Consider the following 57,671-nt stretch of genomic DNA (forward strand, 5'->3'; position numbering starts at 1 on the left):
GGCGAGTCTGTCTTGCTGTAGCACTCAATAAGAGTTAGCCAAAATCATGTTGTAGCAAGATCTCGATAAACTCGGCTGAAATATTGGAAAGCTCAAAGTCTTTTTTATAGACAATGCCAATCGCTTGCGGCAGTTTACCATCCTCAATTTCAATCAAAACGTTGTGTTCCTTGTCGATAAAGTTTTGAAAATGACGGGGGATGGCACTGACCCCCATATCCAATGCCACAAAGCTGGAGAGGGAACTGATCTGATGGCATTCAACTTTTAAATCTAAAGTCAGATGGTTTTTAAGACAGTTTTCTTCAATCAGGTGTCGAACGATCGAGGGATGTTGCAAGGTCACAAAGGGATTGGCGCAGAGCTGTTTCCAACTGATCGAATCCGCACTTGCCGAAGGATGCGTTTTTGGTAAGAGCGCAAGAAAATCTTCCTCAAATAAAGGTCTAAATTCCAGTTGATCATTGCGCGGTGGTTCAAAGCAGATACCAATTTCAAAAATGCCATCCTGAACATTCTCCAGTACTTTTTCATTGGGAATGTCATGAATAGAAAAGCTGATATTGGGATGCTTGGCTAAAAAGCTATGAATCACTTGCGGCAAAATTGCATGTGTGACAAAGGGCATCGAGGCAATATTCAGGGTGCCGCGATTGAGTTTAAAACGTTGTTTGACGTCCTTTTCCATATCTTCCCAATTGGCCAGTAATTTCTTGGCATAGGGAATCAATGATTTTCCTTCTTGTGTTAGTTCAACCCGACGGGTATTGCGTTTAAACAGCTTACCACCTAGTTCTTCTTCCAGTGATTTGATACTTAGACTTAAAGCAGATTGACTGAGATGCAATTCAGCAGAGGCATTTGCATAATTCAGGGTACGGGTCAAAGCCAGAAATGCTTTGAGTTGCTTTAAAGTCATGGTGGACGACCTATGCGGAAAGTTTTTGATTTATATGCTGTAATTTATAAAAAAAACAGCACATTGTGACTGGCATTTTTGTTAATTCGGTGGCGAGAGGTAAGCCGTTTATTTTTAAAAATCCCACATGCGATTATTGATTTATTTTATCTCAATATCGAAAAATGGATTTTAAAAAGAATAAGCTAAATATAACTTAATGGGATTGATGAGTATTTTTCAATAGTTAATTTATTTTATTAATCAATTAAATTTCTTGGTGTTTATTATTATAACATATTGATTTTTAATGATAATTAAAATTATTTATTTTGTTTTAATCATCTTGTTTTTTGTGAATTTAATGCTATTTTAAAATACGTTTTAGCATGCGTCATTGTTTTAGATTATGTACTGTAATCGGCAGTATTTTGATTTTTATTTATGGTTAGGATAACCACCACACAGTATAAAAAAAATAATTTGGTTGACCCTGACATATATTCTTTGGAATGGAGTAAAAGAATATGTGGGACTTATTTGTCATTCTGCTGTCTTTAGGCTTGCTGATGTACACGGCCTATCGCGGTTTTTCAGTGATTCTCATGGCGCCGTTATGTGCATTGCTGGCGGTTTTTCTGATTAACCCCGCCAATGTGCTGCCATTTTATTCGGGCGTTTTCATGCCGAAGATGGTCAATTTCATTAAAGACTATTTCTTGGTGTTCTTGCTTGGTGCGATCTTTGGCAAAGTGGTAGAAATGTCGGGCATTGCCGAGTCGATTGCCCGTACCATTGTTAATTTAATTGGCGCAAAAAAAGCCATTTTAACCGTGGTGTTGCTCGGTGCCATTCTGACCTATAGCGGTGTTAGTCTATTTGTGGCGGTGTTTGCGATTTATCCATTTGCCAATCAGTTGTTCCAACAAGCCAATATTCCAAAACGTTTGATTCCCGGCACTATTGCCCTAGGTGCGTTTACATTCACCATGGATGCCTTGCCGGGCACACCACAAATTCAAAACGTGATTCCAACCACATTCTTTGGCACCAATATTTATGCAGCGCCGTTTTTGGGTGTCATTGGGGCGATCTTCGTCTTGAGCATGGGTCTACTGTATTTGGAATCATGTCGTAAAGCTGCGGCTCGTGCAGGTGAAGGCTATGCAGGTTTTGCTGCTGAAGATGCAGTCTCGCAAACGGCAGTCGATATTGAGTCATCAACCCAAAACAATAGTTCAGTGCTACGTCAATGTATGGCTTTTGTGCCGTTGATTCTAGTTGCAGTGATGAACCGTTATCTGTCTACGGCAATCAAAGAATGGTACCCAAATGGCTTTGATTTTAATGCAATTGGTCTAGCCAATTACACTGTTGATGTGGCAAAAACTGGGGCGATTTGGGCAGTCGGTTTGGCCTTGATTGTCGGGATTATTGCGGCAATTTTATTTGATTATCAGCGCGTGGTGACCAACTTTAAAGAAGGCGTCAATGCCAGTATCAGTGGTTCATTATTGGCGGTGATGAATACTGCATCGGAGTATGGTTTTGGAGCGATTATTGCGGCATTACCGGGCTTTGCTTTGATTAGCCATGCACTGGGGACGACCTTTACCAATCCTTTGGTCAATGGTGCAGTGACCACGACGGTGCTAGCAGGGATTACAGGTTCCGCATCGGGTGGGATGAGTATTGCTTTGAGTGCGATGGCCGAAACCTACAATGCAGCGATTTTAGCAGCGGGTATCCCCCCTGAAGTGATGCATCGTGTGGTGGCGATGGCATCGGGCGGTATGGACACGCTGCCGCATAATGGCGCAGTGATTACCTTACTTGCCGTGACAGGTTTAACCCATAAACAATCCTATAAAGATATTTTCGCAGTGACGATTATTAAAACCTTGGCGGTATTTGTGGTGATTGCTGCATTTACATGGTTTGGTATTGTGTAAAGCAAATTTTAAATTCAGCTTGCCTGTTTTGACAGGTGAGCAATCAAAATGATCAAGAACAGGAGTAGCAGAGTGATTCAACAACTCGAAGCCAAAGTGGCCTTTATTACTGGTTCTGCGAGCGGTATTGGTTTGGAAATTGCGAAAAAATTTGCACAGGAAGGTGCCAAAGTGGTGATTTCTGATGTCAATGCAGAGAAATGCCAGCTAGCCGTGGAGCAGTTAAAACAGCAGGGTTTTGAAGCCCTGTCAGCGCCTTGTGACGTAACTGATGAACAAGCTTATAAAGCGGCAATTGATTTGACTACACAAACTTTTGGGCGTCTGGATATCCTGATCAATAATGCGGGTTTTCAGCATGTTGCAGCGATTGAAGACTTCTCAACAGATATTTATCAGAAACTGGTTCAGGTGATGCTGACTGGTTCATTTATCGGGATTAAACATGCATTTCCAATTATGAAAGCGCAACAATATGGTCGTATTATCAATATGTCTTCGATCAATGGTCTGATTGGTTTTGCAGGGAAGGCGGGGTATAACAGTGCCAAGCATGGCGTGATCGGCTTGACCAAAGTGGCGGCTTTGGAATGTGCGCGTGATGGCATTACCGTGAATGCATTATGTCCGGGTTATGTGGATACGCCATTGGTGCGTGGGCAAATTGCCGACTTGGCCAAAACCCGTAATGTGAGTCTGGAAAGCGCTTTGGAAGATGTGATTTTAGCCATGGTGCCACAGAAGCGTTTACTCAGTGTTGAAGAAATTGCCGACTATGCGATTTTCTTAGCCAGTAGTAAAGGCGCAGGGATTACAGGACAGGCGGTGGTGATGGATGGTGGTTATACCGCACAATAATCCATTTATGTGATTGAAAAAGCCGCTCATTAGAGTGGCTTTATTTTTTATGGAGCTGATTCTATTCGAGTGCCGCTACTTTCGCCGTCTGATTATTGCTACACTTTTTTATTTTTAGGCGGATGTGTTATGTCCTTTGATCTCAAAGTCAGTTTAAAGCAAAGGGCTGAACCTTCCTCACAGCAGAAAAAGCTGAATCGCCTGATTGATCAAATAGAACAGCAAAAAATCAGCCTTGCCACATGGCAGAATGCGCAAGCCGAGATTCAACAGCACACACGGCAAAAACTGATGCCTGTGTATAGTGAGTTGCATGAAATCTTGTTTCAGCAGTTAGATCAACTTTGGACACTGTTACAACAACATGAGTTTTCTAAAGTGGATATGCAGCAACTGGATGAAAAAATTGCCCAGCTTGCCCAGTTGTTAAAGCGTTCCAAGATGTTGAAGGATGAACAGTTAATGTTGGTCAAGCAGATCGATACCTTTTATCAGCAACATGCACAGCAATCGCTTAAAAAGAATAAAAAAGTACAGTCAGCCAAGTTTGAGCATGAGGAAAGTCCTGAGCACAGTACGGCATCAGAAGAAGATGATTTTGAGCAGTATGCTGCCGAGCAACAAGAGGCACGGGAAAAAGCCAAGCAACTTCGACAGCAACAGAAACGTGAACAAGCAGAGCAGATGGCAGCGCAGTCGCTGAAAACGGTCTATTTAAAAATTGCTGCCATGATTCATCCTGACCGTGAGCAAGACGAGACCAAGAAAGAAGAAAAAACCGAGTTGTTTCAGCAGGCGAGTCAGGCCTATGAACAGCAGGATTTATTTTATTTGCTCAAGCTTCAATTACAGTTGGAACAGAATAAAGGTGTAGGCGCTAAAGAGTTATCGGCTGAGCAAGTCAAGTTTTATAAACTGGCTTTAGATGCACAGAGTCAGCAGCTTGACAGTCAAATTGAGGAGATTTTAGATTCTTTTCAGTTGGCGAAGAAAGTAAAAGTTGAGCATCTGCATATTAGTGATGTGTATAAAGCCATAGATGCCGATTGTGCTGAGTTAAAGCAGCAGTTGAAGTGGGAAAAAGAGCGTTTAAAGCATATGAAGAAGGTGAGTGGGGTAGAGATGTTGTTGGGGTATGGGGTTTTATAGCTACCTCTCCCTTCGGCATGAGAAACACTGGGCGAATTCAAACATGAGGTGCGACAGTTTGAAAAGTCTTATGATAATCAACAAGCTGAGCAAATTTCTCTAATGGTGTAAGCCAATCTAACGCTTTTCTAGGACGAGTATTCAGTGACATGGCAACTTGATTTAAATAATGCTGATCTGCCTGATTTAAATCAATCCCTTTAGGTAAATATTGCCTAATTAAACCATTCATATTTTCGCATGTGCCTTTTTGCCAGGGTGAATGTGGGTCACAGAAATATACATCTATGCCTAAATCTTCTTCAAGTATTTTATGTTCTGCCATCTCGCGTCCACGGTCATAGGTCAACGTTTTACGCAGTTCTGCAGGTAAATATTTCAGAGCTTCAGTTAAAGCCTTGCGCACTGATTCTGCCTTTGCATCAGGTAATGTTGCCAAGATACAGAGCCGTGTATTTCGTTCAATAAGTGTTGCTATCGAACTTTTATTGTCTTTACCTTTAATTAAATCAGCTTCCCAATGACCCGGTATTTTTCTTTCTTGAACTTCGGCTGGGCGCTCATGAATAGTTTTAATATCCTGTAATATAGAATCTTTTTTAGGTTCACCGTTAGCTTTTCGCTTTTTATTTTCATGACGCAGACAGGATAATAAGTCTTTTTTCAACTCACCCTTTGGTAATGCTCGTATCGTTGAATAAATCGTTGTATGGCTTACATTCATTGTTTGATCCAAATCAGGAAATGTCTTTAAACGCTTTGCTATTTGCTGAGGAGACCATAAACAACGGATCGCTTCAACAATAAATTTCCAGAGGATTGAATCGATTTTGAGTTTTCTGTGACCACGTCTACGTCTAGCGAAGGTGTTATCAGAAGCATATCGAGCTTGATAAACGTCATTGATGCTATTTCTTTTAAGCTCACGATAGATCGTACTAGGATGTCTTTTAATGAGTTCAGCAAATTTTCTGGCTGAAAAGCCTTCTTTTCTTGACTCAAGCATTAATGCAGTACGATCTTCAAAGTTAAGATGATGGTATGACAATTTTATATACTCCATAAACCCTTTAAATTAATTAGGTGGTTTATGTCGCACTTCAAGTTTTACTCTGCCCTGTTTCGTAGGGGAAGGGTAATTAAAATGAAAAATAAAAAATGAAATTAGATCCAAAACTAGTATAATTCGCCAAGACCATGTGGAGCAATGCCACAGATATATAAAACTTAATCAATAATCTTTTTGTGCGACTTAATTTAATAGCCTTAAAATATTTGACGAGGATTTTTTATTGAAAACTATCTGCGCCATGCAATTGGTTGAAAAATTATCGTGTATAATATGAACAATCATTTTTATTATGAATAAAATTTATTTATATTATTTTTTAACTATCACATATTTCATATATGTGAGCGGAAGAGAAGTTATCTACATGTTTGGTTATTTGAATGAGTTAACACCAAAGCATATAAAAGTACCTTTTCAAGTAATCAGAAATTATAAAAGAGAGTCATTTATTTGGGTCATATGTGTAATTTTTTTGGGACAGATAGGTATTTTTTTAAATTACTTTTTACAGATATTTTTTAAAAGTAAGAGTCTGATTGATGGTTTGGTAATTAATTTTTTATTAGCTCTTAAGTCAGATTTTATAAATGGAAATTTTTATATATTTTCTATTTCGCTAATGGCATCTTCCCTATGTGCACTAGTTGTCAGCTTTTTATATGATGAAAAATCTAGATTTAAATCATTAAAGTTTTTTACAATGCTATTTTTAGGTAGTGGAATTGCTATTTGTGCTCTAGTTCATGCGCTAATTCAATTAAATACTGATGATAGTGTTAATCTTTTTATCCCAATATATATATTTCAAGTCTTGGGGTATTTTATAGCAATATTTGTTTCTATCTATGCGGCTTGTTTACTGAGATTAGATTTTAAAAACAGTATTCATAAAGAGTTAGATGATCTTTACCATAAGAAGTCTGATGATAAAGCCAAAATTATGATGGAAAGTGCAGAGCAAGCTCAAGTTGGCCCTGATGGAGAAAGATTTTGAAGCTCAAGTATTTTGTAGTTAATCAGCCAATAGGTACATTTTATCTATCCGTTATTAATGCCTCTGATTTAATTGGTATTACAGATACTTTGGCTAGAACAATAGTTGAACAAGATAATGTGCAAAGGGAATCAGTACCTGAGCGTATTAATGCGATAGCAAATTATTGTACAGATCCTGATGCAACTTTTCCTACAGCAGTTATTATCTCGGTATATCAAGAAAATTTTATCTCCATAGATGATGAATATTTAGTGTTTAAAGACAATGTGTCAATTGGTGAGATTATCGATGGACAGCATCGGTTATTAGGTATTGAAAAGTCTGGTCTAAGTTCTAAATTTGATTTACCAGTTGTTTTTATGTTTGATCTGGATAGCTATCAGAAGGGTTATGTTTTTTCTATTATTAATAGTAAGCAAACACGAGTTCCAATGTCTAAAATATATGACTTATTTGCATTAAATCCATATCGTAGTCCATATAAAACATGCCATGATATTGTGAAAACTTTAAACAGAAATGTGGATTCTCCGTTTTATAATCGAATAAAAATGCTCGGAAAAAAAGAGGTTGGACAAGAGAAAGCATCACTATCTCAAGCTGCTTTTATTAATTATTTACTTCCATTAATTAGTAAAAATCCAGACAAAGATTCAATCGATATTAAAAACCATAAACCTCTAAAATATGATGACTCTCTATTGTTTAGAAAGTATTTCATTGAAGAAAAAGATGAGCTGATTCTGAAGGTGCTTTTAAATTATTTTGGAGCTATTAGTGAAGTTTTTTATGAGCAATGGAATAATCCAGAAAAATATATTTTATCTAAACCGATTGGTTATGGGGCGCTTTTGAAGCATTTACCTCTATATTTAAAGTATGGATTTGAACATAAAGATCTCAGGGAAGATTTCTTCATTGAAGAATTTCAAAAGTTAAAAGATTTTTTAGATTCACCAGATTCGGGTGGTGTGCAGATGACTTCTGAATTTTTTGGCTCAAATGAGCAGTCTAGAACAAAATTAGCTAATCTGATTAGAGAAGCTATTTTATAAAGTTAATACAAATAAAAAGGGCTGAATGATCAGCCCTTTATGCACAAATTAGATCAAAATACGGCTTAAAGCGCAGCAATTTGTTCCATACTTTGCTTAATCTTCACTAACTGATCAGCAAACTCAGCCAATTTAACCTTTTCACCTTCAACAACCGCTGCTGGTGCTTTCGCTACGAAACCTTCATTCGAAAGTTTATTGGCAATTTGATCATGTTGCTTTTGAACTTTATCCAAGTCCTTCTGCAAACGACCCAATTCAGCTTTCGGGTCAATCAAGCCTTTCATTGGTACAAATACCGAAGCATGGCTGACAACACTAGAGCAAGACAACGGTGGTTCTTGCTCATTACTCAAGAACTCAATGCTTTCAACTTTAGCGAGTGCTTTGAATAAAGCTTCGATACGGATGATTTGCTCACGCTCAGCATCAGAAATGTTCTTGAGCAATACAGGCAATAAACGCGCATTACCTAAGCCCATTTCACCACGAATATTACGTACTGCACCAATCAAACCTTGTAACCACTGCATGTCTGCTTCAGCTTGATCATTCACCTTGGCTTGATCAGGCACAGGGTATTGTGCAGTCATAATCGTTGCACCACCTTTGCCTAACATTGGCGCAAGCGTTTGCCAGATTTCTTCTGTCAAATACGGCATCAACGGGTGTGCCAAACGTAAAGATGCTTCCATTACCGCAAGTAACACACGGCGAACTTCTGCTTTACGCTCTTCAGAAACATTGGCATCGTTAAGCACTGGTTTAGTTAACTCAACATACCAGTCGCAGTATTCATTCCAGATAAAGTCATAGATCGCTTGTGCAGCAAGATCTAAACGATAGGTAGCGAATGCTTGATGTACCGCAGCTTCCGCTTTTTGTAGACGGCTCATGATCCATTTTTCTGGAAGTTCCCAAAGCTCTGGACGTGCTTCTTGAGCAACCGTTTGACCTTCAACATTCATCAACACGAAACGGGTAGCGTTCCAGATTTTGTTGGCAAAGTTACGGTAGCCTTCAACACGTTTCATGTCGAACTTGATGTCACGACCTGTATTGGCAAGCGCACAGAAAGTGAAGCGAACTGCGTCAGTACCATAAGCTTGAATGCCTTCTGGGAATTCTTTACGGGTTGATTTTTCAATCTTCGCCGCTTGTTTCGGGTTCATCAGACCCGTCGTACGTTTTTGTACCAAGGTCTCAAGGTCTACGCCATCAATCAAATCTAGTGGGTCAAGCACGTTACCCTTAGACTTCGACATTTTTTGACCTTCGCCATCACGGACGAGACCGTGAACATAAACCGTTTTAAACGGTACTTGTGGCGTACCATCTTCATTCTTCATGAAGTGCATCGTAAACATGATCATACGAGCAACCCAGAAGAAGATGATGTCAAAACCAGTCACCAATACATCAGTTGGGTGGAACGTATTAAGGAAATAGTTTTCCGCATCTTTCTTGGCATCGCCAGTCCAACCTAAAGTTGAGAAGGTCCACAGTGCGGAAGAGAACCAAGTGTCTAATACGTCTTCATCTTGGTTTAATACAACATCAGCAGGGATGTTGTTTTTGGCACGGACTTCAGCTTCATCACGACCCACATAGATATTGCCTTCAGCATCGTACCAAGCTGGGATACGATGACCCCACCAAAGCTGACGAGAGATACACCAGTCTTGGATGTTGTTCATCCACGCCATGTACATGTTGCTGTACTGTTCAGGAACAAATTTGATACGGCCATCTTGAACCGCTTCAATTGCAGGTTGCGCCAATGGTGCAATTTTTACATACCATTGGTCTGTTAATAACGGTTCAACGATTACACCTGAACGGTCACCGCGAGGTGGCTTCAACGTATAAGGTTGGATTTGATCTAACCAGCCTTCAGCTTCCGCTTGTTCAACCAATTTTTTACGTGCTTCAAAACGTTCTAAACCAATATAGTCCGTAGGGGCAGGGATGGTTTTAGAAATTTGCTCGCCTGCTTTGGCGATGTATTCAAACTCAGCCAACACTTCTGCATTTTTGTTGAAGATATTGATGATTGGCAATTCACAACGCTTACCGACTTCATAGTCGTTAAAGTCGTGTGCAGGGGTGATTTTTACACAGCCTGTACCGAATTCTTTATCTACATATTCATCTTTAACGATTGGAACAGCACGACCTGTAATTGGCAGGATAATGTTCTGACCCACAAGATGCGTATAGCGTTCATCATCCAGTGCAACAGCAACCGCAGTATCACCTAACAAGGTTTCAGGACGAGTGGTCGCGACAACGATGTGGTCTTTACCATCATGGGTACGGAGGTTTTTATCTTCAAAGAAATATTTGAAGTGCCACAATGAACCTGCTTCTTCTTTATCTGATTCAACTTCTAGGTCTGATAGCGCCGTTTGTAGTTTCGGATCCCAGTTGACGAGACGTTTACCGCGATAGATCAAGCCATCTTCATGCAGTTTTACGAAAACTTCTTTTACTGCATTGGATAAACCTTCATCCATAGTAAAGCGTTCGCGCGACCAGTCCACTGAAGAACCTAAACGACGGATCTGACGGGTGATGGTATCGCCTGATTGCTCTTTCCATTCCCAGATTTTTTCGATGAATTTTTCACGACCTAAGTCATGACGACTGACACCTTGTGCACCCAATTGACGCTCGACCACCATCTGCGTTGCAATCCCCGCATGGTCAGTTCCTGGTTGCCATAAGGTATTTTTACCCATCATACGATTGTAACGGGTCAGTGCATCCATGATGGCATTGTTAAAGCCATGTCCCATGTGCAAGCTACCAGTGACGTTCGGTGGTGGAATCATGATACAGAATGATTCACCTTGACCTGATGGTTTGAAATAACCTTGTTGTTCCCAGATTTGATACCATTTCTTTTCGATCTCGGTTGGATCGTAAGTGGTTGCAATATTTTGAGCAGATTGAGCGTCAGTCATAGTACAGAAGATTAAAATTGAATAAAAAATTAGATCTATTGTAGCAAAAAATCCTCGCTTCTGTAGGCATTTCAGCCATGCCAAGTGTTAATGCGAAAAGCTGCTTAAATAATGTCTGAATTGCCGTTTTTTGAGCTTTTATAGAGCAGATGTTTAGTACAGCTTCATAATGTGGCTTTTATGACTGATGATCGACAGCTCAATCAAGATAAATGCCTTATAGATTTCATTTTTTTCTCAAAAGCCGATGAAAGGCGTTGGATTTTTATACAAATAGGATTAGATTTGTGTAATGCATCACATAACTTAAAAATATTGATGCTCAAAACAACAATATAAGAATGCGAAAAACTAAAAAAGGGATGCTTCTCATGAGTTATTCAATCCTGTTGAAAATTAATGACGTCACACATGGACAATTTGAAACCATCCGTCAGCAGCTCAATGCTGGTACGCATGAGAGCCAATCCCGTATCTTGGGTGAGGTATTATCCGAAATTGCCTGTGATATTGTCGAGCAAGTGTTTTCAGTACTCTTGATTCAAAATCGTCAGCCGACGCAGCTCACCCAGAAAAATACCGCTGAATCTGAAAAAATTATTCAACAGATTATTGGTGCGGTGCGTAAATATATGCCGTGGTCGATTGCTTTATTTGGCAATGAGCGTCTGTGTCCCTTTGCCAATTATTTTTCCAATATGATCAAGTATCACGATGAGCAGGTTTATGTGTCTTATCCGATTGATCGACAACTGGTGCAGCAGGCACATAGTTTGGTCACGCAACTCAAGAATAATGAAATCAGTGATATGGTCGATGTGTTTCAAACCTTGATTCAAATCGTGGATTTGGGTGTGACCAGCCTGATTCGTGAACCGAAGAAATGCTTGAACTTTAATACCGTGGTCGATAAAACCTTAAATGGGGTGATCAATATGACTGCACATTTAAGCTATAAGCGTTTAGAGAAAATGGGTAATCAAGTGGATAGCAATGCAGCAACCGATTGCGTCAACCATTTTTTAGCATTTATGCATGTTGATACAGAATAGAGTGTGCTAAATTCGGCGTGTACAACGCCAAAAATGATAGAAAAATAGATTTGATAAAAGGGCTTGTTTAACAAGCTCTTTTTTTATGGAATCTTACAATTAGGGTTATTAAAATGAACACCGCCGTTTTTTTAAATATTCATGCGGATACTTATGCAAGGTTTGCACATATTCGAGCGCAATTATTGCAAGGACATAAAGAAAGTCAGGCCAGTGCCTTAGGCAGCGTATTGTCTGAAATGGCTTGTGAAGTGATTGAACAAGTGTTTATGGTGCTATTACAAGAAAATCAGCATTACTCACAAACGGGCGAATCTGAAAAAGTGATTCAGCAAATTTTAGAAGCGATTCGTAAATATATGCCATGGTCGATTTCTTTTTTTGGCAATGACCGTTTAATCCCTTTGGTGGAATATCTCTCAAAAACTCTACAGATTGAAGATGAACAGGTGTACATGACCTATCCTGTGGAACAGTATTTGGCTCAGAAAGTCGTTGCATCTAGTCAAAAGCTGACGGATGGAGATCATCGAGAAATTTCAAATGCGCTCAAACTTCTCACTGAAGTGATTGATGCAGGTGTGACTCATTTGATTCGTGAGCCAAAGAAATGCCTTAAATTTAATTTTGTGGTCGATAAAACTCTCAATGGGGTCATTAATATGACCACACATTTGGGTTATAAGCGTTTGGAAAAATTAGGCACGCAAATTGATCAGCAAGTAGCGGCAACATATGTAGATTACTTCCTGAAATTTATGCGTCATCAAGCATAGGTAGGACATGGAAATGGCAAAACTCAAAACTCTTGAAAATAAAGTGGTCTGGATTACGGGTGCTTCATCTGGCTTAGGTAAAGCTTTAGCTCGAGAATGCGCGTTGCAAGGCGCACAAGTGGTGCTGACCTCGCGTCGTTATGATGAATTAGAAGCGGTACGAGTAGGCTTACTTAAACCTGAACAGCATCTTTCGATTGCAGCGGACATTACCGATGAAGCCCAAGTCCGTCATGCCCATGAACAAGTTTTGGCCTGTAAAGGACGTATTGATTGGCTGATCAATAATGCAGGTTTGAGTCAACGCGCCTTGATTCAAGACACCACCATGCAAACCGAACGTGCCATTATGGAAGTGGATTATTTCTCACAGGTCTTTTTTACCAAAACAGTACTGCCAACCTTGTTAAAACAAAAATCGGGCCGAATCGTATTTGTTTCCAGTGTAGCGGGCTTATTGGGAACCCAATATCGTGCCACGTATTCTGCGGCTAAGGCTGCGATTCATATGTGGGCCAATAGTCTGCGTGCCGAAGTTGCCCCAGCAGGGGTTGAGGTTTCAGTGGTCTTTCCTGGTTTTGTTAAAACCAATGTCTCTTTCAATGCTCTAAATGGAGAGGGTAAACCTCAAGGGCATCAGGATGAAGCTATTGAAAATGGTTTAGATGCTGATGTATTTGCGGAACGGGTGGTGGAGTCGTTGATGGCTGGCGAGCAATATATTGTAGTTGGTGGGAAAAAAGAACAATTGGGTGTGTTGGTCTCTCGATTGTCACCAAACTTGTTGTATAAGATGATTCGCAAAATGAAAGTGAAATGAGTGTGAATAATCGCAAGAAAGCCGTTTTTAATTGGAGTGGTGGTAAAGACTCTTCATTGGCACTGTATAAAGTCTTACAGCAAAATGAGTTTGAGGTTATTGCGCTATTAACCACGGTCAATGAAGAAACAGCGTTGTCGTCCATGCATGCCATTCCTCATGCATTGCTTGAAAAGCAGGCTAAAAGTATTGGTATTCCACTCCATCCTGTATTTCTACCTAAGAATCTGCCTGTCTATGAACAGCGTATGCTCGATGCGGCCTATCATTTTAAGGCACAGGGTGTTGAGCACTTTATCTTTGGTGATATCTACCTCAGCGATGTGCGCAAATATCGTGAAGACCGTTTGCATCCTTTAGGCATTGAAGTGGTTGAGCCAATCTGGAACCTAAACTCGGTTGAAGTGATGCAGGATTTCTTGGATTCAGGCATTCAAACCAAAATCATCGTGACCGATGCCAGTAAGTTAGATGAGTCGTTTATTGGCCAAGATATCGATGCAAATTTGATAGAACGGATGCCAAGCGGAGTCGATGTCTGTGGTGAAAACGGCGAGTACCATACCTTTGCTTATGCAGGTGGTTTATTCAAACATCCTGTTGAATTTGAAATTGCTGAAACCCGTCAGATGTCATACGAGTTTAAGTTAGAGAGCGGGGAAGAAAAAACCTATCACTATTGGCAAGCAATTTTTGCTGAGTAGGGCAAATATCCTGTGCATGGCACAGGATTTTTTTTAATGTGTATTGATGATTGCCGTTCCATAGGCAAATACTTCAACCATCCCACCTTGCATGCCTAATTCAGTGGTACTGAGTCTAACCCCCATAATATGGTTGGCGCCCATGGCATGCGCTTCTTGCTTGAGTCGAACCACGGCTTCACGACGCGCACGTTCTACCACACTTTCATAGCTGACCAAGCGCCCACCAAAGAAGTTGCGAATGGTTGCCAGTACATATTTAAAATAATCGTGGGAGATCACCACATTACTACTGACCATTTGTCCATACGCTGATGTTTCGACAAAACGATTGGTATCAATACGGATATGGGAAAATTGCTTTTCTTTCTGGTCCAGCTCACGCAAGTGCTTTTGTTCGATATGACGACCAAAACCCCAACCGATTGAAAACAGAATCAGAAACAGGACAATCTGAAAAATTAATCCATCCATAATTCTGCCTATGCGCCGAATGGATCAGGAAGTTTCGACGCAACAGGCTGCACCACCACCGCTGTACCATAGACAAATAACTCAGATGCACCTTGGGCAATATTTGAAGTCGAGAAACGAATACCGACAATTGCATTGGCACCTAAAGCTTGTGCCTTATCAATCATTCGCTGTGTGGCTTCTTGGCGTGATTCTTCCAGCAACTCGGTATAACCGGTCAATTCACCACCCACAATATTCTTTAAACCCGCCATCAAATCACGGCCAACATGTTTACTACGAACGGTGCTGCCATACACTACATCTAGCTGACGTAAGATTTCATGACCCGGTACAGACTCTAAACTGCTTAGTAACATTGTATTTTCTAAATCATCAATATATTCAGTTTGAAGATAAGAAATATTAGCAATGGTTGCAATAAAAAAGCTCACCGAAGTGAGCTTTTTTATTCGCAAAAGATGAAATTATTTTTTTGCGTAGTGTTGTTCTGAGCTAGATGGCTGATGCGTTACCTTTTCGCTGCTTGAGGCTTTGAGACCACCACCTAAAGTTTTATACAGTTCAACTTGGTTGTTGAGGTTGGCTTGTTGAAGCAACAATAAACCTTGTTCAGCTGAATAAGCAGAACGCTGTGCATCCAATACGGTCAAATAGCTATCAATACCAGCACGGAAGCGGGCATTTGAAAGTTTATAAGTGGTATTGGTTGCATCAACCAAACGACGTTGCGCTGTTAAACGGTCGCCAATGTTGGCACGAGTCGCCAAAGCGTCATTCACTTCACGGAAAGCGGATTGTACTGACTTCTCATAGTTAGCAAGTGCAATTTTCTGATCGGTTTCAGAGATTTTGATATTGGCCTTGCGTGTACCCCAGTCAAAAATTGGGATATTCAAGCTTGGACCAATTGACCATAACGCATTCCCAGATTTGAATAAGTCACTCAAATCAGTTGATGCATAACCCGCAGAACCGGTCAGGCTGATGGTTGGGAAGAGTTGGGCTTTAGCAGCTCCAATATTCGCACCCGCAGCACTTAACTGGTATTCAGATGCTTTCACATCTGGACGGTTGTTGAGCAAGTCACTTGGTAAGCCAGCGCTAAACACACTTTGTTGCGTGATGCGTGCAACTTGTTGTTGAGGGAGCAAGTTCTGAGGAACTGGCTGACCAACAAGCAAGTTCAACAAGTTTTGTGCTTGAGCAACTTGAGTCTTGTAGTTCGCGACATCATTACGTGCAGTTTCAACCGAAATTTGTGCTTGGCGTACAGGGATTTCGCTATCAATACCCACATCAAAACGTTTCTTGTTCAAGTTAAACGAGTCTTGTTGGGCTTTCAGCGTTTGATCCGCCAATTTCAATTGTGCATTCGCATATGAGTAGTTTAGCCATGCTTGAGTCACTTGGCTGATCAAACTAATTTGCGTTGCATCACGAGAGCTTTGTGTTGCGAGGTAGCTATCTAAAGCTGCATCTTTCAAGCTACGTACACGTCCCCAAAAATCTAACTCATATGCGGTTAGACCTAAGCCAACTTGATAAGTTGAATAAGGATTATTTGGATCACGGGTAGGGGTGACTTGACGAACCGCGCTACCACTTGCCCCAATGGTTGGCAATTGGTTGTTTTCCGAGATTTGGTATTGCTGTTGCGCTTTTTGAATATTTAAAGCCGCAGTACGTAAATCACGGTTATTGGCAAGCGCCAGATCAATCACTTGTAATAAACGTTGGTCAGCAAAGAAATCTTTGTAACCTTGTTCCGCGATTGATGTTCCAGAAGCATTGCCGTAAGACGCGAAGCTTTCAGGAACATCTGAGCTTACCACTGGCTCTGGCCCGCGCATGCTTTGGCAGGCAGCCAAAGACAGTGCGAGTGCAGAGATTGCAATGCCGCGACTGGAAATAGACCATACAGTTTGCATCACGATCAATGCTCCTGAGTATTTAAAGTTTTAGGTTTGTACTTAAAGATACTACGAATCCACACGAAGAATACAGGGATAAAGAAGATACCTAAAAGTGTTGAAGAAATTACACCACCAAGTACACCATAACCAACCGAGTGTTGGCTACCCGCGCCAGCACCGCTTGCAAGAGCAAGTGGTAAAACACCGAAACCGAATGCAAGCGTGGTCATGATAATTGGGCGTAAACGCATTTTTGCAGCATGTAATGTTGCTTCAAATAGTTCTTCGCCTTGTTCCTGTAATTCTTTCGCAAATTCGACGATCAAGATCGCATTCTTCGCTGAAAGACCAATTACGGCAACAATCGCAACCTGGAAGTAAATGTTAAAGGATAAGTTTGGATCACCTTTAATCAGCATACCTAACCATGTCAATGTAAATGCACCCACGATACCTAAAGGTACAACCAGCAATACCGAAACAGGTACTGACCAGCTTTCATAGAGTGCAGCAAGACACAGGAACACGATTAATAATGAAAGAACCAAGAGAGGAGCTGTTTGGCTACCAGAATCACGTTCTTCTAAAGATAAACCTGTCCATTCATAGTCGAAACCTGTTAAGCCCATAGATGGTAACTTACCAATGATTTCTTCCATCGCCAACATCGCATCACCAGAGCTGACACCCGGTGCAGGGGTACCTTGAATGTTAACAGATGATACGCCGTTATAACGCTCTAAACGTGGTGAACCATAGGTCCATTCACCTTTGGCAAAGCCAGAGAAAGGAACCATTTCGCCTTTGTTGTTACGAACATACCATTTGTTCAAGTCTTCAGGCATCATGCGTGTATCCGCTTCACCTTGGACATAAACCTTCTTCACACGACCACGGTCAACGAAGTCATTGATATACGAACCACCCCAAGCCATGCTCATGGTGCTATTAATATCAGCGATACTGACACCCATTGCACCTGCTTGCGCTTGATCAATGGTGATCTGGTACTGAGGTGTATCTTCTTGACCATTTGGACGTACACCCGCAAGGCGTTTGTCCTGAGATGCCATACCTAAAATCGCATTACGTGCTGCAATCAGTTTTGCATGCCCTTGACCGCTTGCATCTTTCAATTGAATATCGAAACCAGAAGCGACACCCAATTCAGGCATTGCTGGTAACTGCAATGGCATGATGTAGGACGCATCTTTCACAATCATGTTCAATGCCATACCACGTTGAATGATGGCACCGATCTGTGACTCTGGTGTCGTACGCTCGCTCCAGTCTTTTAATTTAATAAAGGCAAGACCCGCGTTTTGACCAACCCCTGTGAATGAGAAACCAGCAACTGTAAAGATCGACTCTACATTTTCTTTTTCCTTATTCAAGAAGTAACCCGTCATGGTATCAATGACTTTATCAGTACGTTCCAAGCTCGCGCTCGGTGGTAACTGAACCAATGTCATCACCACACCTTGGTCCTCTTCTGGTAAGAAAGAAGACGGCAATACTTTGTAAATGCCAACCAAAGCTGCGATTACAACAATATAAAGAACACCAGAGAATAACTTGTGGTGGGTCATACGATTGACGCCGCCTTGGTATTTCTCTGAAAGTTTTTCAAAGCTACGGTTAAACCAACGGAAGAAACGCGCGAAAATATTGTTGCTTTCCTGCTTGTTTGGATCATGTTGTTTTAACAAGGTCGCACACAGGGCAGGGGTAAAGGTTAATGCTACAAGTAATGACAGGATCATCGCCGTAACGAGCGTGATTGAGAACTGACGATAAATAACCCCAGTGGTTCCACTAAAGAAAGCCATTGGTACGAATACCGCTGTTAATACACTGGTAATACCGACTAAGGCGCCCGAAATCTGACTCATCGACTTTTCAGTCGCAGGGACAGGTTCGAGATGCTCTTCCTGCATCACCCGTTCAACGTTCTCGACCACAACGATGGCGTCATCCACTAACAGACCGATGGCCAATACCATTGCGAACATGGTGAGGGTGTTGATTGAGAAGCCGAAGATATTAATCACGGCAAATGTACCGAGTACTACCACAGGTACTGATATGTGCTGAATTAGCAGGAGACTTTCACTTGGGATATGCTAGGCAGCTAACCGATAAAAGTTCTCTGCTATTTGATTTGGCGTTTTAAAATCCAAACTCTTTTGAATTCTTCGCTGATTATAAAATAACACAATGTATTTTGTAATATCTGCTTTAGCTTCATCTCTGGTTTTATAGTTGCAATGATGCACTAATTCATTCTTGAGTATGCCCCAGAAACTTTCAATCGGTGCATTATCGTAACAGTCCCCACGTTTGCTCATTGAACCTTGAAAATCACATTTTTCCAGTATCTTTCGATATTCATGGCTGCAATATTGGCTGCCTCTGTCCGAATGAACAATTAAGCCTTTCGTTGGTTTTTGATTACGAATCGCCATAGTCAGTGCATTGCAAACAAGTTGTGCGGTCATACGCTCATTTAAGCTATAGCCAACCACTTGTTTCGTGTACAGGTCTTTTACTGCTGCCAAGTATAACCAACCTTCAGCAGTCCAAATGTATGTAATATCGCTTGACCATGCAAGATTGGGCTTAGTCATTGAAAACTGTTGCTCTAGTAAATTTGCGTAGATCGCTCGATTATGATCACTCTTCGTAGTTCTTTTGAAACGCTTATGACGCTTACAATACAGCTGGTTGAGCTTTTTTATTTGACGTACAGCATACGTACTGATTTTGATACCTTGCGCTTGTAAATGCTTAGTTAATCGAATATAGCCATAGCTTTGTTTAGTTTCCTCATGAGCTATTTTGACCAAAATTGTCTGTTGATTTCGCTGAACCAATCTTTTATTCATGCCTCGTTTTAGCCAATCATAAAATCGTGACACTGAAACGTGAAGTAATCTAGCCATAAAGCTAATCGGGAATAAATGTCTTTGCTGTTTCATATAGGCGTACCTTACTGACTTTCTTTCGCAAAGTACGCTGCTGCCTTTTTTAGAAATTCACGTTCCATTTCAGCTGTTTTGAGCTGTTGTTTGAGCTTTTTATTTTCTTCGAGTAAGGCATTTAGATCAGGTGAATATTGTTTAGTGCCTGCTAAGGTGCCAGTCTTTGCTTTATTATTCCAATTTGAAAGAGTTTGCATTGAAATGCCAAGTTGTCTGGCTGTTTCCGATACATTGCCTTGATTGGCTTCAATCAATTTTATTGCTTCAACTTTAAATTCTGCGGTGTAAGTCTTCTGTTTCTTGCTCATGGTAAACTCCTGATGAGTGTCTATAGTTTACCAAGTTAAAACCTCCTGTTTTCTCAGCACACATCAGTACAGCCAATGTCGGAATAATCGTTGCGCGCCAGTTCTGTAAGAACAAGAACATCACGATAAATACCAAGACCACTGCTTCGATCAGGGTATGGACAACACTTTCAATTGATAGACGAATAAATGGCGTCGTGTCATACGCAAGCTTGTCTTTTAAACCGCTCGGATAGTTATGACGTAACTCAGATAAACGCTTTTCAACTGCGGCAGCGGTATCCAGTGCATTGGCACCTGTTGCAAGTTTGATTGCAACACCACCTGCTGGGCTACCATTAAATTTCGAGTCGAATTGGTAGTTATCAGAACCAAGTTCGACACGTGCAACGTCACCTAAACGAACTTGAGCACCACCTGAAGTATTTTTCAGGAAGATGTTTTTGAACTGTTCAGGTGTTTGCAACATAGTCTGTGCATTCACGGTTGCATTGAGTACTTGACCCGCAGTCGATGGCGCACCACCGAGCTGACCAACTGCAACTTGAGAGTTTTGTGCACGAATGGCTGTTGCAACATCATTTGGCGTTAGGTTAAAGCTAGTGAGCTTTGCTGGATCTAACCAGATACGCATTGCATATGAACCACCAAATACTTGTAGTTCACCTACACCCGCCACACGACTCAGTGGCTCAGAAATATTTGAGTTCACATAGTCTTTAATGTCAGATGCAGAAAGGCTGTTATCTGGTGAGTAAAAAGCAATAACTTGCAAGAAGCTTGCGCCAGACTTAGTCACTTTTACACCTTGACGTTGTACGTCAGCAGGTAAAAGCGCTGTTGCTGATTGCAGTTTGTTTTGAACTTGAACCTGTGCGATATCTGGATCGATACCTTGTGCGAAGTTTAAGTTAATCGATGCTTGACCATTACCCGCACTGTTCGATGAAATGTAACGTAAGCCATCCAAACCATTCATTTGTTGTTCAATGATTTGGGTGACGGTATTTTCAACAGTTTGAGCAGAAGCCCCAGGATAAGTTGCAGAAATGGTTACCGTGGGGGGAGCAATTGTCGGATATTGTGCAACTGGCATTTTTGTAAGCGTGATAATACCCGCCAACATAATGACCAGTGCAATCACCCAAGCGAAAATTGGGCGATGGATAAAAAATTGAGCCATGCAATCTACCCCTTAAGCTTCTGAAGTTGCTTTTTGTTCAGCTTTTGGTGAATTGGCTTGCTTTTGTTGTTCAGCAGCTTTTGGTGCTGCATTTTGACCTTCAGCTGCTTTTGGTTGATAAGGTTTAGCAGACACTTCTTGTCCTTCTTTTACCTTGGCAACACCATCAACAACAACTTTATCACCAGCCTGTAAGCCTTCAGTTACAATCCAGTCTTGACCTTTGACACCCACAGTTTTAACTGGGCGTGTTTCGATCGTACCTTTCGCATTTACCACTAAAGCAATTGCTTGTCCTGTTGGTAAACGCGACACAGCTGCTTGAGGGATCAGATAAGCATTTGGCAAAACTCCTTGCGAAATTTTAGCCGTTGCATACATGCCTGGTAATAACAAATGGTTTGGATTTGAGAAGACTGCACGTAAAGTCACAGTACCTGTATCTGGGTTCACGCTTGCATCGGAGAAAGCGAGTTGACCTTCGACAGGGTATTCAGAACCATCTTCCAACGTGATTTTGACACGGGTATTGTTGCTGTTATTCAAGCTGCCTTTGCTGAGTTGTTGGCGTAAACGCAATAATTCAGCACTCGATTGATTGATATCAACATAGATTGGATCTAGTTGTTGAATCGTGACCAATGGATCGGCTTGGTTTGCAGTTACCAACGCACCTGGTGTCACCGAAGAACGGCTAGATTGACCAGAAATTGGTGCGCGAACAGTTGAGTAACCCAGTGTAATTTCAGCATTTTTTAATGCAGCTTCAGACGCAGCGACATCAGCTTCAGCTAATTTTACTTGAGCATTGATATCATCATATTCTTGTTTAGAAACAGCATTTGTTCCAACAAGCTGACGATAACGGCCTTCTTTCACGCGTAATGCATTTAAGTTTGCTTGTTGACGCAATAACGTTGCACGTGCACTGTCTGCAGTTGCGCGGTTGGTGTTTGCATCAATTTGATAAAGTGCTTGACCTGCTTGAACGTAACTTCCTTCAGCAAATAATCGTTTTAAGATCACGCCACCTGTTTGAGGGCGTACTTCCGAAATTTGATATGCAGAGGTTCGTCCTGACAGTTCGACGTTTTGTTCAACGCTTTGTGGTTGCGCAACAATGACACCAACTTCTGGAGGTGGCATTTTTTGAGCAGCAGCAGCTTGCTGTGCATCTTTAGGATCTTTGCTACAACCAACAAGCGCAATGCTTGTTGCTAATGCGCAAGCAGTTAGGGCAGGAGCCCAAAGCTTAGCCGACATCATTATTCCACCTCAATTTAGATTTTTTATCTAAAAACAAATTGTTGCTGAAAGTGCTTTGATACAGCCCAAACCAAAGCAACGAAGTCCAAATCAACCCAATTCCCCAACCGGCAAGTACGTCAGTTGGGTAGTGAACCCCCGCATAAACTCTAGATATCCCCATGAAGATAAACCATAAAGTAGATACTAAAATGACACTGGTGCGATATTTATGTTGTTGACACAACAACATAGCTAGACTCGCAAGGGTTGCAGCATAAAGGCTATGGGCACTTGGGAAGGATGCACCATAACTTTGAACCAAGTGATAAAACTCCATTGGTCTTGGCCGATCAATGCTCCATTTCAGAAGCCAACCAATCACAATGCTGCCACTGACACTTAAAGCGATAAACATCACATTCTTATAATTTTTAATCCACGTTTGGTAAATACACAAAAATGTTGTTAAAAATAGTAAAAAAGGCATTCCACCAAGCCGAGAGAGCAGAACTGTCACATGATTAAGCGTAAATGAACGGTGTTCAAAAAAAGCTTGAACACTAAAAAGGTCTAAAGTTGATGCGTTGGAATTCATTAACCCAATCACACCGAGTCCTAAAAAAAAGCAACCAATACAAAGCAGTAGGTATGGCATGCGCTACTCATTATTTGCTTAACCATTGTTCAGGGTTGTTGAGTGTTAGAAAGTGTACTCGCGAGTACACTTTTGGTCAAGTCTTGAAATTTTATGATAATTTCATTTTTGTGTTTTTTTAAGGTCTAGTAAAAAAACATAACAAAATTTGATGTATATCTCATTTTCAATTGATATCAGCATTTATTGAAAGAAGCTGTTTTTTAACGCATTCTCTTCATCATGCAAATCACAATATCTGGTATATAACATGATTAGATGAAAGTGAAAAAACCAACCACTTATTCAAAATACATCATAAAATTCTTACCATAGTTAGTGATGTAGAAGCATTTTTTGATCTCTATCATTCAAATCGAGATACGGACTCACGTCATCGTATCTCCTTAGGGTAAAGGGGATACCATGGCTGAGAAGTGGTCTATTGAACAATAGACGTTGGGAATACCAACCCATTTGAACTATTTTTGGTAGATTGATTATACGTAAAAATAGTTCAAATGTTAGACTTGTACTTCGCTGTTTTTTCTGTACAAAGTTAGTGATGTGAAGAGGGATTTTTGGTTTGCTCTTCAACTTCTACGGGTTGCTTAGGTGGCCAGAAAAAATCACTTGGTCGAGTTAAGAAATGTGTTGTCACTAACTTAGCTAAAGGCTTCCATTGTGCAAAACGAACACGGCGTGCGCGTAGAGCAACAATAATCGTCAAGGTAAAGCTCACAAATAAGTTGGTTAAGCCGATCAGCATCACACCTAAGAATGACACTAAAATTAAACCAATGTCAGGGCCACCAATGGTCATTAAACCTTGGATAAAGTTGGCAGAAGCAAAGGCAATATGACGGATATCTAAAGGCAAGCCTAAAATAAACCCGATGGTTCCCATACTACCGAGCATGATCCCGAATAAGAAGTTACCCGCCAATGCACCGAGATTGGTCTCAATATAGTTGGAAAATTTATCCAACCGTTGTTGTCCCATCCAGCGTTTTAAACGTCGATGCTGCTTTAAGCGCGGACCAACTTTACGGTAAACCGCCAAGTTGTCGAAATAACCCGCAATCAAGCCTGAGAAAAATAAACAAACACCTGCAATTGCAGCATGTGGGACGGCTAGTGAGGTAAAGGGGTTGAGACTATGTAGCAATGCGGCTGACTTAGCATGATTGAGCAATGGTTCACCGAGATTGTATTGCCATAAAAAGGTAATCAGTGCTGCAGTTGGGATTGCAATCGAGATATTCCCTAGAATCGCAATGAACTGGGTTCGGATAATATTAATAATCAATGCGGCCAGTTCGGCAATTTGTGCGGTCTTGCTGCCTTTTTGCTGCTGCACGGTTGACGCCAATGCTGCTGCAGTCATGGCGGGTTGTTTTGTCGCCACGGTAAAATGCAATACATGGATCAGCATAAAACCAAGCGCATAGTTCATACTATATAGAAAGGCGTGACCAAACGGTGCGAGTACCAAGCGTGCAGTTAAAATTTTCAGCGTTGCCATGGTGGCAATGATTGCACCTGCACCCGCAGCTGCCTTATACATACCAAAGAAGCCAGCTTTGTCGGTACTTACATAATGTTCGCCTGTTTTGCTGGCGTTTTCAGTCACCTGTAAGGCAATTAACTCACTGGTTGAGGTCAATAAGTGACGAACACTTTTTTCATTGTAATGTGCTTTGGTCAAATCGACGATCAACTCACCCAATGCGGTATAACGTGCATCATTTTTACTGGCTAACAAGGTCAGCAGCAGTTCAATACGGTCAATCGCCTGCTCTAATAGCGACAATAAATAGGTCAGGCTGATACTAACCCCAATCCGTTTGGTGGCACGGCGAATTTTTAGCACCACTTCACGACATTGATCCAGCATCACAAAGGCTTGCGAGGCATCAGGTGGTGGCAAAACTGCAACCGCATCTTGATCATCTATCTGCTTTTTATATTTCTCAATGAATTCTACGATTTCTCGGTTTTGAACTAGAAAAGGTGATTCATACTCGGTAATTTCGGGTTGTGCATTAATAAATTCAGGATATAAGCCGATACCGCTAATTCGATAGGACAATACCGTAATCGCTTTAATCAGCTCATTTTTTGAAACTTGCTTTTCTTTTGTATTGCTTTGACTTTCACCCAATAGATTAAATAGCGTAATCCAGTCCTGATTCTCAATCAGATCGAGCCATTCACCGTCATTTTCTTGATGGAACACTTTTCCAATCAAGGTTTTGAGTTGTTGTCCATCTTCGACCAAAGGGAGGAAATGTGCACCTAAACGTTGTCCCAACTGGTTCCAGAAACCATCCAGCGATAAAATTCCACTGTCAGCATATAAGCTTAACTGTTTATATTGGCTAATGAGCTTAAGCAAGAAATTTTGCAGTAGGATTGCTGAGGTTGGAGTCAGTAATAATATTTTGATCAGCGCATGAATACGTTGTTTGACTTCATCCGCATCATTTGAATTTTTGGGACGGATCCGATTGACCAGTTCAATCAGCAGTTGTTCGTCAAGAATAGCCTGAGGTTGGTCAAGCTGTTCCTGCATTTTTAGAAAAAGATCAGATAACGTTAAATGCATAGGCAGTCAGAAAATTATTGTAGTCGATGTAAAGCCATTAAGGTCAAATTGATCAGTGCTTGGCGATATTCATTATCTGGTAGCGCTTTTAACGCTTCTAAAGCGGCATCCGTTTCCTGTTGGGCACGTTTTTGACAGTAATCTAGGCCACCCGAGTGATGAACAATTTCAATCACTTTATCTAAATGCTCAACACCACCCGTTGCAATACTGCGACGAATGATCTCGTGATCCTCGCCAGTTGAATGAGCTAATGCCGAAATTAACGGTAAAGTTGGTTTTCCTTCCATTAAATCATCACCAATATTTTTACCTAATGTTTCAGCATCAGAAGTGTAATCTAAAATATCGTCGATAATTTGAAAGGCATTACCAAAATGACCAGCGAAGCGACGCAAAGGTTCACGGTATTCTTCTGTTCCAGCCAGAATAGCTGCACCTTCGGTGGCAAGTTCGAATAAACGAGAGGTTTTACCGTGGATAATTCTTAAATAGGTTTCTTCTGTGGTTTCTGGTTGGTGCTGCGATTGAAGCTGTAATACTTCACCTTCTGCAATTTCACAGGTACCTGTTGAAAAGTCTTTTAATAAGGTCATATTATTTAAATCGACCAATAGATCAAACGCACGTGAAATCAGAAAGTCACCGACCAAAACCGCAGTTTGGTTGTTCCATGTTGCATTTGCTGTTGGGCGACCACGGCGCAAGTTCGATTCATCTACCACGTCATCATGAACCAAAGTTGCGGTGTGCAGCATTTCGATCACCGCCGCCAAATGCTGTGCCTGTTGCATATCGGCGAGTCCACAAGCGCGTGCTGCCAATAAACACATAATGGGACGCATGCGTTTTCCACCTGCTTCTACCACGTGTTTGCTGACACTCATGACGAGGCCGACTTTTGAGCTAATTCCTTCATTAATCAGGCGATCCATCGCAGCAAAATCTGTCGCAACAGGGGAGAGAATGTCTTGCTTAAAATCGATAACCATATGAAGAAAAACCTCGTATAGGTGGGTAGTGTTGCCAAGTGTATCAATTAATCTGTGACTAAACAGTTATACAGACTGCGTAATCTGTCATTTAAAACACGATGATGCGCTCTTTGGTCTTAAATTAGACAGAAAAAAGGGAACTTCCCACCAAGCGCCATTACTTTACTTATGGCACTGTAAAAACACAGTTTGTTATTGTCACAATTTGTTTTCAAAAATGTATTTCAAATTTTGATCAGAATCAATCAAAACAGTTCGCCATCAATCTAATTGATTTTGCTTAAAAATCCAAGCAAGTTATCGATATACATGTGTTTATGTAAAATCACTTGTCGTTTGATCAATTTTCACTTAAAATTTGTCCCCTTGTATAACCCCAGTGGCGTTCGTCTTAAGATCGATATATCCCTTTATCGGCACGAAGACACGGGCAAGTTGGAGTACATTATGTACGCAGTAATCCAAAGCGGTGGTAAACAGCACCGTGTTGTTGAGGGTGAAACCCTTAAAGTAGAATTATTGAAAGCTGAAACTGGCGCGACTATTACGTTTGATGACGTATTAATGGTTGTTAACGGTGACAACATTCAAATCGGTGCTCCAGTTGTAGCTGGCGCAAAAGTAACTGCAGAAGTAGTTGGCCATGGTCGTCACGACAAAATCCGCATCATTAAAATGCGTCGTCGTAAACATTACCGTAAGCAACAAGGTCACCGTCAATGGTTTACCGAGTTGAAAATTACTGGTATCGCAGGCTAACACGAGGAGTAAATAGACATGGCAACTAAAAAAGCCGGTGGATCGACGAAAAACGGTCGTGATTCGAATCCTAAGATGTTAGGTGTTAAAGTTTACGGTGGTCAAACTGTAACTGCTGGTAACATCATCGTTCGTCAACGTGGTACTGAGTTCCACGCTGGTGCAAATGTTGGTATGGGTCGTGACCATACTTTATTTGCTACTGCTGACGGCGTAGTAAAATTTGAAGTGAAGGGTCAATTTGGCCGTCGCTATGTAACTGTTGAAGCTTAAGTTTTAATAGTTCGAAAAAACCCGCTTTTAGCGGGTTTTTTTATGTCTATCAGATTTTGAATTGTGGTTTAGTCTGAAGCTTTTCCAAAGTTTCCTGTTTTTAAGTCTTCATAGGCCTGTAAAATTTCCTCGTAACTGTTCATCACAAAGAAACCATGTCCATTGATCGGCTCTTGCAAGGGCGGTGCAGATAAAAATAGCAGATCACAATCCTCTAAGGCAGTGATCACAACATTCGTATCAAAGCTCGACATCACCGCTAAGGCTTGTTCTTCTAGCACGTCTTCATGCGCTGCGAACTGAAGCTTGCCTTTACGTAAATAAATTAAAGTCGTGTCCCCATGGTTGGCAGGCAGGGTGAGTTGATGTCCTTTAGCTAAATGGATATCAAATACATTCATCGGGCTAAATGTTTGGGCGATACCCTGTGTACTCTGAAATTGTCCGGCCACGATACGGACATAACCTGCATCATTTTCGAGTAAGATTTTGGGAATACGATTATTGAGTAAGCTTTGGTAGCGAGGTGCAGACATTTTATCTTTTGAGGGAAGGTTGACCCACAATTGCACCATTTCAAAGTATCCACCGCGTTCACGAAACTCTGGACTAAAATGTTCTGTATGTTGAATACCAGAAGCTGCCGTCATCCATTGCACATCGCCTTGCGTAATGATGCCGCTTTGACCCGTAGAATCTTGGTGTTGTAATTCACCAGCAAAAACAAAGGTCACTGTTTCAAAGCCTCTGTGTGGATGTTCATTGACACCTTTTTTAGTACTTTTTGGCGACAAGCGTCCTGGCCCTAGATGATCTAATAATAGAAAGGGCGAGGTGGTATTCCCCAGTTCCTGATAAGAAAAGACGGACAGGGCAGGATAAAAATCACCAATCGCAAATCGCGTGTCATTACGGTGGATAAAGGCAAGGCTTTTCATGGGCGGTGCTTTTTAAAATTATTGGTTTTAGGTTACCAAACTCTTATTTTTCGTCTAGAGCATTGTTGATGAATAATTTCTCTGATCTGACATTGAAGTCCTTAATCGGTGAATGGTCGAAAAGTTGATTTTCATCATTACAATCTCTACATAAAGGCTGCAACTTCATACATAATGCAGAACTTTGCGACACGAATTACACAAAACCGTTGCTTTTCTTCATTTTTTTAATGATCAAAAACAGTAAGATGTCGTCATACCAGTAGAAATCTGATAGAAGGTTGTTTTTATGAATTTCGTAAAAAAAATGGCTTATGCTGCAACGTTAAGTGCAATGACACTTGCTCCTGTTGTGAGTAGTCAGGTATTCGCTGCACCTGTAGCTGCATCGGCTCAGCAAGCGACCACAAGTTTGGTTCAACAGTTATCCGGCTTGCAACGATTCACCGCAGATTTTGAACAAACCACAAAAGTGGCAACCAGTAATAAAGCAATACAAAAAAAAAGCTTAACCGCTCAACACATGAATCAGACCTTTAAAGGAACCATGAAAGTTGAGCGTCCTGGGAAATTTTATTGGGAAACCACCAGTCCAGCCAAACAAACCATTGTGACTACAGGTAAAGTGGTGTGGATTTATGATCCAGACTTGCAGCAAGCCGTGCGTCAAAGCTTAGATGATCAAATTGCCAATACCCCAGCATTATTGTTATCGGGTAATACCAACCAGATCATGCAGTCTTATCGTGTGACTCAACCAGACCGTACCAAACTGTATTACACCTTGTATCCGAAACAGGAAGATGGAGCATTCCAAAGCTTGACCATTAGTTTTGGTGGCAATAAAGCACCGAATTTGATGGTATTACAAGACTCTTTGGGTCAAACCACTTATGTCCGTTTCAATAATATTAAAGTGAATCAAGCGATTCCAGCCTCAGTGTTTAATTTCACGCCGCCTAAAGGCACAGATATTATTGATCAGTAATGATTGAATAATGTTATTTCTTAATTGAAGTATAAGATCTAATCTGCAATGGCGCAGATTAGATCTTTATATACATTGATTTTATTTGATTTAGAAAAATCATAGCTGTTTAGAACCAATGTTTGAATATAGGTTTTTAAGCTCTGAGCTAAGTGTGCATATTTTTTTAAATATGTAGGTGTTGAAATGAGCACATATTGCTGTTCATTGTCATCCCAATCGTAAACAAAGAATCCTCGTTTTGAAATTGCAATGAAATCATCTGGGCGAGGCAGATCAACCTTTAAATTTGCTTCGCCAGTCACTGGAAATTGCTCAATAAGAATTTGTTCAATATTTTCTAACTTTATCAGAGATGAATTGAGAACAAAATTGGGGATTGGAGCGACACCTGCTGTTACGAAGGCCGCCAATGCACCGTTTTGATCCATTGCAATCCAGATACAGTCGATATCTTCTGGATATAACCCCATTTTGTCCTCCTAACTTATCTCTTTGTAACCTGATCGTTATACTGGTTTTTTAATCACGATACATTTCTTAATTTTATATTTCCACAAGGCTTTGTATAGTGAAGAAAAACATCAGAGACTTGCATGACGATGAATACTTCACAATTATCAAAAATTATTCCACTTCTTCCCATCCTGACTGTCGTTGCACTTGCAGGTTGCCAACCTAAAAAAGAGAGCACTGCGACAACTGAAAAAGTTGATATTCCATTAATTCATGCAAAAGTGGTGGCAGTTAAAATTCCAAAGCAAAAAGTCTGTTTGGAAGATGGTTGTACCAATTATGATTTACAAACGGTTGAAACTAATCAGAAATGGATTGATGAGTATTTTGTCAATCGGATGAAAAAAGCGGAGCCGAATGCGTTTTCGAATATTGCAGATCAAAAAGTAAAAGTTCCTGCGGATGAAGCATCACAAAGTGAAAGCAGTACCTATGTGCGCTTTGTTGGGCAAAACTATAACTTAGCGACTTTTGCAATTCAGACCTATTCATATTCTGCGGGTGCAGCCCATGGCATGTCACATCAAGAGTTTGTGAATTTTGACTTGACCAATAAAAAACATATCACGGTCAGTGAATTGTTGAAGCCTGATATGAATACCAAACTGCGTGACGAACTCTATGCATCCAATCAAAACTGGTTGGAAGACCACAGCATTAAAAAAGAACAATTACAGGTCAGTGATAACTATTACTATGGGGTGAACGGCATTGTCTTCGTCTATCCACTGTATGAATTGGCGTCTTATGCGGAAGGGATGAGTGAGTTGACCTTGCCGTACTACGCAGCCAAGCAGTTTGTAAAAGCTGAATATTTACCGAGCTTGCCAAAAGATCCGAACTAGTTTCGATGCAGCATTTACATATGATGTGTAGATGCTGCGCAAGCGCTGTATTTTTTTAGGTTAAAGCCTTACACTATAGCCAGTTTTTTCTCTATTCATGATTGATTATGATCGACCCAAAATTACTCAGAAATAATATTGAAGCAGTCAATGCTGCTTTGGCAAAACGTGGTATTCAGCTAAATGTACAAGAGTGGGCTGATTTAGAAGCTCGCCGTAAAGATTTGCAATCCAAAGCTGAAAACTTACAGGCAGAGCGTAATGCTGGTGCCAAGCAAGTCGGTCAAATCAAAAAGTCGGGTGGAGATGCTTCTGAGATCATGGCGCGTATGGCGGCCATTGGTGATGAGATCAAAGCTGCGGAAGTGGCTTTGGCTGAGTTGCAAACTGAGCTTGAGCAAAAGTCATTGGCGATTCCAAACTTGCCAGATGAATCTGTTCCCTTTGGTAAAGATGAAAGCGATAACCTTGAAATCTTAAAGTGGGGTACACCACGTCAGTTTGATTTTGAGATCAAAGATCATACCGATCTTGGTGAAATGATGGGTGGTCTGGAATTTGAAACAGCGACTAAATTAACAGGTTCACGTTTCAGCGTATTGAAAGGACCTTTGGCGCGTTTACAACGTGCTTTAGCCCAGTTCATGTTGGATACACACACGCTTAAAAATGGCTATACCGAAGCTTATGTACCGTATTTGGTCAATGCAGACAGCTTACGTGGTACAGGTCAATTGCCTAAGTTTGAAGAAGACTTATTCAAGCTACAAGGTGAAAAAGAGTATTACCTGATTCCAACCGCCGAAGTGCCAGTAACGAATTTCGTTCGTGACGAAATTATTGATGCGGATCGTTTACCACTGAAATATTCTGCACACACGCCATGTTTCCGCAGCGAAGCAGGTTCTTATGGTCGTGATACCCGTGGTTTGATTCGTCAACATCAATTCGACAAAGTCGAAATGGTGCAAATCGTGAAACCAGAGCACTCTATGCAGGCACTTGAAGAGTTGACTGCACATGCAGAGGGCATTTTGCAGGCATTAGGCTTACCGTACCGTAAGATTTTGCTCTGTGGTGGTGACATGGGCTTTGGTGCAGTTAAAACGTATGACTTAGAAGTATGGGTACCAAGCCAAGATACTTATCGTGAAATCTCAAGCTGCTCAAATGTGGGCGATTTCCAAGCACGCCGTATGAAAGCACGCTACCGTGTCGATCAGAAGAAGATTGAATTGGTGCATACCTTGAATGGTTCAGGTTTGGCAGTTGGTCGTACCTTACTTGCAGTGATGGAAAACTATCAACGCGCTGACGGTTCAATCGAGATTCCAGAAGTTTTACGTCCATATATGGGCGGTCTTAGCTACATCGACTAAACTTTGCATCGAATTTGTGCATAGTTTTTGCTTTAGCTCAATCAGATTGAAAATATAGAGGCGTGACGTGGAAATTTTCCCAATCTCTTTAAAGTTGCAGCAGCAACGCTGTCTGATTGTGGGTGGTGGGCATATTGCCTACCGCAAAGCAAACCTGCTCGTCAAAGCTGGTGCAATCGTTGATGTGATTGCACCAGACATCATTTCTGAATTGCGCCAACTGGTTGAGCAATCAACAGGGCAATATATTCAAGCCTCTTTTTCTGAAACGGTTCTGGCAACGCCTTATCGCTTAGTGATTGCGGCAACAGATCAACCTGCCGTCAATAAAAGCGTATTTGAACAGTGTGAACAGCGTAATCTGCTAGTCAACAGTGTCGATGATATTCCACATTGCCGCTTTATGGTGCCTGCGATTATTGATCGCTCACCATTGGTAATTTCTGTGGCCTCCAATGGCGCATCGCCAGTGTTATCCAGACAGCTACGTACTCAGATCGAAACCATTGTGCCGCATGGTATGGGTAAATTGGCTGAGTTTTCGGGGCAATGGCGTAAAAAAGTGAAAGCCAAAATTGCCAATCCAGATGAGCGTCGTATCTTCTGGGAAAACTTGTACGCCAGTCCGTTGAAAGAACAGGTTTTCAATGACAATATTGATGTGGCCAATGATCTGATTGAGCAGGCCTTAACAGAATGGACTGCACCGAAAGGTGAGGTGTATTTGGTCGGGGCAGGGCCGGGTGATCCAGAACTGCTGACTTTAAAAGCCTTGCGTTTGATGCAGCAAGCTGATGTGGTGATTTACGATCGTTTAGTATCGGCACCGATTCTAGATTTGTGCCGCCGTGATGCTGAAAAGATTTATGTGGGTAAAGCACGCTCCAATCATTCGGTTCCACAAGATGGTATCAACGCCTTATTGGTGGAATATGCACAGCAAGGTAAGCGTGTTTGTCGTTTAAAAGGCGGCGATCCTTTTATCTTTGGCCGTGGTGGAGAAGAGATTCAGGAATTGGTTGAAGCCAATGTGACCTTTCAAGTTGTACCAGGTATTACCGCAGCTTCAGGCTGTTCGGCCTATGCAGGTATTCCACTGACGCATCGTGATTATGCGCAAAGTGTACGTTTCTTGACAGGACATTTAAAAGAAGGCTCACCTGAGTTACCTTGGAAGGAACTGGTCTATGAAAACCAAACTTTGGTGTTATACATGGGCTTGGTCGGTTTGGAACGTATTTGTGAACAATTAATTGCACATGGCCAGCGTCCAACCATGCCTGTGGCCTTAATTTCCAAAGGCACCACCCCTGAGCAAAAAGTGGTGGTGGGTACATTAGCGGATATCGCAACCAAAGTATCAGAACATCAGATCGTAGCACCGACTTTAACCATTATTGGTGAAGTGGTCAGTCTACGTGAACAGTTAAAATGGCAATCCCTCCCGACCTCCCTTTAGAAAAGGGAGGAGTCCCCCTCTTTCTAAAAGAGGGGTTAGGGGAGATTTAAAAGTAGAGAAAATTTGTGATTCATGTCGTCCTATACGAACCTGAGATTCCAGCGAATACAGGTAATATCATTCGTCTTTGTGCCAATACAGGTGCGCAACTACATCTAGTCAAACCTTTAGGCTTTGAGTTGGATGATAAAAAGTTGAAACGTGCAGGTTTGGATTATCACGAATGGGCGAGAATGCAAATTTGGGACAATATCGAACTTTGTCTTGCTGACTTAAAAGCAAAAGGTGTTGAGCATGTTTTTCCGCTCACGACTAAAGGCACAGCAACACCGCATACGGTTGATCTGAATCGTCCAGTTGCCTTGTTGATGGGACCTGAAACCCGAGGCCTGCCTGAGCAAGTGCGTATGATGTTTCCGCAAGAGCAATGGATTCGTTTGCCAATGGCTGAAAATTCAAGAAGCTTAAACCTCTCGAATGCAACTGCCGTGATTGTCTATGAAGCGTGGAGACAGCAGGGCTTTAAACAACTCTGATTTATCGTACTTTAGATATCGCCGTATGGACTTGCCACAACCAGCGTATAGCCATTCAGGTCTTTAAACCAGATTTCACGATGATGCGCGTTGGGGTTGTATTTAGGGCCTTCCAAAATTTCAACTTGATGAGTTTGTAGCTTTTTAACAATCTCATCAAATTGATCACTTTCAAACCAAAGCAAAACGCCGTTACCAATCACCCGTTTCGGGTCTCCGATATTTGAGTGGTCATGGGCTTGCCATTGGTGCAGTTGCAGCGCCATGCTTTGCTCAAACAGTAACTGTTCATATTCTCTGCCACCATGCCCACTTTCTAAGCCCAGCACAGTTTGATACCACTGACTGGTTTTCTCGACATCGGCAACAGCAATTAAAGGTTGTGGGTACATACACACCTCAGGGAATTATTGGAGTTCTTGTTCCTGTATCGTATCAAAACGTCGTTGAGCGTAAATCACTTGCTCAATATTACTTTCTGCCCAGTCTTTGAGTTGATACGCCATTTCTGCCACCTCTAAACCGAGTGTCGTGAGTGAATAATCCACCCGAATCGGCGCAGTATCTTGTACTTGGCGCTCAATAAAGCCATCTCGTTCCAGCATTTTTAGTTTTTGTGACAGAACTTTTGGTGAGATACCCTGAATACTCTTTTTGAGTAGATTAAAATGTTGGGTTTCCTTTGCAAGTGTGTTGATAATTAGCAATACCCATTTATCTGCAATTTTTTCAAAAAATAAACGAGCAGGGCAATGTTGTTGATAAATATCATATTTTAATGCCTGATTCATAGCTAAAAACCTCATACTTCTAATCGCATGTCCCTAGTTACCTGCTGGTAACTAATTGACACCTAGTTTCTAAAATATATCATTAAATCGAACTTTTGAAAAATTTTGGATTATCTCATGACACAAATTGCAGTTGTTTATTTCTCAGGCTATGGCCATACCAAAGTTGTTGCTGAAACTTTTGCAGGTGCGATTGACGCATCTTTAATTGAAATTGATCAGAATGGTGAGATTACAGAGCAAGACTGGCAGACTTTAAATGAGGCACAAGGTATTGTTTTTGGAGCGCCAACTTACATGGCGGCAACCCCTTGGCAGTTTAAAAAGTTTGCTGATGCTTCTTCAAAAATCTGGTTTACCCGTGGTTGGCAAGATAAAGTCTTTGCAGGCTTTACCAATAGCGCGAGTTTGAATGGTGATAAGCAAGTCACTTTGATTCAATTACAAACTTTGGCGTCTCAGCATGGTGGTATTTGGGTGAGCTTGGGATTATTGCCAGCTAATACCAAAAATGCGAAACGTGAAGATGTGAACAATTTAGGTGGCTCTGTAGGTTTGTTGGTTCAATCGCCATCAGATGCAAGTACTGATGAGATCCCAACAGGGGACTTGGAAACAGCGAAGCTTTATGCACAACGTGTGAAAGCCATTGTTGAAAAGCTGCATGGTTAAAATTTATAGAAAATAAAAAAAGGCGCATTCAGCGCCTTTTTTTATTTTTAATCGGTTTAACGATCATCAAATTCATTATGCTGTGGAGCATTGTATTTGAAGCCTTTGGTTTTATACCCAAGGTATAAAATACCAAACATTGCCCACCACAAACCGTATTTCAAGGCTGTATCTTCAATTTCTAACCACATGGCAAAGACACTGAGGAAACCCAGTAAGGGAATGATGACAAAGTTAAGGATATCTTTGAAATTCTTCGTCCTTCCGTCACGTAAGGCATAACGTGAAATGACCGAAAGATTTACAAAGGTAAAGGCAATTAATGCACCAAAACTGATCATTGAGATTACGATATCCAGACTCATTTTTCCTGCAGCGAGAGCGACGATACCGACAATGATAATGTTATAGGAAGGCGTGAAATTTTTAGGACTAATATGACCAAAAATTTTCTTGTTAATAACACCATCACGTCCCATAACATACATCAAGCGAGATACACCAGCGTGAGCTGAGATACCAGATGCCATCACAGTCACAATTGCAAATGCAAGTACATAAGACTGGAATAATGAACCACCGACTAATAACAAAATATCGGGTTGAGTCGCTGCAACATCTTGGAAGTAGCTTTTTGGGTCATTTGGAAAGTAAATTTGCATAAAGTAGGTGCTAATAATAAAGATCACACCAGCAAATAAAGCAGTCAGGAAAATCGCTTTAGGTAAAGTTTTCTCTGTGTCTTTGGTTTCTTCTGCGAGTGAACTCAGTGAGTCAAAACCTGTAAATGAGAAGCACAGTAAGGTTGCACCCGTAATTAATGCACCAACAGAGGTTAATTCATTCCAGAACGGTTGCAAGCTCCAAAGCTGATAGCGCGTTTCAGCTGTAATCGGACCTTCAGCGTTGTAACCCATTTGCAGCTTGCTATAAACAAGATAAGTAAATACAGCAATTACAATAAGTTGAACTAAAACAATGAGACTATTAAAGTTCGCAACAAAACGAGCCCCACGTAAATTAACACCCGTCATAAATGCAGTAAGCACCACCACCCAAATCCAGTGATTCACATTTGGAAATAATGCTTCCAAATAGATGACTGCTAATATGATATTTACCATCGGAGAAAGTAAATAATCTAGCCAAGATGACCAGCCCACCATAAACCCAACATTAGGGTGGATGGATTTCTGAGCGTAGGTGTATGCGGAACCCGAAGAAGGGTAACGACGGATCATGTGCCCATAGCTTAACGACGTGAACAAAATGGCAATGAGTGCCACAATGTAAGACGTTGGAACATGATGATGACTTTCTTCTGATACGAGACCGAAAGTGTCGAATAAGGTCATTGGTTGGATGTATGCCAAACCAATAATAATAATGTGCCAGAGACCAAGTGTTTTTTGCAGTTTAGCTGCCGATTGAGTCCCAGAGATATTTGTCAACGGCGTTATCCTCATTATCGTTGATCAAGGATCAGCTACAGTGTTAAGGATCGTTTGAGACGAAACGATCCCCCCTACAGAACAAAATAAGTGCGCCAATCTATCCTAAAACGCTATAAATTGTCAGTACTTTTATGCTTTTTTTAGCAAGTTTTTTGCCAATTGGGCAAATAAATAGATGAATAAAGATTCACTTAAAATTAAAAAGCCCCGATATCCAATCAATATCGGGGCCTTTAAGCAGGAATACTTGATTTAACTCAATGTATTACCATGCTTTTTGTAAGATTGCACGAATGTCTTGCAAGTTTGCTTCTTTTGGATTGTAAATGATAGAACCATCATTCAATGCCTTGTCTGCCACTTCATCCAGTTGTGCTTCAGTGATTTTACCTGTTTCACGTAAAGTACGTGGCAATTTAGTCAAGCTGAATAAACGATCACGCATCGCCAGAATCGTGGCAATCGCTTTGTCAGCACGTAAGCTGGCTGGCGTTTGGGCATAAATATCAGCACCCGCGAGTGGCAACAGTAACTCACCAATCTTGTCGCCATTAATCTCTTTGTTGTATTCAAGTACGTATGGCAGGAATAAGTTCATGCATAAGCCGTGGGGAAGATGTGCAACTGCGCCGAGCGCATGACCCAATGAGTGAACTAAGCCCACCATTGAATTAGAGAAGGCAATCCCCGCCATAGTGGATGCTTGTGCAAGCTCTAAACGACCTTGTGCATCGCTTGGATTGTCTAAAACTTTGAACAGATTTTCGCTGATCTTTTTAATCCCTGCGCTGGCATAGGCATCACTGAGTGGATTAGCAGCTAAGCAGGTATAGGCTTCGACACAGTGCGTCAATGCATCCATACCTGTCATGGCTGTAAGATGCGGTGGCAATGTTTGCGTCATGCGTGGATCAAGAATCGCCGCATGTGGCATCAAGTAATAAGAAGCAAAAGCCAATTTTACATTGCGTTGCGTATCCGAAACGACAGCAACCATGGTGGCTTCCGAACCTGTACCAGACGTGGTTGGAATCACAAAGAAAGGTTTCAGTGGTTTTGGTAGGTTATGTGCACCTGAATATTGCAATAAATCGTCACCACCTTCAGAGACCAAGATATTGGTCGCTTTAGAGGTGTCAATCACTGAACCGCCACCAATCGCAATGATCGCATCACATTTTTGCTTGCGGTAAAGTTCTGCTGCTAAGCGTACCACTTCCAAGCTTGAATCGGGTGGAACATCATCAAAGATCGCACCAATTACTGCATCGGTGGTACTGAACGCCGCTTCGATTGGGCTAAGTAAACCATTGGCACGTACACCTTTATCAGTAATGATCATTGGGCGTTTTGCGCCAAGTGTCGCAAGTTCAAATGGGATATGCTCTAAGGCAGCGTTACCAGCAATGACTTTTACAGGACAGAAAAACTCGTAATAAGGCTTAGCCATGTTATGCGCTCCGTTTGAGATATGATTTTGCGACTTTAAGATAAATATTTTTTGCACCCGTGAATTTTTCTTTTAATGTTAATTCAGCCGGGTAGCGTTTGACTGCAAGTGAAGCGATTAGCTTAGGTAAGATCAGGGCTTCCATTTTATTCAAGCAACGCACCAGACGAATGGCACTTGAAACATCACCATCGGCAATCATACGGTCATTGGCAAAGGCTTGTGCCGTACTTTCTTGGAAAGAAAATACCAAAAATGCATGGGTTAAATGCTTGAAGGTAATGGTTAAATCAGGCTTGCCTTTGTAATTGGACAATAGCTCTAATTGTTTTTCTTCGGTTACTCGAGCAACAAATGCAGGTCCATTGGGGAAAACATTCATTGAAAGGATAAAACCTACAGGAAACTTCGACACTTCCTGTTGTACTTCATCATCCACTTGGCTTGCCATCACGAGGCCACGACCCACAACATCCATCATGAGTTTGACGTAGGCAAATTGCAACGTGGGCTTCACTGCTTTGGTTGAAATCACTTGCGTATCCCTTGTTAAAATTATGCAAAAGCTAATTTAGAGTATTTACTCTAATTTATTTTATTTGAATTGAAAAGTAAATTATTCAGATTTGACTACAAGGTCATTAAAGAAATCTATATTTTGCAGATAGTGGACAAAATCGGCACAGAGTTGTTGAAAGCTTGGGTAATCTGCCAGTAAGTCCTGTAAGCGCACCATTTCTAAGCCCGCATAACCACATGGATTAATGGTTTGAAAACCAGTGAGATCACAGTCGATATTCAGGGCAAGACCATGATAACTACGGCCACGACGAATTTTAAAGCCTAATGAACCAATTTTACGTTCATCCACATAGACACCTGGGGCATCTGGTTTGGCATAGGCATTGATATTATATTTTTTGAGCAGATCAATCATGGCTTGTTCTGCAAAGCTGACCAAGGTACGCACATGCCATTTCAAGCGATTCAAGTCTAATAGGAAATAGGCAACCAACTGACCTTTGCCATGCCAAGTGACTTGACCACCACGATCGGTATGTACAATCGGTAGGTTACTGTGCAGCAGAATGTGTTCAGGCTTGCCTGCTTGTCCTTGGGTTAGGACATCTTGATGTTGAAGCAGCCAAACCTCATCAGGTGTGGTTTCATCACGATTGGTTGTGAAGTCTTTCATTGCTTCAAAACGAGTTGTGTAATCTTGTAGATCATTGAAACAACGAATGATTAAAGTCGGTTTTGCAGCATTCATTACAACAGGATTTCCTTTGCAGCTTTGAATTGATTAGTGTTTGAGTTAAGTCATTATTTAGGTGGGATAAACATGTATTCTTCAAAATTTTCGATGTATTCATCTAAATTTTCTTCAAGCATTTTGCGATATTCAGCAAGAAAGTATTCGATAGTTTCTTGTTTTGCATTCGCGAGCTCTTCAGCTGTTTCCCATCCACTTGCGCTGATCCAAGCATTAAAACGGGATGTTGCAAAAAGCATAGAGGCACTTACTTTCCCTTTTCCTATCTCTTCCGTAATTTGCTGATTGGATAACTGAATGTGTTGATCCGCTCGCTCATAGAATTCATCATCAATATTTTGCATTTTATTTTATTCTCACAAAAAAAATCCAAAACACTTTCGCATTTTGGACTTTTTAATTAAAGCGCTGTCTTAATTAAAGGACAGGCTGCAAGGTCAGCGTATAAGGCATGAACTTGTTCCAACTCTTCAAAGCGCAGTTGAGCAGTTAAAGAGTGGTATTTACCTGTGCGTGACGGCTGTACTTTTACTGTCTCACCATCAAATTCAGGGAAGTGCTTCTGCAAAATATCAACAACAGCCACTCGAAGTTCATCCCCTGCATTACCAATCAATTTGATTGGATAGTCCATCGGGAAAACCCAAAGATGTTCTTGCAATTCACGAGAAGGAGTGCGGTCTAACATGAGCAACCTCTTAATTTGAAACGCCTGCATCAGTGCAGGCGCTTTTGATCTAATACATAGATGGGGATGAAGTGTTGAACTTCAAGTCCTGCGCTAAACCAATACAATGCATTGGTCTAGCACAAGATTTCCCAAATATTAGTCGTTTTCTAAGAATGAACGTAAGTGTTCTGAACGAGAAGGGTGACGAAGCTTACGTAACGCTTTCGCTTCAATCTGACGAATACGTTCACGTGTTACGTCAAACTGTTTACCTACTTCTTCTAAAGTGTGGTCGGTTGGCATATCAATACCAAAACGCATTTTCAATACTTTCGCTTCACGTTCAGTCAAGTTTTCAAGTACTTCGCGGGTCGCTTCTTTTAAGCCTTCTGAGGTCGCAGCATCCACTGGTGAAGTGATGTTTGAGTCCTCAATGAAGTCACCAAGATGCGAATCTTCATCATCACCGATCGGTGTTTCCATCGAAATCGGTTCTTTTGCGATTTTAAGTACTTTACGAACTTTAACTTCGTCCATTTCCAGACGCTCACCTAATTCTTCAGGAGTCGGTTCACGGCCCATTTCTTGAAGAAGTTGACGAGATACACGGTTGATCTTGTTGATGGTCTCAATCATGTGTACAGGAATACGAATGGTACGTGCTTGGTCAGCAATCGAACGCGTGATCGCCTGACGGATCCACCACGTCGCATAAGTCGAGAATTTATAACCACGACGATATTCAAACTTGTCCACGGCTTTCATCAAACCGATGTTACCTTCTTGAATCAAGTCGAGGAACTGTAAGCCACGGTTGGTATATTTTTTCGCAATCGAAATAACCAAACGTAAGTTCGCTTCAACCATTTCTTTCTTGGCACGACGTGCTTTCGCTTCACCAACCGCCATACGTTTAGAGATATCTTTGATATCTTTAACGTTTAAACCAAGATCTTTCTCAATATCTGCAATTTTTTGCTGGAAAGCCAATACGTCAGGACGTACTTTCTCTAAATGCGCTTTGGTTTCAGCAGGTGCTTTTGCAATTTGTTCGTCTAACCAAGCTGGATTTGATTCTTGCTCAGGGAAAGTTGTACGGAACTGGGTACGATCCATACGACCACGACGTACTGCATAACGCATAATTTCACGTTCATTTGAACGAATTTGGTCGTGTGTACCACGAATCATTTCTGAAATGATTTCGAATAAACGTGGTGTAAATTTGAACATCATGAACACAGCAGCAAGCGCTTCAAGCGCAGCTTTTGCTTCATCACTATCACGACCATGCTTCGCTACAACCGTTTTAGTTTCATTCCAAGCAGCTTCTAATTCAGAGAAACGAACTTTAGCAACTTCAGGGTCTGGACCTGACTCACCTTCAGAATCATCATCACCTTCAGATTCTTCTTCTTCGTCATCATCATCGAGTTTGACGTCTTTCGCTTTAGGTGAAGAATCTTCGTCTTCTTCAAGCTCAGCTTCTTCTTCAAGAACTTCTGGAATATCTTCGTCAGTTTCTGGGTCTAAATAACCAGAGAGAATATCGGCAAGACGACGCTCGCCTGTTAAAAAGTCATTATATTCTTGTAAAACAACTTCAACAGCATTTGGCCAGTAAGCAATCGAATGTAAAACGTCACGAATACCTTCTTCGATGCGTTTTGCAATGCTAATTTCGCCTTCGCGTGTAAGAAGTTCAACCGTACCCATTTCACGCATGTACATACGTACAGGGTCTGTGGTACGACCAGGCTCACTTTCAACCGATGCTAATACGGCAGCAGCTTCTTCTTCGGCAACTTCGTCAGCCGCTTCAGTTGATTCACCAAACATGGTGTCATCAGTTTCTGGTGCACGTTCATGCACTGGAATACCAACGTCTTGAAGCATCTGAATGATGTCTTCAATCTGCTCACTTTCCGTAATTGAGTCTGGTAGATGATCGTTAACCTCAGCGTAAGTTAAATAACCTTGCTCTTTGCCTCGGCTAATCAGAGCCGCTACTTGCGAAGTAGGGGAATTCATATCGCTCATCTTTGCTTACTCTTTTGTTGAATCTGGGGCGGTGAAAAACCGTGCATGATAGCACAATTCACGACGAATGTTTTGGATTTGATCCGTTTGCTTTAAATAAAAAATAGCTTTGATTTCACGTTCGTTTCTTGAATATGGGGTTGAGTCATAAATTTTCAAGCAGTCAATCCTGATTAAAGATGTTTTTTAATTACAATTGTTCTTAGATTATAAATACACAAAAAAACTGACGAAAAAAAGTACAAAACATCATTTTATCACAAAAAAAACAAATAAAACTTGACAAGGCTGGCTAAGACCGATAAATAGCGGCTAGACCCATTTATATTTTTTCATTAGAGGTACTTAGTGTCTTCTACAGATTTTGAATTAGATGATGATAACTATGGTGAAGATGATGCAGGTTTTGATGAGTCATCTGGAAAAATTACTGCCAAAGAATCATTAGAAAAGCGCCGTTTGATTGATGAGCTTCTGGCGCAACGTCGTTTAGAGCGAGAACTCAAAGATTTTGATTACGATTTCGACGACGATGATCTTGATGACGAAGACTAAGCAAAATTGCTAAGACTTTATGTCCGAAAATGTTATGCTGTTGACGATGTATTTTTAAAATTGGATTAAAGAATGAGCACGTTAGATTTAGACTTATTAAGTAACTATCTTGACGGCGATCAAAATGAATATGGTCTAGATTTTGCAGCGACTCATGGCTTTTTGTGTGCGATTGCAGTTGGTCCACAATTCGATCGTTGGTTAGATGAGCTTTTCGAGAGTAATCAAAAGAAACTTCCTGCTGAAGTACTTGAGCAGGTTAAGCTTTGGTTGGAGTCTATTCGTCAAGATTTAGCCAATGAAAATGGAATCGAATTTCCATTTGAAATCGAAGAAGCAGACGTTGAATCGAGCTTAGGTGATTGGAGTGTTGGTTTTGTTGACGCCATGTTCCTTAATGAAGATGCGTGGTTTGCGCCTGAGTTTGAAGAACAGCTTATCGATTTAACATTACCAATTATGGTGTTTAGCGGAATTGATGAAGAAGATCCACAAATGGAATCTTTCCGTCGTAATGGCCAGTTGATGGATGAATTAGCGGAAGAAATTCCAAATAATTTAAATGAACTTTATTTGATGTACCATACACCAGCATAAGGATGCTTCGGATACTGCGATCATCGCGGTTGATGAATGACAAACAAATAGAATATTAAAACGCCTCTAGAAGGCGTTTTTTTATGGCCGATTATTGGCGTTGTTGCTTTACATTTAGATCGTTTAAAGATCAATATTTAAAAATGAGCGAAAAGCAGACTCAGCCCTAAAGTACTCAAGATACAACCAATCACTCGATTAATACTGATTTGTCGAGAGAGAATTTTATTTCGAATGAAAGGCGTAGAACAAAAAAGTGCTACAAGGCAAAACCAAGCCAAATGACTGCCAGAAATAAAAATACCATAGCTGATTAACGTGTGCAGACTGTTGGTGGTGGTCATGAGTTGTGCATAAATACTCATGACAAAAAGTGTGGTTTTGGGGTTGAGGCTGTTGGTGAGAAAACCATGTCTAATAGCCTGCCACTGAGTAATATCATTGCTGTTCTCATCAAATAGAATTGGGGCTTGGGTAAAGGTTTTGTAGCCAATATAGATCAAATAAGCTGCACCAATATATTGAATTAGGTGAATTAAACTGGGGAGGTGTTGCTGTAAAAAAGTGAGTCCAATCAAGCTATAGCTAATATGTACCCAGACACCCATTGCAATGCCGTAGGCGGTACACATCCCCAAATGGCGACCATAGAGATAACTGTTTCGTGTCACAAGGGCGAAGTCTGCACCAGGGCTGATGACCGCAAGCAGGGTGACGATGCCGACAGCAATGATTTCATTCACTCATCTATTCCTAAACTGACTCATTAAAGATTTTTTATATTTTTCATATTCTTGCTATATTTAAAATTGAAGTTAATTCTTATTATGCATGAGTTTTTGGAATGATTGAGCGATTGTCTTTGAATTCACTCAAGTTTTTTTATTACGTGGCCCATTATGAAAGTGTGACGGTTGCTGCGGAAAAACTATTTATTACTCAAAGTGCGGTGAGCAAGCAGCTAAAAAACTTGGAAGAAAGTTTAGGTTTGGTGTTGTTTGTGCGCGAAGCCAGAAAGTTAAGTTTAACTTCGGAAGGTGAGGCGCTGTTTGATTGCTGTCAGCAAGTCTTTCAACAGATCGAACAGTGCGTATTGCAAATACAGCAACACAGTAAAGCGCAGAAGAACCTGATACTTTCTTGTGAACCTACCTTGGCCATGAAATGGCTGATTCCTCGTTTAGCGCAATTTAAGCAATTTTACCCAGAGTTTGAGGTGAGTCTGTTAACCGGTGGTGGGGCGGTGGATTTTACTGCACAGCATATCGACGTGGCGCTGAGAAGAGATGATTTTGATTGGGGCGCAGCCTTGTATAGTGAAAAAATTGCGGATGAACAGATGCTTGCAGTGCGGGCGAAGAATGATCATGCAGCAATGACACAGCTGTTTATTTCTAAGTCTAGACCTCAGCTATCGCAACAGTTTAAACGTCGACATCCAGAGCAATTCAGTGATTTAAAACGATCTTCGCTTGAGCATTTTTATCTCTGCATCGAGGCTTGCTTGGCGGGTTTAGGCGCAACTGTGGTTTCGGCCTACATGGTTGAACGAGAAATGAAATATCAGATGCTGGAGCCACTCACCACGGCCTATGCGGATGGTTCGGCCTATCATTTATTATCCGCCCAGCCTTTTGAAGAGGATATTCGCAAGTTGTTGCTGAGAGACTGGTTGAGAGATGAAATGCATAAAAGCCAATTGGGATTTAACACAGTTTCATCTCTGGCCTAAGCTTTGTTGGTGTTATTGGTTCTGATTTGATTTAGATCGGTAAAACTTTTTAATTGCCCACCAGATGATATATAAGGCGATTAGGGCGAAGATCAGATAGCTGATGCGTTGTAGAATCGCCAGCATGAGTGCCTGATTTTCACTAAAATGATAGCCCAGATAGGCAAGAAAACTGGTCCAAATGAGGGTTCCAGCGCAACTGTAGAGCATAAATTTACTAAAAGGCATTCGACTGATCCCTGCGGGGATACTAATCAAGGAACGAACTGCAGGAATCATTCGTCCAAAGAAAACAATCCGATGCCCATGTTTGTTAAACCATGTCAGTGCTTTGTCTAAATCCGCGACCTGAATCCGTAAATATTTGCCATAACGTTCGATAAACTGAAACAGTCGTTGTTGTGGTACTTTTCGACCGACCCAATAGAACAACATCGCAGCTAAAATTGAACCAGCACTTCCTGCAATAATGACGCCGATCAGGGTGAGTTCACCTTTTGAAGCGGTATAGCCAGCCGAAGGCATAATGATTTCTGAGGGAATAGGCGGGAAGATATTATCTAGGAACATTAAAAATGCGATGCCTAAATACCCCAGTTTTTCCATGATTGATAAGACCCACTCTTCAAGTCCCATAATGCCCTTATATAGTTCATTTGATTATTTTTTTTAGCATAGAGAGGTGGAGGACAATGCTCAAGGGGTGAATCGTTACATGATTTTTATCACGACAATAAAAAAGCCATAGTTGAACTATGGCTTTTAATCGACTTGTTAAGCTTACAGACGTTTGCGCTTTGCTGCTGCAATTTGTGACTGACGCATACGGAAGCCCGCTTTTTGCTTGTCTGTGGTTTTATCAATACAGTAAACACAAGATACGCCATGTTCATAGCTTGGTAGTTCAGCTTCAACTTTGGTTAGTGGCCAACCGCAAGCATGACACTTGATGTTTTCACCTTCTTCAACACCATGGGTCACCGCAGTACGGCCATCAAACACGAAGCATTCACCTTCCCACATGCTTTCTTCAGCAGGGGTTTCTTCTAGGTATTTTAAAATACCGCCTTTCAGGTGATAGACTTCATTGAAACCTTCTTGAAGCAGGAGGGAGGTTGATTTTTCACAACGAATACCACCAGTACAGAACATCGCAATTTTTTTGTCTTTATGCTGCTCAAGATTTTGTTTTACGTATTCTGGAAACTCACGGAATGATTCTGTTTTAGGGTCAATTGCACCCTTAAATGTGCCTGCTTTATATTCATAATCGTTACGGGTGTCGATCAGGATCACATCATCACGGTTAATTAGTTCATTCCATTCTTTAGGATCAAGATAGTGGCCAACTAAATCACGTGGCTTGACTTCTACACCTAAAGTTACAATTTCATTTTTTAGTTTAATTTTCATTTTACGGAATGGCTTTTCAGAGCTTTCAGACTCTTTATATTCCATTGTATTAAAACCTTCGTTCAAAAGGAATTGATGAACTGCATCAATGGCTGCACGGTCGCCAGCAACAGTTCCATTAATCCCTTCAGACGCTACAATCAGAGTTCCACATAAATTGATGCTATTCACTAAGTCCAAAAGACGTTGTTGCAGATCCGCTGCATCTGAAACTTCTTTAAATTGATATAGTGCCGCAACAACCCAATTATTGGTCGCTTGCTGTTCTACAGGTGCAAGCTGTTCTACAGTAGCGTTCATGGATAACTCCAAATGTATTAAGATAGAAAAATGAGGCGCACATTTTAGCGCGAAATCTGAAAATAAGCGAGAAAACCATAAAATAAATATGGTTTTAGAGGAGTTGGTTTTGAGTAATGATCGTCGAATCCCTTCATTGACCCCATGTGCAGGGCGTTGTTCAACGGTATTTGGTGATCTGGTCTGCCGTGGCTGTCGCCGTTTTAATCATGAAGTGATTCAGTGGAATACTTATACTGCAGAGCAGCGTTTGATGGTGTGGAAGCGCTTAGATGCGCAACTGGATCAGATCTTGGTGCCTTTATTGCCTCATGCAAATATACAGCATATCGAGGGCTTTATTCAGAATAAGCGAACCCGTGTCTTAGACAGTGCCAGTAAAGGGCGTAAGCTTTACCATGCTTTGAAAATTTGCGAGAAGAATAAACATTTGGCGCATGATAGTGGGCTGGGGATTAGTGATGCGCAAGTTAAACCGATTTGGGATGAATTTGAGCGTCGTGTACTGGCTCTGGCAAAGGCCAGTTATGAATTGGCTTGGTTGCGTGCCGATGGCATCAGCAATACCTTGTTGCGCGCGTTAGAACTAGAAGAAGATGAGATTTAAGAAATCAGATGGTGTCGAAAATTTCATTTCTTATTATAAATAAGTTGTTCAATGTTGACCTAATGGTGCTTATTGGGGAGTGCTGTTTTAACATAATTAAAAAGGCTAGAAAGGCGTATGGCGTTTGGGGTTCGTGCAAAATATTGAGCCATTACTTTGTGGTCGCTCTCCCGAATCAGGCTGATTTGGAAGCCATGGGTGGTGGCGCCATAAGAACGTGCTCCTTTGGTACGGTAGAGTTTTTCACTGATATTGTAAATATGCTGCCCATCACTAAAACGTCGATCACTTAAAACTTTGAGTTGTACAGGATGCTTAAAACGGTACAGCACTTTGAGTTGTTGATAAAACTCGTCATAAACATAAACCTGTTGCTGGTCTGCAAAAAGATAGCTGAAATTTCCGGGGTAGGGTTCATTACTTTGGTGGCCAAGGAGTTGTAATTGTGTCACGTCAACAGGTACTGTCCCCCAAAATTTATGCTCAGCAATATGTGGTAGTGGCTGTTCATTTAAATAATAAGCATGGCCATCTGTTGCTAAATTCAGATCCCGACTAAACCGATTACTACTACTAAGAATTTGGGTCTGTTGTGCATTGAGTCCTTGAAGTTTTTTATCTTGATAATAGACAATATTTTGGTCGTGAATATATTGGTTACTATTTGAAAATGCTTGGCTTTGTTGAGGGTTTAAATCTGTTAAGACATGCGTTTTGTAATAAACCTGTTGATCATCTCTGGCATAAAAATAAATCAGTGCATTGAAGATGGGATGTAATACCGCAGTAAAGTGAGCGGCATTTATGTTGATTAAACGCTGATTTTGAAAGTAAACCTGTAGATTGTCTTTGGTAAAATCATTACCTAAATAAAGAGTCTGTGCTGGATTTAATTGGGGTAGAATGTGGTCTTGCCAGTAAACATGCTGTGATGTTTTGCCGACATTGCTATACAGTTCATCTGCACGATCAGGAAGATTATTTAAAGCTAAACCTGTAAATTGATCAGCCTTGACCTGAGGAAGTAAAAAAGTACCTTGGCCCTGTTTAAAAATATAAACTTGATTTTGAAAGGTTTCAAAATTTGTCCCAAGTATTGCCTGCTTTTGTTTATCTGGCAAATTGACGCTACCATCATTAAATTTATACCACAACAGCTGACCGATAAAAGAACTGAAACTGACTAAAATTGCAAGGATCAATCCTATAGTGATCCATCTCTGTTTACGTTGGATCCTGGTCTGGGCTCGTTGATCTATAACCAAGGTAATATCAATATGAGTTTCCTTGAGAATACCAGTTTTGTTGATCCGTTGAAATTGCTGTTGTTTAGCCTGAGATTCCAGCTTTTTCCAAAACTGTAAAAAATCATTGTGTGCTTGAGTTAACTTGACTGGCCATATCAATGAATTGAAATAAAAATACTGTCGATAGGGTTTGGCTTTGCTCAGGAGATTAAGGCTGTGAATTTGCGCCTGCTGCTGCCGGAGCTGTATTTGAATCAGATCTTGCCAAGTGAAAAAATCAACTTGATTTGAGCGGTCTACTGAGATTCCTTGTTGATACAGCTTAAATGTGATTGGGTGTCTATAGTACTTCTGATATAGCAGGTTATAGAGGTAAAGAATGGGTACTAGTAAGCCGAACATCAAAGCAATACTGATGAGCTGGGCAAAGAAGGGCAGGAATTGATAAAGATAGTACAGGCTTAAATCATAACTAAAGTAAACGAGTAAGAGCCAAGTCAGTATGATCATCAATAAAAACAGCGTAAAAGATGCAATTTTCATTTGAAAGATGGGCAGTGTGACCTGCACTAAAATAGAGGATTTTTTGATCATTGGCTCATTAAAATTAGTTATGCAAAATGAATGTTGTTTACGTTTTCTTTTTTGAGCATAACCGATAAAACAAAAAAAAGGATGCAGAAGCATCCTTTTTTATTAACGCTAATCGAAATTAACGTTTGATGTCGCGCTGTGTCGAGCCTGTATAAAGCTGACGTGGACGACCGATCTTGTAAGGACCGCTGTGCATTTCTAACCAGTGGCTGATCCAACCAACTGTACGTGCAAGCGCGAAGATCACCGTAAACATACCTGTTGGGATACCAATCGCTTTTAAGATGATACCTGAGTAGAAGTCTACGTTCGGGTAAAGCTTACGTTCAACGAAGTACGGGTCGTTAAGCGCAATGCGCTCAAGTTCCATTGCAAGTTGCAATTGTGGATCGTTGATGCCTAATGCAGCCAGTACTTCGTCACAAGTTTCTTTCATGACTTTCGCACGTGGGTCAAAGTTTTTATAAACACGGTGACCGAAGCCCATGAGTTTAACTTCTTTGCGTTTTACTTTTTCCATGAATTCAGCAACGTTTTCTACGCTACCAATTTCATCTAACATTTTAAGTACAGCTTCGTTTGCGCCACCGTGAGCAGGTCCCCAAAGTGCAGAGATACCAGCAGAGATACATGCATATGGATTCGCACCAGTAGAACCAGCAAGACGAACTGTAGAAGTAGAAGCATTTTGTTCATGGTCAGCATGAAGCGTGAAAATACGATCCATTGCACGAGCAAGAACAGGATTTACTTTGTAATCACGGTCAGCAGGAGTAGCAAACATCATGTGTAAGAAGTTTTCTGCATAACCAAGGTCATTACGTGGGTAAATGAATGGTTGACCTACAGTGTACTTGTAGCTCCACGCTGCAAGTGTAGGGATTTTCGCGATTAAACGAATTGCAGTAATTTCACGGTGGTTAACATCTTCGATGTCTAAGCCATTGTGATAGAACGCAGATAATGCACCAACAACACCAACCATGATTGCCATAGGGTGAGCGTCACGACGGAAACCATTGAAGAAGCGGCTTACTTGATCGTGAACCATCGTATGGTTACGTACTTTCGCATCAAATTCTGCTTTCTGTTCAGCATTTGGAAGCTCGCCATTAAGTAATAAGTAGCAAGTTTCTAAGTAGTCTGCTTGAGTCGCTAATTGATCAATTGGATAGCCACGGTGTAATAACACACCTTTGTCACCATCAATGAATGTGATCTTAGATTCGCAAGCCGCTGTCGCCATAAAACCAGGATCGAAAGTAAAGTGACCTGATGCTAATACATCTTTAACGTCAATTACATCTGGGCCTAATGTGCCGCTGTAAATTGGTAATTCAATTTCTTTGCCATCAAGCTGTAATACGGCTTTTTTGCCAGTTGCTGCAGACATTCAATAGATCTCCTGTCCTGGTGAATGATTATCTGACTCGAAATACTAATCTTGTCATGTGCGAATCAGACGGTGTCAAAATTTGCTATAAGATTAGTGGTTACTAAAATTTTGTCAATTATACTTAGGGATAAAAAATGACGTTGCTACAGTCAATTAGTCATTCAGTATCGAAGAAAAAACTGAGTAAAATCACAGCACCGGTCGAGTATAATATGTCAAATCAAGTTTCAGGTGCATAAAAAAAATGAAGCATCAGTCCAATTGTAAGTAAATTTTTATTTGGGTCAGATGTTGCTGCTTATAAAATAAATACTTATCACGCTTGTGATGCTTCTGTTTATTAAGGTTTGAAGTAAACTGTTCATTCAAAAATCATCTAAAAGCGCTCACTGTGGAGAGATAATTGATTCATTATGGTGCGATTAACTGTATAAAAAATGACTGATTAATTTTAGTTAATCGATTGATGAAAATATATTATTAATTGATTATATTTAATATATAAATGAGGGGTATTATTTTTAACTATATATAAAGCTGAAAAAATCGGCTGCTTTAACGTTGAAAGGGGTGCTTATTTGTGAAATAACAAGAAAAGAATTTATAAAATTAAAAAGTATCTATAAAAAATAGTATTTTATTTTTATCATTACAAAACAAATAGATAGTTGTTTTTAGTAAAGCTTGGCGTATTTATCGCCGTTATTATGCGTGTGAATGATTCTTATTTAAAGTTTTTTTCGACTAAAGCGAAAGTTGATTGTTTGTATTTTGATATTTCACGTTTTATAATTCGGTGTCGTTATATAGGTTAGGCATGTGCTGTGCTTGCCTAACAATGCCAGCTTTCCTTTGAATTAAGTCAAACAAACTCCAGATGGAGTTTCTACCTACAGGATGCCCGCTGTGAAAAGCAACAGACCTGTCAATTTGTCCATGGGTCAGGTATTAGCGGTAAATTTACGCTCACCCGTGGCTATTGCCTCAATTCTACACCGTCTATCAGGTGTAATCGTTTTCGTATTAGTTGCAGTTCTTTTATGGATTTTGGATAAGTCTTTATCTTCTCCAGAAGGATTTGACTACGTTAAAAATGTCGTTTTCGGAAATATCATTGTACGTTTCATCGTATGGGTATTTGTAGCTGGCTTGATTTTCCACTTTATCGCAGGTGTGAAGCATTTACTTGCTGACCTCGGTTTTGCTGAAGAACTTCAAAGCGGTCGTATTGCTGCTACAGTTTCATTGATCTTGTCTGCGGTTGGTATTGTCGCAGCATTCGTATGGATTATGTTCTGATGAAAAGTGCTACAGGTTTAACAGGTTCAGGTTCTCGCGATTGGTATATCCAACGTGTCAGTGCTGTAGTGTTAGCTGCATACACTGTGGTTTTGTTTGGCTGGATCCTTTGCAATAGCGGATTTGGCTATGAACAGTGGGCTGGCTTTATGCTGACTTTGCCGATGAAGATTTTCTCTTTATTAGCAGTGTTAGCGCTCGTTGCACACGCTTGGATTGGTATGTGGCAAGTCTTTACTGATTATGTAACGACTCGTCAAATGGGCCCTTCAGCTTCAGGTTTACGCCTTGTACTCACTTCTGCTGTCATTATTTCAGTGTTCGTGTACGCAATCTGGGGTATCCAGATTTTCTGGGCAAATTGATAGGAAGAGATCATGGGCGCAATTAACCCTAAAGAAGATTATTCAAATATTCAAAACCTCACTTTCGATGCAGTTATCGTTGGTGGTGGTGGTTCTGGTATGCGTGCTGCTTATCAACTTGCTCAAGCAGGTTTAAAAGTTGCAGTATTAACCAAAGTGTTCCCAACACGTTCGCATACAGTTGCCGCTCAAGGTGGTATTGGTGCGTCGTTAGGTAACATGCAAGAAGATAATTGGCATTATCACTTCTATGACACGGTTAAAGGTTCTGACTGGTTAGGCGATCAGGACGCAATCGAGTTCATGACACGTGAAGCGCCAAAAGTTGTGTATGAACTTGAACACTTAGGGATGCCTTTTGACCGTAACGAAGATGGTACGATTTATCAGCGTCCATTTGGTGGTCACTCTGCAAACTATGGTGAAAAAGCAGTTCCACGTGCGTGTGCTGCCGCTGACCGTACAGGCCATGCGTTACTTCATACGTTGTATCAAAGCAACGTGAAAATGGGTACTCAGTTCTACGTTGAATGGATTGCATTAGATTTAATCCGTAACGAAGCAGGTGATGTACTCGGTGTAACGGCGATTGACCAAGAAACGGGTAACATCGCAGTATTCCAAGCGAAAGCAACATTATTTGCTACAGGCGGTGCGGGTCGTGTGTACCGTGCATCTACCAATGCTTATATCAATACTGGTGACGGCCTTGGTATGGCTGCTCGTGCAGGTATTCCATTACAAGATATGGAATTCTGGCAATTCCACCCTACAGGTGTTGCGGGCGCAGGCGTATTGTTAACTGAAGGTTGTCGTGGTGAAGGTGGTATCCTTCGTAACAAAGACGGCGAACCATTCATGGAACGTTATGCACCAACTTTAAAAGACTTGGCGCCACGTGACTTCGTATCACGCTCTATGGACCAAGAAATTAAAGAAGGTCGTGGTTGTGGTCCTAAGGCGGATTATATCTTATTGGATATGACTCACTTAGGTGCTGAAACCATCATGAAACGTCTTCCGTCTGTATTTGAGATCGGTAAGAAGTTTGCGAACGTTGACTGTACGAAAGAGCCAATTCCTGTAGTACCAACAATCCATTATCAAATGGGTGGTATTCCGACCAATATTCATGGCCAAGTGGTTGTACCACATGGTGTGGAAGAAGGTGAGTTCTCTGCAAGCTACAACAAAGACACCAAAGAGTATCATTATGTCGGTACTCGTGATTACGTAAAACCTGTGAAAGGGTTCTATGCAATTGGTGAATGTTCTTGCGTATCAGTACATGGTGCAAACCGTTTAGGTACCAACTCATTGCTTGACCTTGTGGTATTCGGTAAAGCAGCGGGTGAGCACATCATTGACTATGTAACTAAACATCATGGTGATGATTATCAACCGCTTCCGACTGATGTATTGGTAAATACATTAGAGCGTATTCGTAAGTTAGATGATTCAACTACGGGTGAAAACGCGCAAGAAGTTGCTGATGCAATCCGTGACATCGTACAAGATCACGCCGGTGTATTCCGTACTCAAGCATTGCTTGATAAAGGTGTAAAAGAAATTCTTGCGATTGAGCCACGTGTTCGTAACATTCATTTGAAAGACAAATCTAAAGTATTTAACACTGCGCGTGTTGAAGCATTAGAAGTTGAAAACTTGTATGAAGTTGCGAAGGCGACTCTGATTTCTGCTGCTGCACGTAAAGAATGTCGTGGTGCGCATACAGTTGTTGACTATGAGTTAGCACCTGATCATCCAACTTATTCTTACGGTCGCCGTGATGATGAATGGATGAAGCATACTTTATGGTATTCATCAGACAACCGTCTTGAATATAAGCCGGTACGTTTCAGCCCGTTAACGGTTGAAGCAATTGAACCTAAGCCACGTACATTCTAATCGGGAGAACAAAGATGAGTAGAGGCACTCGTACATTCGAAATCTACCGCTATGATCCTGATAAGGATAAAGCGCCGTACATGCAAACTTTCAAGCTTGAGTTGACCGATAAGCATCGTATGTTGCTTGATGCGTTACTTGCGTTGAAAGTACAAGATGAGACATTAACATTCCGTCGCTCTTGCCGTGAAGGTATTTGTGGTTCGGATGGTGTGAACATCAATGGTAAAAATGGTTTAGCGTGCTTGTGGAACTTGAACGATTTACCAGAGAAGATTGTGATCCGTCCTTTACCTGGTTTACCAGTGGTAAAAGACTTGGTTGTAGACATGAACCAGTTCTATGATCAATATGACAAGATTCAACCGTTCTTGATCAACAATCAGCCTGCACCTGCGAAAGAACGTTTACAGTCTCAAGCAGAACGTGAACATTTAGATGGTCTATATGAATGTATTCTTTGTGCATGTTGTTCAACGTCATGCCCATCATTCTGGTGGAACCCTGATAAGTTCCTTGGACCGTCTGCATTGTTAAATGCATACCGCTTCATCATTGACTCTCGTGATACAGCAACACAAGAGCGTTTGGCTCGTTTAGACGATCCATTCTCTTTGTTCCGTTGTAAGGGAATCATGAACTGTGTCTCTGTATGTCCTAAAGGTTTGAACCCGACAAAGGCAATTGGTCACATTCGTAATATGTTGTTAGATCAAGCGGGTTAATCCACTTTTTCTAATGCAAAAAAGGAGCCCCAAAAGGGGCTTCTTTTTTTATTGGGATTTGATCCATGACTGAGCTTGGTTAAAAAGTGTTTACTTGGCAAAATAAGGCTTGAATTTCAGTAATTCGACCTTAAATAATTTATAGATTTTGCTGTTAAGACAAATCATGAGAATCGATATATTTAAAATATTGGTTTATTTTTCATCAAACTGAATAAGGTTTGTGCAAGATTTGTAGAGAATGTTTATTTTTGATCGATTGGAGTGCAACTTTTATCAAAAGGGCGGTATATTAGAATATAATTTGATATGTGTATTTCGCTGCTTTATAGATGGTATGTGTCAAAAAAATCAATCCCTGCTTGAGAACATGATAGGATTTCTGCCACAAATGAAATCAAAAAATAAACAGATTCTGGATGTTATCGATCGATAATGCCTTAGAGATTTGTACAGATTTCATGGAAAAAGTCAATTTAGAAAAGTTAAAAATCTAGTTAATTTTTCTAAAATGATTTGCAAAAAATTGCTCGATTTCATCGAGTATGAAAAATGAGTTATATGCCTTGAATTGAAGGCGTATAGCTCATTTGTTACATCAAAGGGAATACTCCTGATGTGTAGTAATAATGTCTCAGGGTTGGATGATCTTGAGTAGTAGTGTCGTGTTTACCAATTTGACACTATGAATCATGGGTGTGCTTAAAAGGCAGCCTGTATTATTTTTTGCAATAGGAAATGGGTCCAAAAATGCAAGAAGTTGCTGACGCATCGCGTCTTGACACTGAACTTTCCGCTGATAGTGCAGCGTATATTGAAGAGCTATACGAGCAGTACCTAACTTCTCCAACCTCAGTGTCAGAGGATTGGCGTGAATATTTCGATAAATTCCCTAAAGGTGATCAACCACACGGCAGTGTGCGCGAGCAATTCCTCCTTTTGGGACGTAATGCAAGCCGAGTTCAGCCTGTCGTACAAAGCACTGTAAGTACAGAACATGAGCGTCGTCAAATTGGTGTATTACAACTCATCGCTGCTTACCGTAACCGTGGTCATCAAAAAGCTAAACTCGATCCATTAGGTCTTGCGAAACGCGAAGACGTTCCTGACCTCGATTTATCCGCACACGGTTTAACCAAGTCAGATCTTGATACTGTATTTAATACAGGCAACCTCGCAATTGGAAAAGCAGAAGCAACATTGTCTGAGATGGTTGAGGCAATGGAAGCGACTTACTGTAGTTCAGTTGGCGTTGAATATATGCATATCGTTGACACTAAAGAGAAACGTTGGATTCAACAACGTTTGGAAAGTGTTCGCGGTAAATTTAACTATACCAGTGATCAGAAGAAAGGCTTCCTTGAGCGTTTAACTGCTGCAGAAGGCTTAGAAAAGTATCTTGGTAATAAATTCGTTGGCGCGAAACGTTTTGGTGTAGAAGGCGGTGAGTCTTTTATTCCAATGATGAACGAAATCATTCAACGTGCAGGTAGCGTCGGTTGTAAAGAAGTTGTGATTGGTATGCCACACCGTGGTCGTCTCAACCTTCTTGTTAACATTATGGGTAAAAACCCAGCTGACCTTTTTGGTGAGTTTGAAGGTAAAAGCCTACATAAGAAAGGTTCTGGTGACGTTAAGTATCACCAAGGTTTCTCTTCAAACGTAATGACTCCAGGTGGCGAAGTTCACTTAGCATTAGCGTTTAACCCATCACACTTAGAGATCGTTGGCCCTGTAGTTGAAGGTTCGGTTCGTGCGCGTCAAGTTCGTCGTAAAGACATTGGCGGTGATGACGTTCTTCCAGTGATTGTACATGGTGATGCTGCATTTGCGGGTCAAGGTGTAAACCAAGAAACCTTCCAAATGTCACAAACACGTGGCTATACAGTGGGCGGTACAGTCCATATCGTGATTAACAACCAAGTTGGTTTCACGACATCTGACCCACGCGATACACGTTCTACAGAATACTGTACTGACGTTGCTAAAATGATCCAATCACCGATTTTCCATGTGAATGGTGATGATCCTGAAGCTGTGATTTTCGTAACTCAGCTTGCACATGATTTCCGTCATACTTTCCGTAAAGATGTCATTTTAGACTTGTTCTGCTACCGTCGTCGCGGTCATAACGAGGCGGATGAACCATCTGCAACTCAGCCATTGATGTATCAAGTGATCAACAAGAAAGCGACTACACGTACCTTGTATGCTGATCAATTGGTTCAAGAAAAAGTGCTCGAT

At 41.0% G+C, this 57,671-nt stretch carries 53 protein-coding genes and 2 pseudogenes (1 of these 55 running past the window's edge); 26 read left to right on the forward strand and 29 right to left on the reverse strand.

The genetic code is table 11. The features are described from left to right. Positions 1 to 34 precede the first annotated feature (34 nt). Complete coding sequence (locus tag F896_RS15275) at positions 35 to 919, reverse strand: LysR family transcriptional regulator (RefSeq protein ID WP_016162759.1); 885 nt, start codon at positions 917 to 919, stop codon at positions 35 to 37. A gap of 506 nt (positions 920 to 1,425) precedes the next feature. Between F896_RS15275 and F896_RS15270 the strand changes: the two genes are divergently transcribed. The 3 genes from F896_RS15270 to F896_RS15260 all read left to right on the forward strand — a co-directional run bounded on the left by F896_RS15270 (position 1,426) and on the right by F896_RS15260 (position 4,857). Further along, positions 1,426 to 2,850 carry a GntP family permease gene (locus F896_RS15270; protein ID WP_016162760.1) on the forward strand — a complete coding sequence of 475 codons (1,425 nt, stop codon included), beginning with the start codon at positions 1,426 to 1,428 and terminating at the stop codon, positions 2,848 to 2,850. A 48-nt stretch (positions 2,851 to 2,898) separates the two neighbouring features. Then, a complete protein-coding gene (locus F896_RS15265) occupies positions 2,899 to 3,708 on the forward strand; it encodes a 3-hydroxybutyrate dehydrogenase (protein WP_277606249.1) in 810 nt (269 codons plus the stop codon). Between the two features lie 129 nt (positions 3,709 to 3,837). Further along, the gene (locus tag F896_RS15260) at positions 3,838 to 4,857 is read left to right on the forward strand and encodes a hypothetical protein (RefSeq protein ID WP_016162762.1); all 1,020 of its coding nucleotides are present in this window, start codon (positions 3,838 to 3,840) and stop codon (positions 4,855 to 4,857) included. Between the two features lie 37 nt (positions 4,858 to 4,894). On the opposite strand, the gene F896_RS15255 is transcribed toward F896_RS15260, so the two are convergent. Further along, positions 4,895 to 5,863, reverse strand: coding sequence for an IS30 family transposase (locus F896_RS15255; RefSeq protein WP_014538385.1), 969 nt, complete (start codon positions 5,861 to 5,863; stop codon positions 4,895 to 4,897). Between the two features lie 430 nt (positions 5,864 to 6,293). Between F896_RS15255 and F896_RS15250 the strand changes: the two genes are divergently transcribed. Together F896_RS15250 and F896_RS15245 are read left to right on the forward strand one after the other, a co-directional pair. Beyond that, on the forward strand, positions 6,294 to 6,923 hold the full coding sequence (locus F896_RS15250; protein ID WP_016162763.1) for a hypothetical protein: 630 nt from the start codon (positions 6,294 to 6,296) through the stop codon (positions 6,921 to 6,923). Beyond that, the gene (locus F896_RS15245; RefSeq protein ID WP_016162764.1) at positions 6,920 to 7,981 is read left to right on the forward strand and encodes a DGQHR domain-containing protein; all 1,062 of its coding nucleotides are present in this window, start codon (positions 6,920 to 6,922) and stop codon (positions 7,979 to 7,981) included. The genes F896_RS15250 and F896_RS15245 overlap by 4 nt, the downstream gene beginning before the upstream one ends. Before the next feature lie 65 nt (positions 7,982 to 8,046). On the opposite strand, the gene F896_RS15240 is transcribed toward F896_RS15245, so the two are convergent. Next, positions 8,047 to 10,947, reverse strand: a complete 2,901-nt coding sequence (locus tag F896_RS15240) for a valine--tRNA ligase (protein WP_016162765.1) — start codon at positions 10,945 to 10,947, stop codon at positions 8,047 to 8,049. A gap of 371 nt (positions 10,948 to 11,318) precedes the next feature. Here F896_RS15240 and F896_RS15235 point away from each other — a divergent pair, with 371 nt between their 5' ends. From F896_RS15235 to F896_RS15220, 4 genes are all read left to right on the forward strand, one after another. After that, positions 11,319 to 11,999: a hypothetical protein gene (locus tag F896_RS15235; RefSeq protein ID WP_016162766.1), complete on the forward strand. Its 681-nt coding sequence runs from the start codon at positions 11,319 to 11,321 to the stop codon at positions 11,997 to 11,999. Between the two features lie 113 nt (positions 12,000 to 12,112). Next, positions 12,113 to 12,775, forward strand: a complete 663-nt coding sequence (locus F896_RS15230) for a hypothetical protein (RefSeq protein WP_016162767.1) — start codon at positions 12,113 to 12,115, stop codon at positions 12,773 to 12,775. A gap of 13 nt (positions 12,776 to 12,788) precedes the next feature. Next, positions 12,789 to 13,595 (forward strand): SDR family NAD(P)-dependent oxidoreductase, encoded by an 807-nt coding sequence (locus F896_RS15225; protein ID WP_016162768.1) that lies wholly within the window; start codon positions 12,789 to 12,791, stop codon positions 13,593 to 13,595. Further along, positions 13,592 to 14,299 carry a Dph6-related ATP pyrophosphatase gene (locus tag F896_RS15220; protein ID WP_016162769.1) on the forward strand — a complete coding sequence of 236 codons (708 nt, stop codon included), beginning with the start codon at positions 13,592 to 13,594 and terminating at the stop codon, positions 14,297 to 14,299. The genes F896_RS15225 and F896_RS15220 overlap by 4 nt, the downstream gene beginning before the upstream one ends. Before the next feature lie 33 nt (positions 14,300 to 14,332). Here the strand turns inward: F896_RS15220 and F896_RS15215 are convergent, their stop codons facing one another. The 10 genes and pseudogenes from F896_RS15215 to sdsA form a co-directional block, all read right to left on the reverse strand. Then, on the reverse strand, positions 14,333 to 14,773 hold the full coding sequence (locus F896_RS15215; protein WP_016162770.1) for a YbjQ family protein: 441 nt from the start codon (positions 14,771 to 14,773) through the stop codon (positions 14,333 to 14,335). 8 nt (positions 14,774 to 14,781) lie between these two features. Then, positions 14,782 to 15,132 carry a YbjQ family protein gene (locus F896_RS15210; RefSeq protein WP_032882065.1) on the reverse strand — a complete coding sequence of 117 codons (351 nt, stop codon included), beginning with the start codon at positions 15,130 to 15,132 and terminating at the stop codon, positions 14,782 to 14,784. Positions 15,133 to 15,240: 108 nt separating this feature from the next. After that, on the reverse strand, positions 15,241 to 16,704 hold the full coding sequence (gene adeK, locus F896_RS15205) for a multidrug efflux RND transporter AdeIJK outer membrane channel subunit AdeK (protein WP_016162772.1): 1,464 nt from the start codon (positions 16,702 to 16,704) through the stop codon (positions 15,241 to 15,243). Positions 16,705 to 16,709: 5 nt separating this feature from the next. Further along, positions 16,710 to 18,776, reverse strand: a pseudogene (locus F896_RS15200) (efflux RND transporter permease subunit); the annotation flags it as partial. A gap of 36 nt (positions 18,777 to 18,812) precedes the next feature. Continuing rightward, a protein-coding gene (locus F896_RS15195) for an IS3-like element ISAba21 family transposase (RefSeq protein WP_085940850.1) occupies positions 18,813 to 19,978 on the reverse strand; the annotation gives its coding sequence in 2 pieces (ribosomal slippage) (positions 18,813 to 19,720 and positions 19,720 to 19,978; 1,167 coding nt in all). Positions 19,979 to 20,003: 25 nt separating this feature from the next. Then, positions 20,004 to 21,161 (reverse strand): annotated as a pseudogene (locus tag F896_RS15185) (efflux RND transporter permease subunit); the annotation flags it as partial. A 12-nt stretch (positions 21,162 to 21,173) separates the two neighbouring features. Then, positions 21,174 to 22,427 carry an efflux RND transporter periplasmic adaptor subunit gene (locus F896_RS15180; protein WP_016162775.1) on the reverse strand — a complete coding sequence of 418 codons (1,254 nt, stop codon included), beginning with the start codon at positions 22,425 to 22,427 and terminating at the stop codon, positions 21,174 to 21,176. Next, complete coding sequence (locus F896_RS15175) at positions 22,414 to 23,064, reverse strand: phosphatase PAP2 family protein (protein ID WP_016162776.1); 651 nt, start codon at positions 23,062 to 23,064, stop codon at positions 22,414 to 22,416. Before F896_RS15175 ends, F896_RS15180 begins: the two co-directional genes overlap by 14 nt. Positions 23,065 to 23,602: 538 nt before the next feature. Further along, positions 23,603 to 25,651: a site-specific recombinase gene (locus F896_RS15170; RefSeq protein ID WP_016162777.1), complete on the reverse strand. Its 2,049-nt coding sequence runs from the start codon at positions 25,649 to 25,651 to the stop codon at positions 23,603 to 23,605. Positions 25,652 to 25,665: 14 nt separating this feature from the next. Continuing rightward, positions 25,666 to 26,643, reverse strand: coding sequence for an All-trans-nonaprenyl-diphosphate synthase (gene sdsA / locus F896_RS15165; protein ID WP_016162778.1), 978 nt, complete (start codon positions 26,641 to 26,643; stop codon positions 25,666 to 25,668). Between the two features lie 450 nt (positions 26,644 to 27,093). Here sdsA and rplU point away from each other — a divergent pair, with 450 nt between their 5' ends. After that, positions 27,094 to 27,405: a 50S ribosomal protein L21 gene (gene rplU / locus F896_RS15160; protein WP_004652230.1), complete on the forward strand. Its 312-nt coding sequence runs from the start codon at positions 27,094 to 27,096 to the stop codon at positions 27,403 to 27,405. A gap of 18 nt (positions 27,406 to 27,423) precedes the next feature. Beyond that, the gene (gene rpmA / locus F896_RS15155) at positions 27,424 to 27,678 is read left to right on the forward strand and encodes a 50S ribosomal protein L27 (RefSeq protein ID WP_004640422.1); all 255 of its coding nucleotides are present in this window, start codon (positions 27,424 to 27,426) and stop codon (positions 27,676 to 27,678) included. A 68-nt stretch (positions 27,679 to 27,746) separates the two neighbouring features. Here the strand turns inward: rpmA and F896_RS15150 are convergent, their stop codons facing one another. Then, positions 27,747 to 28,616, reverse strand: a complete 870-nt coding sequence (locus tag F896_RS15150) for a pirin family protein (protein WP_016162779.1) — start codon at positions 28,614 to 28,616, stop codon at positions 27,747 to 27,749. A gap of 289 nt (positions 28,617 to 28,905) precedes the next feature. On the opposite strand from F896_RS15150, the gene lolA reads away from it, so the two are divergent. Further along, positions 28,906 to 29,604 (forward strand): outer membrane lipoprotein periplasmic chaperone LolA, encoded by a 699-nt coding sequence (gene lolA / locus F896_RS15145; RefSeq protein WP_016162780.1) that lies wholly within the window; start codon positions 28,906 to 28,908, stop codon positions 29,602 to 29,604. 38 nt (positions 29,605 to 29,642) lie between these two features. On the opposite strand, the gene F896_RS15140 is transcribed toward lolA, so the two are convergent. Beyond that, positions 29,643 to 30,077, reverse strand: coding sequence for a hypothetical protein (locus F896_RS15140; protein ID WP_016162781.1), 435 nt, complete (start codon positions 30,075 to 30,077; stop codon positions 29,643 to 29,645). A gap of 123 nt (positions 30,078 to 30,200) precedes the next feature. Between F896_RS15140 and F896_RS15135 the strand changes: the two genes are divergently transcribed. From F896_RS15135 to F896_RS15120, 4 genes are all read left to right on the forward strand, one after another. Continuing rightward, positions 30,201 to 30,965 carry an RsiV family protein gene (locus F896_RS15135; RefSeq protein WP_016162782.1) on the forward strand — a complete coding sequence of 255 codons (765 nt, stop codon included), beginning with the start codon at positions 30,201 to 30,203 and terminating at the stop codon, positions 30,963 to 30,965. Between the two features lie 107 nt (positions 30,966 to 31,072). Then, a complete protein-coding gene (gene serS, locus F896_RS15130) occupies positions 31,073 to 32,344 on the forward strand; it encodes a serine--tRNA ligase (protein ID WP_016162783.1) in 1,272 nt (423 codons plus the stop codon). Positions 32,345 to 32,411: 67 nt separating this feature from the next. Beyond that, the gene (gene cysG, locus F896_RS15125) at positions 32,412 to 33,803 is read left to right on the forward strand and encodes a siroheme synthase CysG (protein ID WP_016162784.1); all 1,392 of its coding nucleotides are present in this window, start codon (positions 32,412 to 32,414) and stop codon (positions 33,801 to 33,803) included. A 65-nt stretch (positions 33,804 to 33,868) separates the two neighbouring features. After that, a complete protein-coding gene (locus F896_RS15120; RefSeq protein WP_016162785.1) occupies positions 33,869 to 34,339 on the forward strand; it encodes a tRNA (cytidine(34)-2'-O)-methyltransferase in 471 nt (156 codons plus the stop codon). A gap of 11 nt (positions 34,340 to 34,350) precedes the next feature. Here F896_RS15120 and F896_RS15115 read toward each other — a convergent pair whose 3' ends face one another. Together F896_RS15115 and F896_RS15110 are read right to left on the reverse strand one after the other, a co-directional pair. Beyond that, on the reverse strand, positions 34,351 to 34,731 hold the full coding sequence (locus tag F896_RS15115) for a VOC family protein (RefSeq protein ID WP_016162786.1): 381 nt from the start codon (positions 34,729 to 34,731) through the stop codon (positions 34,351 to 34,353). Positions 34,732 to 34,746: 15 nt separating this feature from the next. Continuing rightward, complete coding sequence (locus F896_RS15110; RefSeq protein ID WP_016162787.1) at positions 34,747 to 35,130, reverse strand: winged helix-turn-helix transcriptional regulator; 384 nt, start codon at positions 35,128 to 35,130, stop codon at positions 34,747 to 34,749. A gap of 117 nt (positions 35,131 to 35,247) precedes the next feature. On the opposite strand from F896_RS15110, the gene F896_RS15105 reads away from it, so the two are divergent. After that, positions 35,248 to 35,802, forward strand: a complete 555-nt coding sequence (locus tag F896_RS15105) for a flavodoxin family protein (protein ID WP_016162788.1) — start codon at positions 35,248 to 35,250, stop codon at positions 35,800 to 35,802. Between the two features lie 56 nt (positions 35,803 to 35,858). Here the strand turns inward: F896_RS15105 and F896_RS15100 are convergent, their stop codons facing one another. The 7 genes from F896_RS15100 to rpoD form a co-directional block, all read right to left on the reverse strand. Beyond that, on the reverse strand, positions 35,859 to 37,268 hold the full coding sequence (locus F896_RS15100; RefSeq protein ID WP_171069638.1) for an APC family permease: 1,410 nt from the start codon (positions 37,266 to 37,268) through the stop codon (positions 35,859 to 35,861). Positions 37,269 to 37,521: 253 nt separating this feature from the next. Then, positions 37,522 to 38,706, reverse strand: a complete 1,185-nt coding sequence (locus tag F896_RS15095) for an iron-containing alcohol dehydrogenase (RefSeq protein WP_016162790.1) — start codon at positions 38,704 to 38,706, stop codon at positions 37,522 to 37,524. A 1-nt stretch (position 38,707) separates the two neighbouring features. Continuing rightward, on the reverse strand, positions 38,708 to 39,241 hold the full coding sequence (locus tag F896_RS15090; RefSeq protein ID WP_004652214.1) for a hypothetical protein: 534 nt from the start codon (positions 39,239 to 39,241) through the stop codon (positions 38,708 to 38,710). A gap of 81 nt (positions 39,242 to 39,322) precedes the next feature. Further along, a complete protein-coding gene (lipB, locus tag F896_RS15085) occupies positions 39,323 to 39,976 on the reverse strand; it encodes a lipoyl(octanoyl) transferase LipB (protein ID WP_016162791.1) in 654 nt (217 codons plus the stop codon). A 53-nt stretch (positions 39,977 to 40,029) separates the two neighbouring features. Beyond that, positions 40,030 to 40,323 (reverse strand): DUF3144 domain-containing protein, encoded by a 294-nt coding sequence (locus F896_RS15080; protein WP_016162792.1) that lies wholly within the window; start codon positions 40,321 to 40,323, stop codon positions 40,030 to 40,032. 56 nt (positions 40,324 to 40,379) lie between these two features. Continuing rightward, positions 40,380 to 40,667 carry a YbeD family protein gene (locus F896_RS15075; RefSeq protein ID WP_004669225.1) on the reverse strand — a complete coding sequence of 96 codons (288 nt, stop codon included), beginning with the start codon at positions 40,665 to 40,667 and terminating at the stop codon, positions 40,380 to 40,382. Between the two features lie 138 nt (positions 40,668 to 40,805). Continuing rightward, a complete protein-coding gene (rpoD, locus tag F896_RS15070) occupies positions 40,806 to 42,689 on the reverse strand; it encodes an RNA polymerase sigma factor RpoD (protein ID WP_016162793.1) in 1,884 nt (627 codons plus the stop codon). Between the two features lie 348 nt (positions 42,690 to 43,037). On the opposite strand from rpoD, the gene F896_RS15065 reads away from it, so the two are divergent. Then, positions 43,038 to 43,244, forward strand: a complete 207-nt coding sequence (locus F896_RS15065; protein WP_004803146.1) for a PA3496 family putative envelope integrity protein — start codon at positions 43,038 to 43,040, stop codon at positions 43,242 to 43,244. 72 nt (positions 43,245 to 43,316) lie between these two features. Beyond that, positions 43,317 to 43,841 (forward strand): YecA/YgfB family protein, encoded by a 525-nt coding sequence (locus F896_RS15060; RefSeq protein ID WP_004803148.1) that lies wholly within the window; start codon positions 43,317 to 43,319, stop codon positions 43,839 to 43,841. Positions 43,842 to 43,978: 137 nt separating this feature from the next. Here F896_RS15060 and F896_RS15055 read toward each other — a convergent pair whose 3' ends face one another. Beyond that, positions 43,979 to 44,584 (reverse strand): LysE family translocator, encoded by a 606-nt coding sequence (locus tag F896_RS15055; RefSeq protein WP_016162794.1) that lies wholly within the window; start codon positions 44,582 to 44,584, stop codon positions 43,979 to 43,981. 101 nt (positions 44,585 to 44,685) lie between these two features. On the opposite strand from F896_RS15055, the gene F896_RS15050 reads away from it, so the two are divergent. After that, positions 44,686 to 45,573, forward strand: coding sequence for a LysR family transcriptional regulator (locus F896_RS15050; RefSeq protein ID WP_016162795.1), 888 nt, complete (start codon positions 44,686 to 44,688; stop codon positions 45,571 to 45,573). 12 nt (positions 45,574 to 45,585) lie between these two features. Here the strand turns inward: F896_RS15050 and F896_RS15045 are convergent, their stop codons facing one another. Beyond that, the gene (locus tag F896_RS15045; protein WP_016162796.1) at positions 45,586 to 46,209 is read right to left on the reverse strand and encodes a DedA family protein; all 624 of its coding nucleotides are present in this window, start codon (positions 46,207 to 46,209) and stop codon (positions 45,586 to 45,588) included. Between the two features lie 144 nt (positions 46,210 to 46,353). Then, a complete protein-coding gene (locus F896_RS15040; protein WP_016162797.1) occupies positions 46,354 to 47,286 on the reverse strand; it encodes an oxygen-dependent tRNA uridine(34) hydroxylase TrhO in 933 nt (310 codons plus the stop codon). 109 nt (positions 47,287 to 47,395) lie between these two features. Here F896_RS15040 and F896_RS15035 point away from each other — a divergent pair, with 109 nt between their 5' ends. Beyond that, positions 47,396 to 47,893, forward strand: a complete 498-nt coding sequence (locus F896_RS15035) for a DUF1289 domain-containing protein (protein WP_032882069.1) — start codon at positions 47,396 to 47,398, stop codon at positions 47,891 to 47,893. Positions 47,894 to 47,952: 59 nt separating this feature from the next. Here F896_RS15035 and F896_RS15030 read toward each other — a convergent pair whose 3' ends face one another. Next, the gene (locus tag F896_RS15030) at positions 47,953 to 49,734 is read right to left on the reverse strand and encodes a DKNYY domain-containing protein (RefSeq protein ID WP_016162799.1); all 1,782 of its coding nucleotides are present in this window, start codon (positions 49,732 to 49,734) and stop codon (positions 47,953 to 47,955) included. Between the two features lie 118 nt (positions 49,735 to 49,852). Beyond that, positions 49,853 to 51,127 carry a citrate synthase gene (gltA, locus tag F896_RS15025; RefSeq protein ID WP_004652200.1) on the reverse strand — a complete coding sequence of 425 codons (1,275 nt, stop codon included), beginning with the start codon at positions 51,125 to 51,127 and terminating at the stop codon, positions 49,853 to 49,855. Positions 51,128 to 52,027: 900 nt separating this feature from the next. Here gltA and sdhC point away from each other — a divergent pair. The 5 genes from sdhC to F896_RS15000 all read left to right on the forward strand — a co-directional run. Continuing rightward, positions 52,028 to 52,429, forward strand: a complete 402-nt coding sequence (sdhC, locus tag F896_RS15020) for a succinate dehydrogenase, cytochrome b556 subunit (protein WP_050559707.1) — start codon at positions 52,028 to 52,030, stop codon at positions 52,427 to 52,429. Beyond that, positions 52,429 to 52,794: a succinate dehydrogenase, hydrophobic membrane anchor protein gene (sdhD, locus tag F896_RS15015; protein ID WP_005243783.1), complete on the forward strand. Its 366-nt coding sequence runs from the start codon at positions 52,429 to 52,431 to the stop codon at positions 52,792 to 52,794. Before sdhC ends, sdhD begins: the two co-directional genes overlap by 1 nt. Positions 52,795 to 52,806: 12 nt before the next feature. Continuing rightward, entirely contained in the window at positions 52,807 to 54,702 is a 1,896-nt protein-coding gene (locus tag F896_RS15010) for an FAD-dependent oxidoreductase (RefSeq protein ID WP_005150339.1), read from the forward strand. Between the two features lie 14 nt (positions 54,703 to 54,716). Beyond that, positions 54,717 to 55,427, forward strand: coding sequence for a succinate dehydrogenase iron-sulfur subunit (locus F896_RS15005; protein ID WP_016162800.1), 711 nt, complete (start codon positions 54,717 to 54,719; stop codon positions 55,425 to 55,427). 750 nt (positions 55,428 to 56,177) lie between these two features. After that, a protein-coding gene (locus tag F896_RS15000; protein ID WP_016162801.1) for a 2-oxoglutarate dehydrogenase E1 component crosses the window boundary here: on the forward strand, positions 56,178 to 57,671 show its 5' portion. It continues 1,347 nt past the right edge of the window; 1,494 of the gene's 2,841 nt are visible here — the first part of the coding sequence; it begins with the start codon at positions 56,178 to 56,180; its stop codon lies beyond the right edge, outside the window.

This window comes from Acinetobacter genomosp. 15BJ (assembly GCF_000400715.1).
GTDB lineage: Bacteria > Pseudomonadota > Gammaproteobacteria > Pseudomonadales > Moraxellaceae > Acinetobacter.

Coding starts and splice junctions, on each gene's coding strand:
- F896_RS15275 (WP_016162759.1), bottom strand. CDS start 919: ATGACTTTAAAGCAACTCAAAGCATTTCTGGCTTTGACCCGTACCCTG.
- F896_RS15270 (WP_016162760.1), top strand. CDS start 1,426: ATGTGGGACTTATTTGTCATTCTGCTGTCTTTAGGCTTGCTGATGTAC.
- F896_RS15265 (WP_277606249.1), top strand. CDS start 2,899: ATGATCAAGAACAGGAGTAGCAGAGTGATTCAACAACTCGAAGCCAAA.
- F896_RS15260 (WP_016162762.1), top strand. CDS start 3,838: ATGTCCTTTGATCTCAAAGTCAGTTTAAAGCAAAGGGCTGAACCTTCC.
- F896_RS15255 (WP_014538385.1), bottom strand. CDS start 5,863: ATGCTTGAGTCAAGAAAAGAAGGCTTTTCAGCCAGAAAATTTGCTGAA.
- F896_RS15250 (WP_016162763.1), top strand. CDS start 6,294: ATGTTTGGTTATTTGAATGAGTTAACACCAAAGCATATAAAAGTACCT.
- F896_RS15240 (WP_016162765.1), bottom strand. CDS start 10,947: ATGACTGACGCTCAATCTGCTCAAAATATTGCAACCACTTACGATCCA.
- F896_RS15235 (WP_016162766.1), top strand. CDS start 11,319: ATGAGTTATTCAATCCTGTTGAAAATTAATGACGTCACACATGGACAA.
- F896_RS15230 (WP_016162767.1), top strand. CDS start 12,113: ATGAACACCGCCGTTTTTTTAAATATTCATGCGGATACTTATGCAAGG.
- F896_RS15225 (WP_016162768.1), top strand. CDS start 12,789: ATGGCAAAACTCAAAACTCTTGAAAATAAAGTGGTCTGGATTACGGGT.
- F896_RS15220 (WP_016162769.1), top strand. CDS start 13,592: ATGAGTGTGAATAATCGCAAGAAAGCCGTTTTTAATTGGAGTGGTGGT.
- F896_RS15215 (WP_016162770.1), bottom strand. CDS start 14,773: ATGGATGGATTAATTTTTCAGATTGTCCTGTTTCTGATTCTGTTTTCA.
- F896_RS15210 (WP_032882065.1), bottom strand. CDS start 15,132: ATGTTACTAAGCAGTTTAGAGTCTGTACCGGGTCATGAAATCTTACGT.
- adeK (WP_016162772.1), bottom strand. CDS start 16,704: ATGCAAACTGTATGGTCTATTTCCAGTCGCGGCATTGCAATCTCTGCA.
- F896_RS15180 (WP_016162775.1), bottom strand. CDS start 22,427: ATGATGTCGGCTAAGCTTTGGGCTCCTGCCCTAACTGCTTGCGCATTA.
- F896_RS15175 (WP_016162776.1), bottom strand. CDS start 23,064: ATGCCATACCTACTGCTTTGTATTGGTTGCTTTTTTTTAGGACTCGGT.
- F896_RS15170 (WP_016162777.1), bottom strand. CDS start 25,651: ATGCATTTAACGTTATCTGATCTTTTTCTAAAAATGCAGGAACAGCTT.
- sdsA (WP_016162778.1), bottom strand. CDS start 26,643: ATGGTTATCGATTTTAAGCAAGACATTCTCTCCCCTGTTGCGACAGAT.
- rplU (WP_004652230.1), top strand. CDS start 27,094: ATGTACGCAGTAATCCAAAGCGGTGGTAAACAGCACCGTGTTGTTGAG.
- rpmA (WP_004640422.1), top strand. CDS start 27,424: ATGGCAACTAAAAAAGCCGGTGGATCGACGAAAAACGGTCGTGATTCG.
- F896_RS15150 (WP_016162779.1), bottom strand. CDS start 28,616: ATGAAAAGCCTTGCCTTTATCCACCGTAATGACACGCGATTTGCGATT.
- lolA (WP_016162780.1), top strand. CDS start 28,906: ATGAATTTCGTAAAAAAAATGGCTTATGCTGCAACGTTAAGTGCAATG.
- F896_RS15140 (WP_016162781.1), bottom strand. CDS start 30,077: ATGGGGTTATATCCAGAAGATATCGACTGTATCTGGATTGCAATGGAT.
- F896_RS15135 (WP_016162782.1), top strand. CDS start 30,201: ATGACGATGAATACTTCACAATTATCAAAAATTATTCCACTTCTTCCC.
- serS (WP_016162783.1), top strand. CDS start 31,073: ATGATCGACCCAAAATTACTCAGAAATAATATTGAAGCAGTCAATGCT.
- F896_RS15115 (WP_016162786.1), bottom strand. CDS start 34,731: ATGTACCCACAACCTTTAATTGCTGTTGCCGATGTCGAGAAAACCAGT.
- F896_RS15110 (WP_016162787.1), bottom strand. CDS start 35,130: ATGAATCAGGCATTAAAATATGATATTTATCAACAACATTGCCCTGCT.
- F896_RS15105 (WP_016162788.1), top strand. CDS start 35,248: ATGACACAAATTGCAGTTGTTTATTTCTCAGGCTATGGCCATACCAAA.
- F896_RS15100 (WP_171069638.1), bottom strand. CDS start 37,268: ATGAGGATAACGCCGTTGACAAATATCTCTGGGACTCAATCGGCAGCT.
- F896_RS15095 (WP_016162790.1), bottom strand. CDS start 38,706: ATGGCTAAGCCTTATTACGAGTTTTTCTGTCCTGTAAAAGTCATTGCT.
- lipB (WP_016162791.1), bottom strand. CDS start 39,976: ATGAATGCTGCAAAACCGACTTTAATCATTCGTTGTTTCAATGATCTA.
- F896_RS15080 (WP_016162792.1), bottom strand. CDS start 40,323: ATGCAAAATATTGATGATGAATTCTATGAGCGAGCGGATCAACACATT.
- F896_RS15075 (WP_004669225.1), bottom strand. CDS start 40,667: ATGTTAGACCGCACTCCTTCTCGTGAATTGCAAGAACATCTTTGGGTT.
- rpoD (WP_016162793.1), bottom strand. CDS start 42,689: ATGAGCGATATGAATTCCCCTACTTCGCAAGTAGCGGCTCTGATTAGC.
- F896_RS15060 (WP_004803148.1), top strand. CDS start 43,317: ATGAGCACGTTAGATTTAGACTTATTAAGTAACTATCTTGACGGCGAT.
- F896_RS15050 (WP_016162795.1), top strand. CDS start 44,686: ATGATTGAGCGATTGTCTTTGAATTCACTCAAGTTTTTTTATTACGTG.
- F896_RS15045 (WP_016162796.1), bottom strand. CDS start 46,209: ATGGGACTTGAAGAGTGGGTCTTATCAATCATGGAAAAACTGGGGTAT.
- F896_RS15040 (WP_016162797.1), bottom strand. CDS start 47,286: ATGAACGCTACTGTAGAACAGCTTGCACCTGTAGAACAGCAAGCGACC.
- F896_RS15030 (WP_016162799.1), bottom strand. CDS start 49,734: ATGATCAAAAAATCCTCTATTTTAGTGCAGGTCACACTGCCCATCTTT.
- gltA (WP_004652200.1), bottom strand. CDS start 51,127: ATGTCTGCAGCAACTGGCAAAAAAGCCGTATTACAGCTTGATGGCAAA.
- sdhC (WP_050559707.1), top strand. CDS start 52,028: ATGCCCGCTGTGAAAAGCAACAGACCTGTCAATTTGTCCATGGGTCAG.
- sdhD (WP_005243783.1), top strand. CDS start 52,429: ATGAAAAGTGCTACAGGTTTAACAGGTTCAGGTTCTCGCGATTGGTAT.
- F896_RS15010 (WP_005150339.1), top strand. CDS start 52,807: ATGGGCGCAATTAACCCTAAAGAAGATTATTCAAATATTCAAAACCTC.
- F896_RS15005 (WP_016162800.1), top strand. CDS start 54,717: ATGAGTAGAGGCACTCGTACATTCGAAATCTACCGCTATGATCCTGAT.